Source organism: Sanguibacter sp. 25GB23B1 (genome assembly GCF_040012415.1).
In the GTDB taxonomy this organism is placed as follows: Bacteria; Actinomycetota; Actinomycetes; order Actinomycetales; family Cellulomonadaceae; genus Sanguibacter.
Genome location: NZ_JBDYKL010000008.1, coordinates 1 through 56062, shown reverse-complemented (window position 1 = coordinate 56062; position 56062 = coordinate 1). Strand labels below are relative to the sequence as shown.

The 56062-nt window shown below is 70.1% G+C and carries 53 protein-coding genes (1 of these 53 cut by a window edge); 23 read left to right on the top strand and 30 right to left on the bottom strand.

The features are described from left to right. The 3 genes from ABKW26_RS06860 to glnA all read right to left on the bottom strand — a co-directional run. Positions 1-850, bottom strand: the 5' portion of a protein-coding gene (locus ABKW26_RS06860) for a hypothetical protein (protein WP_348592096.1). It extends 665 nt beyond the left edge of the window; only the first 850 of its 1515 coding nucleotides appear in the window; its start codon is at positions 848-850; its stop codon lies off the left edge, out of view. Positions 851-868: 18 nt separating this feature from the next. Then, positions 869-3007: a CHAT domain-containing protein gene (locus ABKW26_RS06855; protein WP_348592095.1), complete on the bottom strand. Its 2139-nt coding sequence runs from the start codon at positions 3005-3007 to the stop codon at positions 869-871. 91 nt (positions 3008-3098) lie between these two features. Next, positions 3099-4523: a type I glutamate--ammonia ligase gene (glnA, locus tag ABKW26_RS06850; protein WP_348592093.1), complete on the bottom strand. Its 1425-nt coding sequence runs from the start codon at positions 4521-4523 to the stop codon at positions 3099-3101. A gap of 196 nt (positions 4524-4719) precedes the next feature. On the opposite strand from glnA, the gene ABKW26_RS06845 reads away from it, so the two are divergent. Then, a complete protein-coding gene (locus ABKW26_RS06845) occupies positions 4720-5163 on the top strand; it encodes an RDD family protein (RefSeq protein WP_348592091.1) in 444 nt (147 codons plus the stop codon). A 76-nt stretch (positions 5164-5239) separates the two neighbouring features. Here the strand turns inward: ABKW26_RS06845 and ABKW26_RS06840 are convergent, their stop codons facing one another. The 4 genes from ABKW26_RS06840 to ABKW26_RS06825 form a co-directional block, all read right to left on the bottom strand. Beyond that, entirely contained in the window at positions 5240-5989 is a 750-nt protein-coding gene (locus tag ABKW26_RS06840; protein ID WP_348592089.1) for a DUF4191 domain-containing protein, read from the bottom strand. Positions 5990-6058: 69 nt separating this feature from the next. Beyond that, on the bottom strand, positions 6059-7069 hold the full coding sequence (gene lipA, locus ABKW26_RS06835; RefSeq protein WP_348592087.1) for a lipoyl synthase: 1011 nt from the start codon (positions 7067-7069) through the stop codon (positions 6059-6061). A 31-nt stretch (positions 7070-7100) separates the two neighbouring features. Next, positions 7101-7793, bottom strand: a complete 693-nt coding sequence (gene lipB / locus ABKW26_RS06830; protein WP_348592085.1) for a lipoyl(octanoyl) transferase LipB — start codon at positions 7791-7793, stop codon at positions 7101-7103. A gap of 9 nt (positions 7794-7802) precedes the next feature. After that, a complete protein-coding gene (locus ABKW26_RS06825) occupies positions 7803-8261 on the bottom strand; it encodes a MarR family transcriptional regulator (protein WP_348592083.1) in 459 nt (152 codons plus the stop codon). A gap of 48 nt (positions 8262-8309) precedes the next feature. Here ABKW26_RS06825 and ABKW26_RS06820 point away from each other — a divergent pair, with 48 nt between their 5' ends. The 3 genes from ABKW26_RS06820 to ABKW26_RS06810 are packed head-to-tail and all read left to right on the top strand — an operon-like array spanning position 8310 to position 13117. Beyond that, on the top strand, positions 8310-10574 hold the full coding sequence (locus ABKW26_RS06820; protein WP_348592081.1) for an MMPL family transporter: 2265 nt from the start codon (positions 8310-8312) through the stop codon (positions 10572-10574). After that, entirely contained in the window at positions 10571-11659 is a 1089-nt protein-coding gene (locus ABKW26_RS06815) for a Gfo/Idh/MocA family oxidoreductase (protein WP_348592080.1), read from the top strand. Before ABKW26_RS06820 ends, ABKW26_RS06815 begins: the two co-directional genes overlap by 4 nt. Before the next feature lie 48 nt (positions 11660-11707). Next, complete coding sequence (locus ABKW26_RS06810) at positions 11708-13117, top strand: hypothetical protein (RefSeq protein WP_348592079.1); 1410 nt, start codon at positions 11708-11710, stop codon at positions 13115-13117. On the opposite strand, the gene ABKW26_RS06805 is transcribed toward ABKW26_RS06810, so the two are convergent. The 3 genes from ABKW26_RS06805 to lpdA form a co-directional block, all read right to left on the bottom strand. Next, positions 13065-13982 (bottom strand): TIGR01777 family oxidoreductase, encoded by a 918-nt coding sequence (locus tag ABKW26_RS06805; protein ID WP_348592077.1) that lies wholly within the window; start codon positions 13980-13982, stop codon positions 13065-13067. The two genes, ABKW26_RS06810 and ABKW26_RS06805, sit on opposite strands and share 53 nt — an antisense overlap. Positions 13983-14151: 169 nt before the next feature. Continuing rightward, positions 14152-15936, bottom strand: a complete 1785-nt coding sequence (sucB, locus tag ABKW26_RS06800; RefSeq protein WP_348592075.1) for a 2-oxoglutarate dehydrogenase, E2 component, dihydrolipoamide succinyltransferase — start codon at positions 15934-15936, stop codon at positions 14152-14154. A gap of 29 nt (positions 15937-15965) precedes the next feature. After that, on the bottom strand, positions 15966-17351 hold the full coding sequence (lpdA, locus tag ABKW26_RS06795; RefSeq protein ID WP_348592073.1) for a dihydrolipoyl dehydrogenase: 1386 nt from the start codon (positions 17349-17351) through the stop codon (positions 15966-15968). A gap of 185 nt (positions 17352-17536) precedes the next feature. On the opposite strand from lpdA, the gene ABKW26_RS06790 reads away from it, so the two are divergent. Next, on the top strand, positions 17537-17908 hold the full coding sequence (locus tag ABKW26_RS06790) for an oxidoreductase (RefSeq protein WP_348592071.1): 372 nt from the start codon (positions 17537-17539) through the stop codon (positions 17906-17908). Between the two features lie 34 nt (positions 17909-17942). On the opposite strand, the gene ABKW26_RS06785 is transcribed toward ABKW26_RS06790, so the two are convergent. Next, the gene (locus ABKW26_RS06785) at positions 17943-19421 is read right to left on the bottom strand and encodes a leucyl aminopeptidase (RefSeq protein ID WP_348592069.1); all 1479 of its coding nucleotides are present in this window, start codon (positions 19419-19421) and stop codon (positions 17943-17945) included. Between the two features lie 41 nt (positions 19422-19462). Here ABKW26_RS06785 and ABKW26_RS06780 point away from each other — a divergent pair, with 41 nt between their 5' ends. The 4 genes from ABKW26_RS06780 to ABKW26_RS06765 all read left to right on the top strand — a co-directional run bounded on the left by ABKW26_RS06780 (position 19463) and on the right by ABKW26_RS06765 (position 21638). Continuing rightward, positions 19463-19822 carry a hypothetical protein gene (locus ABKW26_RS06780; protein WP_348592067.1) on the top strand — a complete coding sequence of 120 codons (360 nt, stop codon included), beginning with the start codon at positions 19463-19465 and terminating at the stop codon, positions 19820-19822. Between the two features lie 104 nt (positions 19823-19926). Beyond that, a complete protein-coding gene (locus ABKW26_RS06775; RefSeq protein WP_348592065.1) occupies positions 19927-20379 on the top strand; it encodes a hypothetical protein in 453 nt (150 codons plus the stop codon). 6 nt (positions 20380-20385) lie between these two features. Next, a complete protein-coding gene (locus ABKW26_RS06770; RefSeq protein ID WP_348592064.1) occupies positions 20386-21414 on the top strand; it encodes a quinone-dependent dihydroorotate dehydrogenase in 1029 nt (342 codons plus the stop codon). Next, positions 21411-21638, top strand: coding sequence for a hypothetical protein (locus tag ABKW26_RS06765; RefSeq protein ID WP_348592062.1), 228 nt, complete (start codon positions 21411-21413; stop codon positions 21636-21638). The genes ABKW26_RS06770 and ABKW26_RS06765 overlap by 4 nt, the downstream gene beginning before the upstream one ends. A 91-nt stretch (positions 21639-21729) precedes the next feature. On the opposite strand, the gene ABKW26_RS06760 is transcribed toward ABKW26_RS06765, so the two are convergent. Beyond that, positions 21730-22326, bottom strand: a complete 597-nt coding sequence (locus tag ABKW26_RS06760; protein ID WP_348592060.1) for a DUF3043 domain-containing protein — start codon at positions 22324-22326, stop codon at positions 21730-21732. Between the two features lie 53 nt (positions 22327-22379). Between ABKW26_RS06760 and ABKW26_RS06755 the strand changes: the two genes are divergently transcribed. Next, a complete protein-coding gene (locus tag ABKW26_RS06755; protein ID WP_348592058.1) occupies positions 22380-23729 on the top strand; it encodes a dipeptidase in 1350 nt (449 codons plus the stop codon). An 86-nt stretch (positions 23730-23815) separates the two neighbouring features. On the opposite strand, the gene ABKW26_RS06750 is transcribed toward ABKW26_RS06755, so the two are convergent. Genes ABKW26_RS06750 through nadA form a run of 3 tightly spaced genes read right to left on the bottom strand, consistent with a single transcriptional unit; the run spans position 23816 to position 26209 of the window. Next, entirely contained in the window at positions 23816-24343 is a 528-nt protein-coding gene (locus ABKW26_RS06750) for an acyl-CoA thioesterase (protein ID WP_348592057.1), read from the bottom strand. Positions 24344-24355: 12 nt separating this feature from the next. Further along, a complete protein-coding gene (locus tag ABKW26_RS06745; RefSeq protein ID WP_348592055.1) occupies positions 24356-24946 on the bottom strand; it encodes a DJ-1/PfpI family protein in 591 nt (196 codons plus the stop codon). A 51-nt stretch (positions 24947-24997) separates the two neighbouring features. Continuing rightward, positions 24998-26209 carry a quinolinate synthase NadA gene (gene nadA, locus ABKW26_RS06740; protein ID WP_348592053.1) on the bottom strand — a complete coding sequence of 404 codons (1212 nt, stop codon included), beginning with the start codon at positions 26207-26209 and terminating at the stop codon, positions 24998-25000. A 54-nt stretch (positions 26210-26263) separates the two neighbouring features. Here nadA and ABKW26_RS06735 point away from each other — a divergent pair, with 54 nt between their 5' ends. Together ABKW26_RS06735 and ABKW26_RS06730 are read left to right on the top strand one after the other, a co-directional pair. Next, positions 26264-27433, top strand: coding sequence for a glycerate kinase (locus tag ABKW26_RS06735; RefSeq protein ID WP_348592051.1), 1170 nt, complete (start codon positions 26264-26266; stop codon positions 27431-27433). Between the two features lie 156 nt (positions 27434-27589). After that, entirely contained in the window at positions 27590-27940 is a 351-nt protein-coding gene (locus ABKW26_RS06730) for an iron-sulfur cluster assembly accessory protein (RefSeq protein WP_348592049.1), read from the top strand. Between the two features lie 136 nt (positions 27941-28076). On the opposite strand, the gene ABKW26_RS06725 is transcribed toward ABKW26_RS06730, so the two are convergent. After that, positions 28077-28370 carry a sulfurtransferase TusA family protein gene (locus ABKW26_RS06725; RefSeq protein WP_348592047.1) on the bottom strand — a complete coding sequence of 98 codons (294 nt, stop codon included), beginning with the start codon at positions 28368-28370 and terminating at the stop codon, positions 28077-28079. Further along, positions 28367-29527, bottom strand: a complete 1161-nt coding sequence (locus tag ABKW26_RS06720) for an aminotransferase class V-fold PLP-dependent enzyme (protein WP_348592046.1) — start codon at positions 29525-29527, stop codon at positions 28367-28369. The genes ABKW26_RS06725 and ABKW26_RS06720 overlap by 4 nt, the downstream gene beginning before the upstream one ends. Before the next feature lie 245 nt (positions 29528-29772). Between ABKW26_RS06720 and coxB the strand changes: the two genes are divergently transcribed. Genes coxB through ABKW26_RS06705 form a run of 3 tightly spaced genes read left to right on the top strand, consistent with a single transcriptional unit; the run spans position 29773 to position 32878 of the window. Next, entirely contained in the window at positions 29773-30687 is a 915-nt protein-coding gene (gene coxB, locus ABKW26_RS06715) for a cytochrome c oxidase subunit II (RefSeq protein WP_348592044.1), read from the top strand. Next, on the top strand, positions 30687-32483 hold the full coding sequence (gene ctaD / locus ABKW26_RS06710) for a cytochrome c oxidase subunit I (RefSeq protein WP_348592042.1): 1797 nt from the start codon (positions 30687-30689) through the stop codon (positions 32481-32483). Before coxB ends, ctaD begins: the two co-directional genes overlap by 1 nt. Beyond that, a complete protein-coding gene (locus ABKW26_RS06705) occupies positions 32480-32878 on the top strand; it encodes a cytochrome c oxidase subunit 4 (protein WP_348592040.1) in 399 nt (132 codons plus the stop codon). Before ctaD ends, ABKW26_RS06705 begins: the two co-directional genes overlap by 4 nt. A 257-nt stretch (positions 32879-33135) precedes the next feature. On the opposite strand, the gene ABKW26_RS06700 is transcribed toward ABKW26_RS06705, so the two are convergent. The 5 genes from ABKW26_RS06700 to ABKW26_RS06680 all read right to left on the bottom strand — a co-directional run bounded on the left by ABKW26_RS06700 (position 33136) and on the right by ABKW26_RS06680 (position 38131). Next, positions 33136-33762, bottom strand: a complete 627-nt coding sequence (locus ABKW26_RS06700) for a superoxide dismutase (protein WP_348592038.1) — start codon at positions 33760-33762, stop codon at positions 33136-33138. Positions 33763-33892: 130 nt separating this feature from the next. Then, positions 33893-35605, bottom strand: a complete 1713-nt coding sequence (locus tag ABKW26_RS06695; protein ID WP_348592036.1) for a cytochrome bc complex cytochrome b subunit — start codon at positions 35603-35605, stop codon at positions 33893-33895. Beyond that, on the bottom strand, positions 35602-36639 hold the full coding sequence (locus tag ABKW26_RS06690; protein WP_348592034.1) for a Rieske 2Fe-2S domain-containing protein: 1038 nt from the start codon (positions 36637-36639) through the stop codon (positions 35602-35604). Before ABKW26_RS06690 ends, ABKW26_RS06695 begins: the two co-directional genes overlap by 4 nt. Further along, positions 36636-37415 (bottom strand): cytochrome c, encoded by a 780-nt coding sequence (locus ABKW26_RS06685; protein ID WP_348592032.1) that lies wholly within the window; start codon positions 37413-37415, stop codon positions 36636-36638. Before ABKW26_RS06685 ends, ABKW26_RS06690 begins: the two co-directional genes overlap by 4 nt. 65 nt (positions 37416-37480) lie before the next feature. Further along, positions 37481-38131, bottom strand: coding sequence for a heme-copper oxidase subunit III (locus ABKW26_RS06680; protein WP_348592030.1), 651 nt, complete (start codon positions 38129-38131; stop codon positions 37481-37483). A gap of 237 nt (positions 38132-38368) precedes the next feature. Between ABKW26_RS06680 and ABKW26_RS06675 the strand changes: the two genes are divergently transcribed. Next, positions 38369-38797 (top strand): hypothetical protein, encoded by a 429-nt coding sequence (locus tag ABKW26_RS06675; RefSeq protein ID WP_348592028.1) that lies wholly within the window; start codon positions 38369-38371, stop codon positions 38795-38797. Then, entirely contained in the window at positions 38794-39840 is a 1047-nt protein-coding gene (trpD, locus tag ABKW26_RS06670; RefSeq protein WP_348592026.1) for an anthranilate phosphoribosyltransferase, read from the top strand. Before ABKW26_RS06675 ends, trpD begins: the two co-directional genes overlap by 4 nt. Before the next feature lie 60 nt (positions 39841-39900). Here trpD and ABKW26_RS06665 read toward each other — a convergent pair whose 3' ends face one another. The 3 genes from ABKW26_RS06665 to ABKW26_RS06655 all read right to left on the bottom strand — a co-directional run bounded on the left by ABKW26_RS06665 (position 39901) and on the right by ABKW26_RS06655 (position 44005). After that, positions 39901-40182 (bottom strand): Lrp/AsnC ligand binding domain-containing protein, encoded by a 282-nt coding sequence (locus tag ABKW26_RS06665; protein ID WP_348592024.1) that lies wholly within the window; start codon positions 40180-40182, stop codon positions 39901-39903. Between the two features lie 61 nt (positions 40183-40243). After that, complete coding sequence (locus ABKW26_RS06660; RefSeq protein WP_348592022.1) at positions 40244-42088, bottom strand: DEDD exonuclease domain-containing protein; 1845 nt, start codon at positions 42086-42088, stop codon at positions 40244-40246. A 105-nt stretch (positions 42089-42193) separates the two neighbouring features. Next, positions 42194-44005, bottom strand: coding sequence for an AMP-dependent synthetase/ligase (locus ABKW26_RS06655; RefSeq protein WP_348592020.1), 1812 nt, complete (start codon positions 44003-44005; stop codon positions 42194-42196). Positions 44006-44142: 137 nt separating this feature from the next. On the opposite strand from ABKW26_RS06655, the gene ABKW26_RS06650 reads away from it, so the two are divergent. Continuing rightward, positions 44143-45087 (top strand): ROK family glucokinase, encoded by a 945-nt coding sequence (locus tag ABKW26_RS06650; protein ID WP_348592018.1) that lies wholly within the window; start codon positions 44143-44145, stop codon positions 45085-45087. 64 nt (positions 45088-45151) lie between these two features. Here the strand turns inward: ABKW26_RS06650 and ABKW26_RS06645 are convergent, their stop codons facing one another. Next, entirely contained in the window at positions 45152-45712 is a 561-nt protein-coding gene (locus ABKW26_RS06645) for a hypothetical protein (protein ID WP_348592016.1), read from the bottom strand. Positions 45713-45771: 59 nt separating this feature from the next. Between ABKW26_RS06645 and ABKW26_RS06640 the strand changes: the two genes are divergently transcribed. The 3 genes from ABKW26_RS06640 (at position 45772) to ABKW26_RS06630 (ending at position 49215) form a co-directional block, all read left to right on the top strand. Continuing rightward, positions 45772-46566, top strand: coding sequence for a lysophospholipid acyltransferase family protein (locus tag ABKW26_RS06640; RefSeq protein ID WP_348592014.1), 795 nt, complete (start codon positions 45772-45774; stop codon positions 46564-46566). A gap of 85 nt (positions 46567-46651) precedes the next feature. Next, positions 46652-47869, top strand: a complete 1218-nt coding sequence (locus ABKW26_RS06635; protein ID WP_348592012.1) for a pyrophosphate--fructose-6-phosphate 1-phosphotransferase — start codon at positions 46652-46654, stop codon at positions 47867-47869. Continuing rightward, positions 47866-49215 (top strand): 3-deoxy-7-phosphoheptulonate synthase class II, encoded by a 1350-nt coding sequence (locus ABKW26_RS06630; protein ID WP_348592010.1) that lies wholly within the window; start codon positions 47866-47868, stop codon positions 49213-49215. Before ABKW26_RS06635 ends, ABKW26_RS06630 begins: the two co-directional genes overlap by 4 nt. Positions 49216-49314: 99 nt before the next feature. Here ABKW26_RS06630 and pknB read toward each other — a convergent pair whose 3' ends face one another. Next, entirely contained in the window at positions 49315-51474 is a 2160-nt protein-coding gene (gene pknB / locus ABKW26_RS06625; RefSeq protein ID WP_348592009.1) for a Stk1 family PASTA domain-containing Ser/Thr kinase, read from the bottom strand. A 95-nt stretch (positions 51475-51569) separates the two neighbouring features. Further along, positions 51570-52631, bottom strand: coding sequence for a LysM peptidoglycan-binding domain-containing protein (locus ABKW26_RS06620; RefSeq protein ID WP_348592008.1), 1062 nt, complete (start codon positions 52629-52631; stop codon positions 51570-51572). A gap of 219 nt (positions 52632-52850) precedes the next feature. Between ABKW26_RS06620 and ABKW26_RS06615 the strand changes: the two genes are divergently transcribed. After that, positions 52851-53324 (top strand): Rv2175c family DNA-binding protein, encoded by a 474-nt coding sequence (locus ABKW26_RS06615; protein ID WP_348592006.1) that lies wholly within the window; start codon positions 52851-52853, stop codon positions 53322-53324. A gap of 18 nt (positions 53325-53342) precedes the next feature. Here ABKW26_RS06615 and ABKW26_RS06610 read toward each other — a convergent pair whose 3' ends face one another. After that, positions 53343-54452, bottom strand: a complete 1110-nt coding sequence (locus tag ABKW26_RS06610; protein WP_348592004.1) for a polyprenyl synthetase family protein — start codon at positions 54450-54452, stop codon at positions 53343-53345. A gap of 180 nt (positions 54453-54632) precedes the next feature. Between ABKW26_RS06610 and ABKW26_RS06605 the strand changes: the two genes are divergently transcribed. Beyond that, positions 54633-55805 carry a DUF4192 domain-containing protein gene (locus ABKW26_RS06605; RefSeq protein ID WP_348592002.1) on the top strand — a complete coding sequence of 391 codons (1173 nt, stop codon included), beginning with the start codon at positions 54633-54635 and terminating at the stop codon, positions 55803-55805. 25 nt (positions 55806-55830) lie between these two features. Here ABKW26_RS06605 and ABKW26_RS06600 read toward each other — a convergent pair. Beyond that, positions 55831-56062 (bottom strand): hypothetical protein (locus tag ABKW26_RS06600; RefSeq protein ID WP_348592000.1); only part of this gene is annotated, 232 nt, incomplete at its 5' end.

Genomic DNA, 56062 nt, shown 5'->3' with positions numbered 1-56062 from the left:
CCGCAAGCTCGGCGACATTCTCCTCCGGTGAGTGCGAGAGGGTGAAGTGGTCGAAGGCGAAGACGCGCCCGTGGTACCTCCGGTACAGCTCTGTCATGGTCTCGATCGGCAGGCTCCCGAAGCCGCCGTGCGACGTCGAGATCGTCCCGTGCACGAACAGCAGTGCTGGTCCGGTCCCCAGGTGCTCCCACTCCGGGCCCGTCAGTGGCCCGAGGCTCGGCACCCGGAAGCCCTCCGGCCGGAACGGGCGCAGGGTGTAGGGACGTTGCCGGGTCTCCCACGCACGGGCGAAGTGCTCCGTGACCGGCCCCAGCACGGCATCGGTGACCGGGTAGACCAGGACCTTGAGGAACGTCCTGCCCACCGCTCCGAAGAGCCCTCGCTCCGTCTCGTCCGTCTGGGGCTGCGGAGGCGCGGTCCACCGGACGACGAACCGCTTCACTCCGCCGGCGCCCCGGTCTCGGGGTGGCTCGATCTCCCGGGTCGAGGTCTCCGGGAAGCTCCAGGTCACGGCGCCTGCCCCGTCGACGGCGAGCACGACCTGGCCCACGTCGGCTCCGAGATCGGGTGTCTCGAGGACGAACGCGTCCTCTCCCGCCACGGTGCGCGTCTGCGCCGCAGACGGCGGCACCGGGACCTGGCGCACGGCGAGGTCGAGGTTCATCACCTCCCGCAGGCCGGCGGCCTCCATGGCGTGGTCGAACGCCGGGGTGATCAGCTCGGGTCCCCGGTCCAGCGCTCCGGGCGGTCGTCGTTCGCGCGCCGTGACGGTCCCGAGCAGTCCCGGGGCCACGATCCGGTAGCCGGGGGCCACGTCGACCGCGCCACCGGTGCCGTTCAGCTCAGCCATGGTCTCTCCGCTTCGTGGTCAACGGGCGTGTGCGAGCACGAGGTTCGGGTGTCCGTAGTAGATGTAGGCAAGGTGCGTCGGCTCCGGCTTCGTTGCTCCGGGATCGAACATCGCTCTGCGTCGTCGGAGGACCTCGGCGACCGGGGTCCGCTGGCGCAGCGCCGCGTCGTAGAACCCCAGCGCGGTGTCCTTGGCGATCTGGTCGTCGACGTTCCAGAGCGGGGCGACGAACCCGCGTGCCCCGGTCTTGAGGAAGGACGTGGCCAGGCCCCCGGCGTCGTCCAGCAGCTCGGTGGTCTGCCCCACCTGGCAGGCGTTGACGAAGACGAACGGCCGCAGCATCCGGCTGCCGGCGACGTACAGAGCGTCGAGACGGGCGTTGCCCTCGTTGAGGACGATCCCGTTGAAGCCCGGGTTCGGGTCGATCTGCCCGTGGCAGGCGAAGTGCACGAGATCCGGGTCGACCTGCATGCCGTCGCGCACGAGCACGCCGTTGAACAGAGGCTCGATCTCGCCCACCTCAGCGCTGAGCCGGACGGCACGGTAGAGCGCGGCGAGCTCGTTCCCCTCTTCGGTCGCCTTGGGCAGGGGCCGCACACCGTTGGTGGCGAGATAGTCGCCGATGACGAGGACCATCGTGCGGATGTCGTGGGACTCGGGCGGCGGCAGCGGCGGGTTGAGCACCCCGCCCGCTCCACGGGCCTGAGGTGCGTTCCACCGGCTGATGCAGGTCTGAGCCCCCAGGAAGGGCGGGACCGAGGAGTCCATCACGCCTGCGCCGACGTACTGGACCTCTGTGGACGAGAGCTCCCAGGGGATGTAGGCGTCCGTGCTGACCAGCAGCACGGACGGACGTCGGTCCTCCGTCGCGGTCCGGGACCACACCTCCGCCAGCACCCGCCACGCCTCGGGCGGGACCTCGTCGGCGATCGTGCGCGCCGCGCCGACGACGCGGGTGGCGACCGCCGTAGAGCCGATCGACTCGTGGATCAACCGGATCTGCTGCATCGCGAAGGTCTTGGCGTTGTGCTTCTGGAACCGGCTCCGAACCATCCCAGCCGGGAGGTGCACGCCGGCGTGCCGGGTCGTGAACTGCCACTCCAGCTGTGTGCCGTCGTCGTTCTCGCTGATGGTGATGACGAGGTCGGGCGGGCGATCGGACTCCGTCACGAGGACCGAGGTGCTCGGCATCTCACGGTGCACCACGGGGCTGGGCGCACCGTGGGGGCTCAGGGGGCTCGGCTCCGCGGTGACCACGACGGCACGCCAGGACCGTCCGCAGAGCACCCCGCCGTACGAGAAGTCCACCTGCAGGGTGGCTGGCTGAAGGGCGCCCTCGATGGGCTCAGCCGTGAGGGCGAAGGTGACCGCGTTGGCCGACAGGTTCGACCGGTCGACATGGAGGACGTCGCGGGTCCGCTGTGCGGTGAAGCCGCTGGCCACCACGGTGACGACGAGATCGAGCTCCGCCAGGTCCGTCTCGACGGAGACCATTCCACCGACCGTGCCCCGAACCTCCTGCGCGCTCAGCCCCACCGTCAGGTCGAGGGGCTCACCCACAGAGACCACCGCAGGGCAGTCGAGGCGCGGATGGGCGGTGAAGTGCATGGTCGGTTCCGGTTCCGGTTCCGGTTCCGGTCCCAGTTCCGGCGTCGGTGACACCCGCTCTGTGAGGTCAGGAACACGCGAGTCGCCCGCGGAGACACCGCCACCCCACACTGTCTGCTCGTCGCGTATCCACCCCTCGTTCACGTGGAGGCCTGGAACAGCGGGATGTGAAGGTCGGGCGGTCGGAGGGCTGATCGGCCGGACGTCGATGCCGGTCCCACGGTCGGACGTGGCGTTCTCGAGGATCAGCCCGACGGCCGAGTCGCCGTCGAGCACGATGGTGAGCCCGACGTCCGCCGTCGGCGGCGCATCGACCTGGGCTGTCGGACTGGCCATGCCCTCGTGCAGGTTCAGGACGTCAACGACCCGGCCGGCCCCCGAGACTCCAGCCATCTCTCGCAGGAAGCCAGCGCGGTAGGCGTAGAAGTACAGGTCGAGCCCCTCGCGCCGCCGGACGACGACGTACCCCGCGTCAGGGATCCCTGACGTCCGCTCCGCCGCGTCGGACATCGTCTGGTGCGCGTCGACGGTGATCGTGGTGACGAACACGGGCCCCACCCCCAGCACTGGAAGGCATGTCCCACTTTGAACCAAAAGCGAGGATCGGTCAAGGGGGCCGTCTTCAGGTGGCTACGAGATCTCAGATGTCGTAGTACAGCTCGAACTCGTGCGGGTGGGGCCGCAGGCGGATCGGGTCGATCTCGTGCGTGCGCTTGTAGTCGATCCACGTCTCGATGAGGTCAGGCGTGAAGACGTCGCCGACCGTGAGGAAGTCGTGGTCGGCCTCGAGAGCGTCGAGAGCCTCGCCGAGCGACGCGGGCACCTGCTGGATCGCAGCGTGCTCCTCGGGGGGGAGCTCGTAGAGGTCCTTGTCGACCGGCTCCGGCGGCTCGATGCGGTTCTTGATGCCGTCGATGCCGGCGAGCAGCTGCGCGGCGAACGCCAGGTACGGGTTGGCCGACGGGTCCGGCACGCGGAACTCGATGCGCTTCGCCTTGGGCGAGTTCCCTGTCACCGGGATGCGGATGCACGCGGAACGGTTGCGCGCCGAGTAGACGAGGTTGACGGGCGCCTCGTAGCCGGGGACGAGGCGGTGGTAGGAGTTCACCGACGGGTTCGTGAACGCGAGCAGCGCGGGGGCGTGCTTGAGGAGACCGCCGATGTACCAGCGAGCCATGTCGGAGAGACCGCCGTAGCCCTTCTCGTCGAAGAACAGCGGCACGCCGTCCTTCCAGAGGGACTGGTGCGAGTGCATGCCCGAGCCGTTGTCACCGAAGATCGGCTTCGGCATGAAGGTCGCGGACTTGCCGGCCTCCCAGGCGACGTTCTTGATGACGTACTTGAACTTCATCAGGTCGTCGGCCGAGTGCTGCAGCGTGTTGAAGCGGTAGTTGATCTCCTGCTGACCGGCGGTGCCCACCTCGTGGTGCGCGCGCTCGACGTCGAGCCCGACCTCGGTCAGGACGGCGCACATCTCGTCGCGCAGGTCCGCCATCTGGTCGTTGGGGGAGACGGGGAAGTACCCACCCTTGTAGCGGGTCTTGTAGCCGAGGTTGCCACCCTCCTCCACGCGACCGGTGTTCCAGGCCGCCTCCTGGGAGTCGATGTGGTAGAACGACTCGTTCTGGCTCGTCTTGAACCGGACGTCGTCGAAGATGTAGAACTCGGCCTCGGGAGCGAAGAAGGCGGTGTCGGCGATACCGGTGCTGCGGAGGTACGCCTCGGCCTTGGCCGCGACGTTGCGCGGGTCGCGGGAGTACGCCTCGTCGGTGAAGGGGTCGACGATCGAGAAGTTCACGATGAGCGTCTTGCGCTTGCGGAACGGGTCGATGTAGGCCGTCGTCACGTCGGGGATGAGCTTCATGTCCGACTCGTGGATGGCCTGGAAGCCACGGATCGACGAACCGTCGAACATCATCCCGTCGGTGAAGGCCGACTCCTCGAACTGTGCGATCGGGATGTTGAAGTGCTGCATGACGCCAGGCAGGTCGCAGAAACGGACGTCGACGAACTCGACGCCCTCGTTCTTCGTGAAGGCGATTGCCTCATCGGCTGTGGTGAACATCCATTGCTCCTTGGTCGATGTCGCCCTGCGTACCCGGGCAATTGAAAACTAGAGGGAGAGGGTTTCGCTCCCGTGTTGCAGATGTTTCGCACGTGTTACCAACGCGTCTTCTGCGTGACGGTCGTGTGACACGGTCGGCTCATCTGCCGTTCGACCCTACAGGTGGACCGTCGCTGATCGCACGTACGCTTGAGGGGTGGCATCACGAGAAGACTTCGGTTCCTGGCTCGACGGTTCACCATCGGGCGACGTCGGTGGTCGCGACGACCGGCTGGGCCTCCCCGCGACCGGTCCTGGGTCGTTCGCGCCCGTGACGCTCCGCCTCGCGGCGCTGGTCGTCGACTGGCTCCTGTGCATGCTCGTCGGCTACCTGCTCTTCGACGGGGCGCCGTTGGCGACCCTGGCGATCTTCGCGGTGGAGAACCTCGTGCTCGTGTCGACGGTCGGTTCGACGGTCGGACACCGGATCTTCGGTCTCCGCGTGCGGACCGAGGGGCGCGAGGCGCTGATGATCGGGTTCCTCCTCGGCGCGATCCGGACGGTCCTGCTCGTCCTCGTCGTCCCCGCTGCGATCTGGGACGCGGACGGACGAGGCATGCACGACAAGGCTGCACGGACGATCATCGTCCGCTCGCGGTAGGGCGGCTCTCGGAGGAACGACGACGGCACCGCTCGTCGTCGAGCGGTGCCGTCGTGTGAGGTGCAGAGCGGGGCGCTCAGCGTCCGCGCATGCCCTTGCGGTCCGGCCGTGCGCGGTTCGGGTCGACGCCCTTGGGGATGGGCATGCGCATCTTGCCCAGCGCCGTGAGCCGCTTGCCGACCTCGCCGACCTCCGCCTTCGTGAGCTTCGGCTTGAGCTTGCGTACGTGGCGCGCGAGCTTGGCGATGGGGACCTGCCCCTCGTCGGGGCCGCACTGGACGACGACGACCGGCACCCCCGAGAGGATGCGACCGAGCTTGCGCTGCTCGGCGTCGAGGAGCTTCTTCACGCGGTGCGGCGGTCCCTCGCTGACGAGCAGGACGCCCGCACGACCGAGTCCGCGGAACACGAGGTCCTGCGTCTTCGGCTCGACGGCGACGGGCTCGTCGTCGAAGGACCAGCCGCGGCGGATCGTGCCGAGCGCCGCTCGGGACGCGCCCGGCTGTCCCTCGATCTCGGCGTACTGGGCGCGCTCGGCCCGGCGCGCCAGGACGAACATCGCGGCGAGAAGAGCGAAGGGGATGCCGACGATGATGAGGTAGACGAGCTGCCCCCACCACAGACCCAGCAGCACGGCGACCGCCATGACGGCCGCAGCGGCGGCCAGCATCACCCAGGGGGCCTTGCGGTCCCGCGCGTAGGTCATCTTGTAGGCCTGGAAGATCTGGTGGTACCAGCGGGTCTTCTTCGGCTTCTTCTGCTTGGGGGCGCCCGGGGCGCCGGGAGCGACGCCCGTGGGGGTCGCGTCAGTGTTCTTGCGGGCCATGGTCCTCAGTCTACTGGGGCGGAACGCAGGGGAAGACGCCGGTCAGGGACCGGCCGGACAGCCGCGGCGTCAGCGGGGAGACCGCGCGAGGATGCTCGAGGCCTCCTGGCGCGACGACTTCGGCTCTGCGAGGTGAGCGAGGGCCGCAGGGATCTCGAGGCCACGGCTCGTCATGGCCTGGCCCCAGAGGCGTCCGGCACGGTACGACGACCGGACCAGCGGTCCGGACATGACACCGAGGAAGCCGATGCGCTCGGCTGCGTCGGAGAGGTAGACGAACTCCTCCGGCTTGACCCAGCGTGAGACAGGGTGGTGACGCACCGACGGTCGCAGGTACTGCGTGATCGTGATGAGGTCGCACCCGGCGTCGTGCATGTCCTGGAGGGTCTGCTCCGCCTCCTCGATGGTCTCGCCCATGCCGAGGATGATGTTCGACTTCGTGACGAAGCCGGCCTCGCGAGCCTGCGTGAGCACCGAGAGGGAACGGTCGTAGCGGAAGCCGGGCCGGATCTCCTTGAAGATGCGCGGCACGGTCTCGAGGTTGTGGGCGAGGACCTCGGGCCTGGAGGAGAACACCTCGGCGAGCAGCTCGGGGATCGCGTTGAAGTCGGGGATGAGGAGCTCGACGCCGGTGCCGGGGTTGAGCGCGTGGATCTGGCGCACCGTCTCGGCGTAGAGCCAGGCGCCGCCGTCGGCGAGGTCGTCGCGTGCGACGCCGGTGATGGTCGAGTACTTGAGCCCCATCGCCCGGACGGACTCGGCGACGCGACGGGGCTCGTCGGCGTCGAAGTCGTCCGGCTTGCCGGTGTCGATCTGGCAGAAGTCGCAGCGGCGCGTGCACTGGGAGCCGCCGATGAGGAACGTCGCCTCGCGGTCCTCCCAGCACTCGAAGATGTTGGGACAGCCCGCTTCTTCGCAGACCGTGTGCAGACCTTCCTTGCGGACCAGTCCCTTGAGCTCGGTGTACTCCGGCCCCATGGTTGCCCGGGTCTTGATCCACTCGGGCTTCTTCTCGATGGGGGTGGCGCTGTTGCGGGCCTCGACCCGCAGCATGCGTCGTCCTTCAGGTGCGATTGTCACGCGCAGTCTCCCAGTTTCGGTTCTGGTCAGCCTACGCCAGGGCGCCCGCGGTTTCTGTGCTCCCTGCGGTCCCGGGACGTGACGTCTGCGACAGCGCCGCCAGCTGTTCGTCGAGGTGGCGGGTCAGCAGCGGCTCTGCGTCGAGGACGCTGAACGGCCGACCGAGCTCGTCGCTCAGCGACGTGACGTCGGCGTCGGAGATCCCGCACGGCACGATGGCGCCGTAGGCCCCGAGGTCGGGGTCGCAGTTGAGCGCGAGGCCGTGCATGGTGACGCCGCGTGCGACACGGACGCCGATGGCGCAGACCTTGCGCTCGAGCCGGGTGCTCGTCGCCGGGAACCAGACCCCGCTGCGGCCGTCCACCCGGACGGTGACGAGGCCGAGGTCCGCGCAGAGGTCGATGACCGCCTGCTCGAGGACGCGGACGTACTCGACGACGTCGATCGGGTCGGTGAGCCGGACGATCGGGTACGCGACGAGCTGGCCGGGTCCGTGCCACGTGATCTTGCCGCCACGGTCCACGTCGACAACGGGGATGCCGTCGGCTGGTCGCTCCGCGATGCGGGTCCGTCGTCCCGCCGTGTAGACGGACGCGTGCTCGACGAGCAGGACCGTGTCGGGGCGTGCTCCGCTCACCACCTCGCCGTGGACCTCGCGCTGGAGCGCCCAGGTGGTCTCGTAGTCGGCGAGGGACGACCCGAGGTCGAGCGACAGGATCTCCATGGGTCCAGGCTAGCCCGTGGCCGATGGTGGCTCGGCGGCGGGTTCGGCGTCGGCTGCGTGGACCATGAGCAGCAGCAGCTCGCGCAGCCGGTCGACCTCCTCGGGGGCGAGCCCGCGCGTCGCGATCTCCTCCCCGGTCTGCATGTCTGCAGCCTCGAGGGCGACGGCGCGGCCGGCATCGGTGAGGTGGACCACGTGGCGACGGGCGTCCGTGCGGCTGGCAGTCCGGCTGACGTAGCCGTGCCGCTCGAGCCGCCCGACGACGCGGCTCATGGTCTGCTCCGTCACTCCGGAGGCGGTCGCCAGCTCCCGCTGGGAGTGGTCGGAGCGCAGGAGGGCGAGGAGCACGGGCAGGCTCGCGTGGTTGAGGTCCCACGCCTCGAGGTGAGCGTTCCACTGTCGCTCGAGGTGTCGGGCGACGTGGGAGAGGAGTCGTCCGGTCGCCCAGGATGCCGGATCGTCCTCCATCTGTCCTCCGTCTTGCGCCTCTTGAGAGCGTCGTCAACAATACTAAGCATGCTGAGTAAAAAGAGCGCCGGCGTCCTGCGCGGCTTGATCATAGTGGCGGTCCTCGCGATCTGGCTGGGCATCGGTGCGGTGGGCGGCCAGGCACAGGGGAAGCTGAGCTCCGTCCAGACCAACGACGCCGCGGCCTCCCTGCCCACGAGCGCGGAGTCCACCCAGGTCGGGGAGGTCTCCGGCGACTTCGTCGACACGGAGAGCCTGCCCGCTCTCGTCGTGCTCGAGACGCAGGACGGCGAGCCGCTCACTCCGCAGCAGATCGCCGCCGTCGACACGCTGGCGCAGGACATCCCCGGCCTCGCCGTCCCGGGTGCCGGGACCAACGACCCCCAGACGCTCGCCGACGTGCTCACCGCGCCACCGGTCGTGGTGCCGTCGGAGGACGGCCTCGCGCTCCTCGTGACCGTGCCCATCGACGCCGCGCTGGCCGGCGACTCGCTCGCCGACGGCGAGTCGCTCACCCCGACCGTCGTCGAAGTCGTCCGAGAGGCGCTCGTGGACCCCCTCGAGGACGCCGGCCTCGCCGCATGGGTCACCGGCCCGGCCGGGTTCGTCGCGGACCTCGTCGTCGCGTTCGGCGGGATCGACACCGTGCTCCTGCTCGTCGCCCTCGTCGCGGTGCTCCTCATCCTCGCCGTCGTCTACCGTTCGCCGATCCTCCCGTTCATCGTCATCCTCACGGCGGTGTTCGCGCTCTCCCTCGCGGGTCTCGTCGTCTTCTACCTTGCCGACGCCGGCACGCTCGTCCTCAACGGACAGGCCCAAGGCATCCTCTCGATCCTCGTCGTGGGAGCCGCCGTCGACTACTCGCTGCTCGTCGTCGCCCGCTACCGCGAAGAGCTCAAGCACGTCCAGAGCCCTGCGCACGCCATGCGCCGCTCGCTGCGCGCATGCTTCGAGCCGATCCTCGCCAGTGCGGGCACCGTCATCGCAGGGCTCCTCTGCCTCCTGCTCTCCGACCTCGCCTCGAACCGCAGCCTCGGTCCGGTCGCCGCCATCGGCATCGTCTCCGCGTTCCTCGCGGCGCTGACCTTCCTGCCTGCGCTGCTCCTCATGGGCGGCAAGCGGTCCCGCGGAGTCTTCTGGCCCATCAAGCCCGCATTCGTCGAGGGCTCGGCCGACGCGGCGGTGGACGCCTCCGCGACCGTCGCGACGACCGGCCTCTGGGCCCGGGTCGCCGCGTTCGTCGCCCGGCACGACCGCCGGGTGTGGGTCGTCACCGCGGTCGTCCTCGCCGCCGCTGCGGCCTTCGTCCCCACGCTCGACGCGAGCGGCACAGGTGAGGGAGACGTGTTCCTCACCCAGGTCGACTCCGTCGACGGTGAGGAGGTGCTCGTCGAGCACTTCCCCGGAGCGAGCGTGCAGCCCGCGATCGTCATCGCGCCCGAGACCGACGCCGACGCCGTGCTCGCAGCGGCGGAGGACGTCGACGGGGTGGAGAGCGCGTCGATCGTCACCGAGTCCAGCAGCGCGGGGCGCCCGGGCGCGGCCGACGCAGGACCGCCGGTCGTCGTCGACGGGGCGGTGCGGATCGACGTCGTCACCACCGACCCGGCAGACACGCAAGGAGCCGTCGCGACCGTCACCGACCTGCGCGAGGCCGTCCACGCCGCGTCGGACGACGCGATGGTCGGGGGCGCCGCCGCACAGCGGCTCGACACGCAGGCAGCCGGGACACGCGACCTCCAGGTCATCGTGCCCGTGGTGCTCGTCGTCGTCCTCCTCATCCTCATGCTCCTCCTGCGCTCCGTCCTCGCCGCGGTGCTCCTCATGGCGGCGAACGTGCTGTCGTTCGGGGCGGCGCTCGGGGTCTCGGCGATCCTGTTCAACCACGTCTTCGGGTTCCCCGGCGCTGACCCCACCGTGCCGCTGTACGCCTTCTGCTTCCTCGTGGCGCTGGGTGTCGACTACACGATCTTCCTCATGACCCGGGTACGCGAGGAGACGCTGCACCACGGCACGCGGCTCGGCGTCACGCGCGGCCTCACGGTCACGGGCTCGGTCATCACCTCGGCCGGGATCGTCCTGGCAGCCACGTTCGCGGCACTCGGCATCATCCCGCTGCTCTTCCTCGCCCAGCTCGCCTTCATCGTCAGCTTCGGGGTCCTGCTCGACACGATCGTCGTCAGGTCGCTCCTCGTGCCGGCACTCGTGCACGACCTCGGACCGGTCGTCTGGTGGCCGTCGAAGCTCGTCCGGGACGAGGGCGCACGGGCGGGCGACACCGATCGCCTGGAGGCCGCTACCGTGGGTGGATGACCCAGGAGCACCCGCAGGACCAGGCCACCCCCTCCACCGTCCAGACCCCCTCGGAGGGGGCAGGACTGAGGATCGGCCTCGTGGGCTACGGGGGAGCCGGCCGCGGCATCCATGCTCGACTCGCCCGCGACGCCGGCTGTCTCGTCACCGACGTCGTGGTCCGTTCACCCGAGCGGATCGTCCAGGCCGAGGCCGACTGGCCCGGGGTGCGCATCCACGAGGACGTCTCGTCCCTCGTCCGGTCGCAGGAGCACTACGACCTCATGGTCGTCGCGAGCCCGTCGACCCTCCACGAGGAGCACGTCACGCAGGCGCTCGAGGCCCGGGTCCCGGTGCTCGTCGACAAGCCCGCCGCGCTCACCGCAGGCGGAGCCCAGGCGCTCGTCGACCTCGCCCAGAGCACCGGCACCCCCTTCACCGTCTTCCAGAACCGACGGTGGGACCCCGAGCAGCTCACCCTGCGCAGCGTCATCGACTCGGGAGAGCTCGGCACAGTCCACCGCTTCGAGCGCCGGTGGGAGCGGTGGCGCCCGGTCCCGCAGAACCGCTGGAAAGAGCGTGACACCGTCGGCGGCGGTCTGCTGCTCGACCTCGGTGCGCACCTCGTCGACTCCGCCGCACAGCTGTTCGGTCCGGTCGCGTCGGTGTACGCCGAACTCAGGTCGCTGACGACCCCCGCCGAGGACGACGTCTTCCTCTCGCTGCACCACACCGCCCGACCGGGGGAACGGGGCGTCGTCAGCCACCTCTCGGCTGGGTCCGTCGTCGGCGCTCCAGGACCGCGCACCCGCGTCTTCGGGGACGGCGGCGCCTATGTCGTCACGACCTTCGAGGCGGACGCGTCACCGTTCGAGGAGATGGACGCACACGCTCCCGCTGGCTCGGAAGGGTGGATCGCGCGTGGACGCGAGCGCACCCCTGTGCCGCGTACCCCGGGAGGCCACGGCGACTTCTACCCAGCGGTCGAACGATGGGTGCGAGGGACAGGGCCCGTCCCCGTCGAGCCCGCTGACACGGTCCGCACCGCCCGGGTGCTCGACGCAGCACGACGCAGCGCAGCCACCGGTGAGCGCGTGCACCTCTGACGCTGTGGACAACGCCATCTCACGCCGTGCATACGGTGAGATGGGTCCATGCACACCGCGCTCACCGACCCGTGGCGTGCGACGCTCCTCAGCGCCGGGTATGCGCTCGCCGACACGACGCCCGGTGAGACCGTCCCCGTCGTCGTGCGAGATGGGCGCCGCTCCGCGCTGACCATCGTCCCGCTCCCGGACGACGCGGCCCGCGACCGCTGCTCCGAGCACCTCGCCCGCTGGCGCACCGTCGACGACCCTGGTGTCGAGCAGCTCGACGACGCCGTCGACCTGGGTGACGCCGTCGCGCTCCTGCGACCCCTGGCCGACCGGACGCTGGCCGAGTTCGTCGAGCTGCAGGGTCGACTCTCCGCCGGGCAGGCGAGCACGGTGCTCGTCGTGCTCGGCAGGGCGCTCGCACGCCTGCACGCAGGAGGACTCGTCTACGGGCCTCTGACCGCCGCCGACGTCGTGGTCGTCCACGGACAGCCCCGGCTCGTCGTCCCGTCCCCGCAGGCCGGTGCCGACCACCCGCTCCCGGCCTCGCCCGCGGAGGACGCCTATCACCTGGCGGCGCTCACCGACTCGGTCATCGTCGACGCCTACGGTCCACGAGCACCCGCCCACCCAGCAGCAGCCCTGCGCGCCCTCAACCGGACGATCGTCAGTGCGCTGGGCGACGCACGGTCGCGTCCCGGCGTGGGCACGCTCGCCGCGCTCAGCCACGACGTCGCGGCATGCCAGCCGCTCCTCGTCCTCGAGCCGCCGTCGGCCTCACCCGTCCCCGGCGAGCCGCGCGACGAGGACCCACGGGCAGGAGGCAGGCGACGCCGGCCCGTCGCGCTCGCGGTCGGGGGACTCGTCCTGGCCGTCACGGTCGCCGGTGCCTGGTGGGGCGGAGCGGGTCAGGACATCGCGGCTCGGGACCCGAACCCGGTGGCGAGCGCCGACGGTACGGGCACCCCGCAGGTCGACGGCCCGGCAGACGGACCGGCAGCGGCGGCCGTCACGCTGACCGAGGAACGGTTCGACCTCATCGCGCGCCTGACCGCCGCCGACCCGGACATCGACGCCCGTGCATGGGCAGAGATCACCGAACCAGGGTCACCTGCCCATACACAGGCGCTCGACCTGGTGGGCGAGCTGGTCGCCGACGGTGCGTCGCTGACGGGGCTGTCGGCGACCGTGGACTCGGCCACCCTGCTCGACAGCGACGCGTCGAGCGCGCGCGTCGAGGTCGTCTACGCCACGAGCGAGTACGCGGTGCGGCGGGCGGGCGGGAGCGTTGTCGTCCCCGCCAGCGGGCCGCAGGCTGCCGTGCTCACCCTCGTCCGGACCGACGCCGGGTGGCGTGTCTCCGCGGTAGGTGCAGACGGGGCGCAAGGTGTGGTGGGACAGGCGACGGCCTGGCTCGTCACGAGCTCGGGTGCAACCACGCCGCTGCCGACTGCAGCGTCGGGTGGTTGAAGCGAAAGCCTGATCCGGTGAGGACCGCGGGCAGGACCCGCTGCGACCCGAGGATCTCCGACGAGAACTCGCCGAGCGCGACCTTGAGGGCGATCGACGGGACCGGAAGGACCGTGGGCCGGTGGAACGCCGAACCGAGCGCCGCCGTGATCGCCGCGTTCCGCGCCGGTTCCGGTGCCGTGAGGTTGACCGGCCCGCTCACCGGCGAGGAGACGAGGTGACGCAGGGCACGGACCTCGTCCTCGAGGGTGATCCAGCTCCAGAACTGTCGGCCCGAGCCGAGGCGCCCGCCGACACCGAGCCGGACGAGGGGGAGGAGCCTGCCGAGCGCGCCTCCCGACGGCGAGAGCACGATGCCGGACCGGGCGAGCGCGACGCGCACGCCCGCGTCACGGGCGACCGACGTGGCGCCCTCCCACTGCTCGACGACGTCGGCCAGGAAGCCCTCGCCCCGCTCGGACTCCTCGGTGAGGACCTCGTCGCCGCGCTCGCCGTAGATCCCGACGGCCGACGACTGGACGAGCACCGGGGCAGGGTGCTCGGCGGTGCTCAGGCGCTTCGCCAGGAGGGACGTGGTCGAGACGCGCGAGTCGAGGATCGTCCGCCGGTAGGACTCGGTCCACCGGTGGTCGCCCACCCCTGCGCCGGCGAGGTTGACGACCGCGTCGGCACCGGCGAGGGCGTCGCCCGGGAGGTGCCCTCGAGCCGGGTCCCAGGACGTCTGCGAGGGGGAGGATGCGGGGCCGCGCACGAGCGTGCGGACCGTGTGGCCGTCGGCGCGCAGCGCTCGGACCAGCGCTGTCCCGATGAGGCCGCTCGATCCTGCGACGACGACGGTCTGACGGCTTCCAGCGAGTTCAGGCATGGCGCAAGCGTAGGCGGTGGCCGGTCAACGTGCTCGGAGCCGGTGCGCCGGAGTCGGCGTGCGCGTGGTCGACCGGGGCACGGACGACGCAGGGCCCGCGACCGACGGTCGCGGGCCCTGCTCTCCGGGCGGTGCCCGGTGTGGTTCTCAGATCGTCGTCACCGAGCGGTCAGAGACCGACCTCCGACTCGAACGCACCCTCTTCGATGCGGTTCTTGATCGCGACGAGGAAGCGCGAGGCGTCCGCGCCGTCGACCAGACGGTGGTCGTAGGACAGGGAGAGGTAGCAGATGGAGCGGATGGCGATGACCTCCGCGCCGTCGGCGTCCGTGATCACTGCAGGACGCTTGACGATCGTCCCGGTCGCGAGGATGGCCGAGGTGCCACCCGGGACGATCGGCGTGTCGATGAGCGCTCCGCCGGACCCGGTGTTGGTGATCGTGAACGTCCCGCCACCGAGCTCGTCGGGCGTGACCTTGTTGTCGCGGGTGCGCGAGGCGAGGTCGACGATCTTGCGGGCGATCCCGGCGAGGTTGAGGTCGCCCGCGTCCCGGATGACGGGGACGAGCAGACCGCGGGGCGTGTCGACGGCGATGCCGACGTTCTCCTGACCGTGGTAGGTGATCGTGTCACCCTCGAGGACGCCGTTGACCTTGGGGAAGGCCTTGAGCGCCTCGACGGCCGCCAGCGTGAAGAAGGGCAGGAACGTGAGGTTCGCACCCTCTCGTGCCTTGAACGTCTCCTTCGCCTTCGCGCGCAGGCGGGCGATGCGGGTAACGTCCACCTCGACGACGGTGGTGAGCTGCGCCTGGGAGTGCAGCGCGTCGACCATGCGCTCGGCGATGATCTTGCGCAGACGGCTCGCCTTCTCCGTCGTGCCACGCAGCGGCGACACGTCAGGGATGCTCGCTGCCTTGGCGGACGGTGCCGCCGACGCTGCCGGTGCCGACTTGGCTGCCGTCGCGGCGGACTCCTGGGCTGCCTTGTCGGCGGCCTTCTGCGCGGCCTCGAGGACGTCCTCCTTGCGGATGCGTCCGCCGACTCCCGAGCCAGTGAGGGACGAGACGTCGACACCCTTCTCCGCCGCGAGCTTGCGCACGAGCGGGGTGAGGTACGAGCTGCTGCCGCCGGCGGTGGCAGCCGGAGCAGCCGCGGCGGCGGGGGCCGGGGCGGCAGCGGGGGCTGCGGGTGCGGGCGCCTTCTCCGGAGCGGGGGCAGGGGTCGGCGCAGGCGCCTCGTCCTGCGCAGCGACAGCGTTCGCCTCGGCTGCAGGAGTCTCGGCCGGAGCGCTGGGCGCGTGGCCCGAGGACGCGGGAGCCTCGGCGGCGGCCGGTGCGGCAGCGCCGGAGCCGATGATCGCGAGGACGGTTCCGACCTCCACCGTCTCGTCCTCCTGGACGAGGATCTGCTGGACGGTCCCGGCCACCGGTGAGGGCACCTCGGTGTCGACCTTGTCCGTGGAGACCTCGAGGAGCGGCTCGTCGACCTCGACGGTCTCGCCGACCTGCTTGAGCCAGCGGGTGACCGTTCCTTCGGTGACGGACTCGCCGAGGGCGGGGAGCTTGATCTCCTCGCCGTCGCCGGCGGGCGCGTCGCTCGCCGCGGCGGGTGCGGGAGCCTCGGCAGCGGGAGCCGGCTGGGGCTCGGGCTCGGCGGCAGGCGCCTCGGGCGCGGCCTCGGGCTCTGTGGGAGCAGGCTCTTCCGCGGTGGCGCCGTCGCCGGAACCGATCACGGCGAGCGGAGCACCGACCTCGACGGTCTCGTCCTCTTCCACGAGGATCTTCTCCAGGACGCCGGCGAACGGGGACGGGATCTCCGTGTCGACCTTGTCGGTCGACACCTCGAGCAGCGGCTCGTCGAGCGCGACCTCGTCGCCCACGGCCTTGAGCCAGCGCGTAACGGTTCCTTCGGTGACTGATTCGCCCAGTGCGGGCATCTGCACGTTGTCGGACATGACCTTTTCGGTCTCCTTCGATCGCTTGGTCAGTTGTGGGCGTGCAGGGGCTTGCCGGCCAGAGCCAGGAACGCCTCTCCGAGTGCCTCGTTCTGAGTGGGGTGTGCGTGGACGAGAGCGGCGACGTCCTCGGGGTACGCCTCCCAGTTGACGATGAGCTGGCCTTCGCCGATGAGCTCTCCGACGCGGGCGCCGATCATGTGGACGCCGACGACGGGGCCGTCCTTCTGTCGGACCAGCTTGATGAAGCCCTGGGTCGCGAGGATCTTGCTCTTGCCGTTGCCGGCGAGGTTGTAGTCGAGGGTCTCGACGGCGTCGGCCCCGAACTGCTCCTTCGCCTTCGCCTCGGTGAGACCCACGGACGCGATCTCCGGGTCCGAGTACGTCACGCGCGGGATGCCGGACTCGACGATCGGTGCCGGGTTCATCCCGAGGATCTGCTCGGCCACGAAGATGCCCTGCGCGAAGCCGCGGTGGGCGAGCTGCAGGCCGGGGACGATGTCGCCGACGGCCCAGATGTTGCCGACACCGGTGTGCAGCTTCTCGTCCGTGATGACGAAGCCACGGTCGATCGTGATGCCCTGCGCCTCGAAGCCGAGGTCGGCGGTACGGGCACCGCGACCGACAGCGACGAGGAGGAGCTCGGCGTCGAAGGTCTTGCCCGACTCGAGGGTGACGTGCACGCCGTCGTCGTCCTGCGTCACGCCGGAGAACCGGTCGCCGAGGTTGAAGGCGATGCCGCGCTTGCGGAACGCACGCTCGAGAGCCTTGCTGAGGGCCTCGTCCTCGTTCGGGACGAGGTGCGGCAGAGCCTCGACGATGGTCACGTCGGCACCGAAGGAGCGCCAGACGCTCGCGAACTCCGAGCCGATGACGCCGCCACCGAGGACGATGACGGACTTCGGGACGTAGTCGAGCTTGAGCGCCTGCTCGGAGGTCAGGACGCGACCGGCGATCTCCAGGCCGGGCAGCGACCGCGAGTAGGAGCCGGTGGCGAGCACCACGTGCTTGCCGGTGATGCGCTTGCCGTCGACCTCGACGGTGTCCTTCGCCACGAGGGTGCCGTGGCCGTCGACGAGCGTGATGGCCCGCGACTTCACGAGTCCTTGGAGGCCCTTGTAGAGCCCGTTGACCACGCCGTCCTTGTAGCCGTTGACGCCGTTCATGTCGATGCCCTTGAACTCCGAGAGCACGCCGAAGTGGCTGCCGTCTCGTGCGTTGTCAGCGAGCTCTGCGGCGTGCAGGAGGGCCTTCGTCGGGACGCAGCCGTAGTGGAGGCACGTACCACCGAGCTTGTCCTCTTCGATGAGGGCGACCTTCTGGCCGAGCTGGGCGGCACGGAGAGCGGTGGCGTAGCCGCCGCTCCCTCCGCCCAGGACGACGATGTCGAAATCGGTGCCGGGGGTCTCGGCCACGTGCAGCTCCTTAGGCGCTTTGGATGTGGTACTTGCCCATCTTGTCATCAAGGCGACGCTGTCCAAAGCGCAACGCGTCGGATGCGGCTTCTGTGCGGTGTGATCCTCAAGACACCTGTTCACTGTAGGTGGAGGACCCGACCGAGGCTCGCCGGGACGTCCGGGGCGCGATGTAGTCTGCGGGCATGTCACGACTGTCCCGGCTGTTCAGCCGCCGGACCGGCAGGGCCAGCGACGGATCCGGCCAGCCGGACTCCGAGAGTGTCCGTCGGCGCCGCACCCGCGAGCACCTTGCAGAGTTCACCGCCACGCGCGTCGGCGTCGAGGCGTACATCGAGCCGCCGACGGTCGACGAGCCGACGAGCGTCCTGCTCATCGCGACGACGGGGGAGTGGACGCGTCGGCGCGTCCCGGACGCGTCGACCGCACGATCCATCGCCCGGGACCTCGGCATCCCGGTGTACGACGTGAACTTCACCGGCTACCCGCAGCGGATGCGTGACTGGAACTCGGCCCACCGCCGTCGGCAGCGGGACCGTCGGCCGCGCGAGGACTGACCTCGCACGGCCGACCGGCTTCAGCTGACGAGGCTCAGCTCGCGGCCTGCGCCTCGAGGAAGCCCAGCAGGGTTCGCACACCGACTCCGGTGCCACCCACGGGTGTGTAGCCGTGCGCCGATCCTTCGTTGAAGGACGGGCCGGCGATGTCGAGGTGTGCCCACGGGAAGTCGCCGGTGAACTCCTTGAGGAAGAGCCCGGCGACGAGCATCCCACCGAAGCGCTCGCCCATGTTGGCGATGTCGGCCACGGGCGAGTCCATCGACGCGCGGAGCTCGACGGGAAGCGGCATAGGCCAGAACTGCTCACCGGAACCGGTCGCGGCCTCCACGACGGCGGTGCGCGTGGTGTCTGTGCCCATGACGGCGGACACACGGTTGCCGAGGGCGACCATCTGCGCCCCCGTGAGGGTCGCGATGTCGAGGATGATGTCGGGCTTCTCCTCGCCGGCGGCCACGAGACCGTCCGCGAGGACGAGCCGGCCCTCGGCGTCGGTGTTGAGGACCTCGACGGTCTTGCCGCCGCGGATCGTGATGACGTCGGACGGACGCTGAGCCGTACCCGACGGCATGTTCTCGGCGAGGCAGAGCCAGCCGGTCACGGCCACCGGGAGACCGAGCTCGGCGGCGGCGAGGACGGTGTGGAGCACCGCCGCCGCACCGGCCATGTCCGACTTCATGGCCTCCATGCCCTTGGCGGGCTTGATGGAGATGCCGCCCGAGTCGAACGTGATCCCCTTGCCGACGAGAGCGATCTTGGCCTTGGGACGTGAGGGGGCGTAGGTGAGCTTGACGAGGCGGGGGCCGCGCGAGGAACCGAGCCCCACCCCGAGCAGACCGCCGTACCCGCCGGAAGTCAGTGCCTTCTCGTCGAGCACGCTGATCTTCACCCCCGTGCCGCGGACGGCGGCGCGGGCGATGTCCGCGAACGCCGCCGGGAAGAGGTCGTTCGGTGGTGTGTTCACGAGGTCGCGGGTGCCGTTCACGGCCTGAGCGACGACCGACGCACGAACACCGGCCTTCTTGACCGCGGACTGGCGGGCGAGGGGCGTGACCACCGTGATCGCCGTGACCGGGATGCCTGTCGTCGCGGCCTTCCCTGTGCGGTAGGTGCGGAAGGAGTAGGCACCGAGGAGGGCGCCCTCGGCGACCGCCGAGACCTCGCCCTCGTCGGAGGTGGGCAGGGCGAGCGCGACGGACGTCAGGCCGGCGACGGAGCGGACCGCTGCACCGGCGGCGCGGCGGAGACTCTCCGGCGTGACGGCGTCCGCGGCGCCGAGACCGGTGAGGACGAGCACCTTGGCACCCACGCCTGTGGGAGCGGGGATCCGGAGGGTCGAGTCGGCGTCCGCGCTGGCGCCGAGGATCGTCAGGTCGACAGCCGCGCGCACCGGGTCGGGGAACGTGTCGACAGACGCGATCGCGAGTCCCGCGGGGGTGCTGACGACCCCGACGACCAGGGCGTCGACATCGATGGAACGAAGGTCTGAGGTGGTGAGAGTGAGGTCTGGCACGTGTCGATCGTAGCCCGCGTACCGGACGGTAACCTCGTCGTGTGTTCCCACCGCTGACGCTCCTCATCGTGCTCGCCGCCGGCATCCAGGCGGCGTGGGCCGCATGGTTCGTCCTCAAGGACCGCCCCGTGATCCTCAAGCAGCTCTGGGGCGGCGCGGTCGTCGAAGGGCTGCTCGTCGTCCAGGCGATCGTCGCGGCGGGACTGCTCCTCGTCGGCTCCCACGACCACGTCGAGGTCTGGGAGCTCTGGGGATACCTCGTCACCGTCCTCCTCGTGCTGCCGTTCGCCGCAGCCTGGGCCTTTGCCGAACGGACCCGCTGGAGCTCGGTCGTCATGCTCGTCGCAGCACTCACCGTCGCGTTCCTCGAGTGGCGGCTCGTCCAGATCTGGTCGGCATGACGCCATCCTGGACATGGTGTCCTCCGACTCCGGTGCCGGCGGGATAATGGGTGCGGGCTGCGTCGACGGCCTGCGGACGATCGCCGAAGCGAGGACACCTGAGCGTGCTGGACCACACACCTGACCGATCCGACCGTGCCGTACCGCGCACGAGCAGCGGCTTCGGCCGGCTCCTCGTGCTCGTCTACGGGATCCTCGCGGTCGCAGCGACCGCCCGTGGCGCGTACCAGCTCGCGTCGCACGGCGGGGACGCGCCCCTCGCCTATGCGCTCTCGCTCGCTGCGGGCGTCGTGTACGTGGTCGCGACCGTGGCTCTCGCCCGCGGGACGGGGCGCTGGCGGCAGGTCGCCTGGGCCGCGTGCAGCGTCGAGCTCGTCGGCGTTCTCTCGGTCGGGGTCGCGACGCTCGTCGACGAGGCTGCGTTCCCGGACGCGACGGTGTGGTCCTCCTTCGGCAGCGGCTACGGTTACGTGCCGCTCGTCCTGCCCGTCGTGGGCCTCGTCTGGCTGTGGCGAACACGCACCCCCTCACTGACACCCCGAGCGAAGGAACACTGAGCGACGATGGTCTACCACCTCCTGTTCTCCACCGTCCTGTGCCGGATGGATCCCGAGCGTGCGCACACCCTGGCCTTCCGGGCCATCGCGCTGGCCGGGCGCGTGCCGGTCGTCGCCGGAGTCGTCCAGGGGGCGCTCGCGCCCTACCTCCAGCGCGAGGGCGTCCAGGTGTTCGGACGGCGCGTGCCCGGAGTGTTCGGCCTGGCCGGCGGCTTCGACAAGAACGCCGAGGCGATCCGCGGGCTGACGATGCTCGGCTTCGGCTTCGTCGAGATCGGCACCGTCACCGCGCTCGCGCAGCCCGGGAACGACAAGCCCCGCGCGTGGCGAGAGATCGAGCTCGGTGGCCTGCGCAACCGGATGGGGTTCAACAACGAGGGCGCAGCGGCGGCCGCAGAACGCCTGCGCAGCCTGCGGTCGACCAAATCCGGTCGTGCCGTCTTCGTCGGGGCGAACATCGGCAAGTCCAAGGTCACCCCGGCAGCAGCCGCCGCGGCGGACTACGCGACGAGCGCGAGCCTCCTCGCCCCGCTGGCCGACTACCTCGTCGTCAACGTCTCGTCCCCGAACACCCCAGGTCTGCGAGACCTCCAGGCTGTCGACTCGCTCCGACCGATCCTCGTCGCCGTCCGCGAGGCGGCCGACCGGTCCACGGAGGCCGCAGGGCGCCCCCGGATCCCGTTGCTCGTGAAGATCGCGCCGGACCTCGCCGAGCCTGACATCGACGCGGTCGCTGACCTCGTCCTCGAGCTCGGGCTCGACGGTGTCGTCGCCGTGAACACCACGATCCAGCACGACCTGGGAGAGGGAGGCCTGTCCGGTCGACCGCTCCTCGAACGGGGGCTCGCGGTGGTGCGCCGGCTCCGCACGCGGCTCGGGACGAGCCCGGTGATCATCGGGGCGGGCGGCATCGTCGACGCGGACGACGCCCGTGCGTACCTCGACGCTGGTGCGAACCTCACGCAGGGCTATACGGGTTTCATCTACGAGGGGCCCCTCTGGGCACGTCGGATCAACACGGAGCTCTCCCGATGATCCGCCCGCAGTGGGTGTGGGAGATGCTCGATCCCGCGGGGGAGCCGCTCGCCGCACCGGTGAGCCCGGTCTTCACCAACCGCTTCGATGCCGAGCAGTGGCTCGGAGAGCACTGGCGCGAGCTGGCCGGGGGCGGTGTGGACACGGCGCACCTGCTTCACGACGGGCGGCAGGCCGCGCCGGCCGTCCGCCTGTCGACGGAGCTGCGGCCGCCGCAGGACTGAGCCGGACCGGGGTGGACCCGGACCGGGGCGAACGGATCGATCGCGACGCCACGGCGTCCAGCCGGGGGTCCTCAGGCGGGGTCGGTGAGGATCAGACCGGGAACTGGCCGTGCTTGACCTGCGGCTTCGGCAGGCGCGCGCGGCGGATCTGGAAGGCGCGCATGACCGCGTACATCGTCGTGCCACGGATGAGCTGCTCCTCACCGAACTTCGCCACGAGGCGCTTCTTGAGCATCCTCCACATGACGAACGCGTCGATGATGGCGACGAGGACGACGATGTACAGCGCGAGGATGGCACCCAGGGCGAGCGCCGGCGCCTGGTTGGCGAAGAGCGTGATGACGAGGAAGGCCATCGCGAGGAAGAGGAAGTACTCCCCGACGTTCCAGCGCGCGTCCACGTAGTCGCGGATGTACCGGCGGACGGGCCCGCGGTCGCGGTACGGCAGGTTCTTCTCGTCGCCGCTCTGCATCGCCTGGTACTCACGGTCGCGGACCGCACGCTTCTTCTCGCGGTCGGCTTTCGCTGCCGCCCGGCGGTCGTCCGGCACGAGCGGACGCTTGTTCGCCGCCTGGGACTGCTTGCGCGTCGGCGTCGGGCGTCCCTTGCCCACGGACTGCTCGATGTCCGCGGCGGACACGGCGTCGGTGGCGGACGAGTCGTCTGAAGGCTTCTTGCGTGAGAACACGACGTCATCGTAGTCGACGCAACGCCTGCCCCCGAGCGCGATACGGTGCTGTGATGAGCGATCCTCACGACCTCCGTGCCCGTGTCACCTCCCTCTTCCCGGCGCTGCGCGCCGATCTCGAGGCTCTCGTCCGCATACCCAGCGTCTCCGCACCCGCTTTCGACCAGGAGCACGTCGCCGCCAGCGCCGAGGCCGTGGCCGAGCTGCTGCGCGGCACCGGGATGGACGACGTCCAGATCCTCACCGCCGGTGACTCCCGTCCCGCCGTCGTCGCGCGGCGTGCCGCCCCCGCCGGTGCCCCGACCGTCCTCCTCTACGCGCACCACGACGTCCAGCCGCCGGGGAGCGACGCCGACTGGCAGACGCCACCGTTCGAGCCCGTGGAGCGCGACGGCCGGCTCTACGGTCGTGGTGCCGCCGACGACAAGGCGGGCATCATCGCGCACATCGGTGCGCTGCGTGCCCTCGGGGACGATCTCGCGGTCGGCGTGACCGTCTTCGTCGAGGGGGAGGAGGAGATCGGCTCCCCGACCTTCGGCGCTTTCCTGGCGGAGTACGAGGAGCTGCTGCGCGCCGACGTCATCGTCGTCGCGGACTCCTCGAACTGGAAGGTCGGCATCCCCGGGCTGACGACGTCGCTGCGGGGCCTCGTCGACTGCGAGGTCGAGCTGACGGTGCTGTCCCACGCCGTGCACTCCGGTATGTTCGGCGGCCCGGTGCTCGACGCCATCACCCTGCTCGCGCGCCTCGTCGCCACGCTCCACGACGAGGACGGCAACGTCGCGGTCGCTGGGCTCACGCACGCGCCGGACCCTCTCGTCGACTACGACGAGGCCGACTTCCGCGCCGACTCCGGGCTCGTCGACGGTGCGGTGCTCGCCGGGACGGGGCCGATCTCAGCGCGCATGTGGACGCGGCCGGCGCTCTCCGTCATCGGTTTCGACGCCCCGAGCGTCGCGCTGTCCTCCAACACGATCACCCCGCGTGCCACCGCGAAGCTCTCGCTGCGCATCGCCCCGGGACAGGAGCCCGCAGCCGCACTCGCGGCGCTGCGCGAGCACGTCGCGTCGCACGTCCCCTTCGGAGCGCACGTGGAGGTCCGCGACGGCGAGCTCGGCCGTCCGTTCCAGGCACCGACCGACTCCCCTGCCATGCGTGCCGCCCGCGGGGCGTTCGAGGAGGCGTGGGGGACCGCACCCGTGGACATCGGGATCGGCGGATCGATCCCGTTCATCGCCGACCTGCTCGAGGTCTACCCCGAGGCCGCCATCCTCGTCACAGGGGTCGAGGATCCCGACTCGCGTGCGCACGGCGCCGACGAGTCGGTGCACCTGGCCGAGCTGGAGAAGGTCGTGCTCGCTGAGAGCCTGCTGCTGGAGCGGCTCGCCGCGGGACTGTCCTAGCCGAACCGTCGAACCGCCGACAGGTGCCGGGTGGCCCGCTCGCTGCCCGACGCCTGTCGGTCACCGCTCGGCGGTCGGGCCGTCGCTCAGCGGTGGGCGACGTCGACCGCCCGCGCCCACGCGAGGACGTCCTCGGGGAGCTCGGGGCTGGCGACGGACCCGCCTGCCACCAGGTCCGCGATGTCCTGGGCGGGGATCCGGGAGCCGTCCCGGCCCAGGAACCGCCCGGCGATGATCCCGCGTGCGGCGAGGCTGCCCTTCGTCGTGACGACCTGCTCGAGGTAGACGATGCGGGCATCCCAGCCGAGGACCCGGCTCGTGACCTCGACGGGCTCCCAGAGGACGAGCGACCTCTTGTACTTGACCGTCGACGCGGCGACGACCGGGAACCAGCCCTTCGCGTTGAGGAGCGGCATGCCACCGCAGTCGGCGAGGAGATTGGTCCGCGCGGTATCCATCATGTTGAGGTAGACCGCGTTGTTCACGTGCCGGTAGACGTCGAGGTCGCCCGGGCGCACGCGCGTGAGCGTCGTGGACGGGTCGAGGATCGTCTGGCCCGGGATGGCCTTCCGCGGGCGGAAGGTGGCGAGCGCGAGTCTGATCTGACGGGTCACCGGGTCAGGTTACTACGGGTAGCCGACGCTCAGTGCTCGCCGCACGTCCGCGGCGACACCCTCGCTGTCGAGCCTCGCGACGACGTGCAGGGCCGCCTCGATGCCAGGGTGGTCGCCGGCGGCCGTCACGAGATCGCCGTCGTCGACGAGCGGCGACTCGGTGTCGACGAGGGCGCTCGGTTCCGTCCTGGAGAGGGTGTCCAAGAGGTCGCTGCTGCTCGTCACCGCGCGACCGGCGACCAGTCCCGCTGCCGCCAGGACGAGCGTCCCGTCGCGGACACCCACGAGGAGCGACGTCGTCCGTCGCCGCTCCCGGAGCCACTCGAGGTGTGCCTGGTCCGGCACGGCGTCGCGGACCCCCGGACCGCCGGGGTACACGAGCACGTGCAACGAGTCGAGGCCGGTCTCGGCCGCGTCAGGGACGATGCGGAGCCCTGAGGCGAGGACGACGCCCGAGCCGTCGTCGCTGAACGTCACGACCTCGGCCTTGACCGATGCCAGCGCGGCCCACCGCGCGAACACGCTGAACGCCCCGACGACGTCGAGCGCGTCGGCACCGTCGAAGACGTAGACGCCGACGCGGAGCGGCACCACGGCTCTCATCTGTCCTCCTGAGAACGTACGGACGACGTGGTCTCAGGACATACCTAAACCTCAGAGCCCGGGGAGCGCAAGCATCTGGTCGAGCGCGACCCGCGCCCAGCGGGCGTCGTCGGCGTCGACCACGACCTGGTTGATGACACGACCGGCGACGAGCGACTCGAGCGTCCAGACGAGATGGGGGAGGTCGATGCGGTTCATCGTCGAGCAGAAGCACACGGTCGAGTCGAGGTAGTGCACCTGCTTGTCGGGGTGCGCCAGGGCGATCCGCCGGACGAGGTTGAGCTCGGTCCCCAGCGCCCATGCCGAGCCGGGCTCGGCGGCGTCGAGCATCCGGATGATGTACTCGGTCGAGCCGACATAGTCGGCAGCCTCGACGACCTCGTTCTTGCACTCGGGGTGGACGAGCACGTTCACCCCGGGCACCGCCGCCCGGATGTCGGTGACGTTGCGCTCGGAGAAGCGTCCGTGGACGGAGCAGTGCCCGCGCCAGAGGATCATGCGGGCGTCGCGCAGCTGCTGGACGGTGAGGCCACCGCCCGGCTTGCGCGGGTCGAACACGACGCAGTCCTCGGCGCTCATGCCGAGACGGACGAGAGCGGTGTTGCGTCCCAGGTGCTGGTCCGGCATGAACAGGACCTTGCCGCTGCCGTCGATGCCGCCCACGCGGTCGAACGCCCAGCGCAGCGCCACCTCGGCGTTCGAGGACGTGCAGACCGTCCCGCCGCGACGACCGGTGAACGCCTTGATGGCCGCGGTCGAGTTCATGTACGTCACCGGCACGGTGTCCTGCGCGACGCCGGCGTCGACGAGGACGTCCCAGCACTCCTCCACCTGGTCGATCGCGGCCATGTCGGCCATCGAGCACCCGGCAGCGAGATCCGGGAGGAGCACCTGCTGCGCGTCCGAGGTGAGGATGTCGGCGCTCTCGGCCATGAAGTGCACACCGCAGAAGACGATGAACTCCGCCTCGGGACGGGCGGCGGCCTCGCGGGCGAGCTTGAACGAGTCGCCGGTCACGTCCGCGAACGCGATGACGTCGTCCCGCTGGTAGTGGTGACCGAGGACGAACGCACGGTCACCCAGCGCCGCGCGGGCGACCCGCGCCCGCTCGACGAGGTCGGGAGCGCTCGCGGGCGGGAGCTCCCCGGTGCACTCCACGCCGCGCTCGGACGCCAGGTCCGCGGCCTGCCCCAGGAGCAGCAGCGCCGGTGAGGGAGCCGGTTCGGCGAAGGACGAGTTCAGCAGTGTGCTCACGCACCACATCGTCTCACAGCGTCGACGGCATCCGGCGGCTCCGGATGGAGGCAGGATGAGGCCATGCACGTGCTCATCGCCCCAGACACCTTCGGTCCCGAGCTCGGCGCCCGCGCGGCGGGTGCAGCCCTCGCCGAGGGCTGGTCACAGGGCGCGCCCCACGACACGGTCGAGGTCTGCGCGCTCTCTGACGGAGGGCACGGTTTCGCCGCTCTCGTCGCTGACGCGGTCGGTGTCCCTCCCGCGCAGGACGACGTCCTCGTCGTCCCCGGCACGCGCGGAACGTCCACGACGTATATCGACTCGTGTCGATACATCGACGGTGTCCGATCGTCCGTGCACCTCGCCGAGGGCATCGAGCACGCGCTCCGGGCCGGTGCGTCACGGATCGTCGTCGGGCTCCCCGGACCGCACGAGCTCTCGGGCGGACCCGACGCCGGCGCGGGGCTCCTCACGGTTCTCGGCGCGCTCTCGCGGCGGGACGCCGACCGAGCGACCACGGACAGGCTCGGAGCCGTGACGGCAGCCGATCTCGGAGGCCTCGCGGCCGTCCGTGCCCGGTTGCGCGGCATCGACCTCGTCGGTGCCGCAGCGTCCGACGTCCCCCTGCTCGGTCTGCACGGCGCGAGCGCGAGCGCCGCCTCCGCCGGGGTCCTCGGCGCGGAGCAGGCTCACGACCTCGAACGGGCGATCGGACACTTCGCCCACGTGCTCCGTGACGTGCTCGCGGACGCAGCCGACGTGCGGCGTCCGCTCGAGCTCGTCGGCTCGCCGTCGTCGGGCGCGCGGGCCGGCGCGGCACGCGCGCTCACCGGTGCGCCGGGTACGGGCGCCGGCGGCGGCCTGGGTCTCGCGATCTGCGCGCTCGGCGGTCGACTGGTTGGCGGTGCGACCCTGTTCAGCGACGTGGCCCGGACGAGCGAACGGGCAGGCCGGGCCGACCTCGTCCTCACCGCGCGCGGTGAGCTGGACGGGTCCTCCTTCCACGGCTCGGCCCTCGCCGTGGCCGTGGGTGCGGCAGCAGAGTGGGGGGTGCCGTGCATCGCCGTCGCGCGGACGAGCGTCATGAGCCGGCGCGAGCGCGCATCGGTCGGGCTCAGCGCGCTCGCCGACCTGCGGGCTCCCGGGGTCCCGGCCGCGGACGGCCCGCCCACCACGGTCGCGGAGCTCCGCAGCACCGCGGAACGCCTCGCGCGGACGTGGTCTCCCTCGCGTGTGCTCAGGCGCACGTAGACCCGGGCGGGGGGAGAGGGCTTAGGCTGACGGGAACAAAAGATGTCGACGCGCGGTTGGTACCGACGCGGAGCAGCACCCGCCGCGCTGCGGCGCGCGGATGCGCTCTCGATGCCTGACGATCAGTTCACCAGAATCCTTCTGTGGGGAGACACCATGAGCGAGACCACCGAGACTGCCACCCACGGGGTGCTGCTGAGCGACTTCGCGGCCCAGAAGATCCGCGACCTGCTCGAGCAGGAGGGCCGCGACGACCTGCGTCTGCGCGTCGCCGTCCAGCCCGGCGGCTGCTCCGGCCTGATCTACCAGCTGTACTTCGACGAGCGTGTCCTCGACGGTGACGCCCTGCGCGACTACTCGGGCGTCGAGGTCGTCGTCGACAAGATGAGCGTCCCCTACCTCGACGGCGCGACGATCGACTTCGCCGACACGATCGAGAAGCAGGGCTTCACGATCGACAACCCCAACGCGGGCGACGGCTGCGCGTGCGGCGGCTCGTTCAGCTGACCACGCACGGCTGGTTCGGCGGGCGCGAGAGCGGCCTCAGGACGAACCTCAGCACGAACGCAGGGCCCCGGCGACGATCGCCGGGGCCCTGCGTGCGTGCACGACCTCGTCCACGCACCCGTCCGCGGGTCGTGACCTAGGACCGGGCGGCCAGCCGCACGGTCGTCGCGAGGTAGGCCGTGCCGCCCGATCCGCGGTGCTCAGCAGCGTTCTCGACCGTGTGGCCGCGCATCCGGGCCCACGCCGGGACGTCGTGCTCCGCCGCGGGGTCGGTCGACCAGAGCGTGAGGACGCTCCCTGCATCGAGCGCTCGCGCGGCCTGAGCGAGGCGGATCACCGGGAGAGGGCATCGCAACCCCCGAGCATCGACGACGACGGCGTCGTCCGTGCCACTGCCCGTGCCGTCCACCGCGATACCGTCGCCGCTCACAGCCCGTCCACCCCGAGCGTCGAACGGACGCGGGCGACCGCCACGGGCAGCACCGCGAGCAACCGCTCGACGTCGTCCTCGCTCGTCGTGTCGTCGAGCACGATCCGCACGTTGCCGTGCGTGAGGACGCCCATGGCAGCGAGCACGTGGCTCGGCTCCACGGCCGCCGACGCGCACGCGGACCCCGAGCCGACCGTGAAGCCGGCCTTGTCGAGCTCCGTGACGAGCGCCTCGCCGTCGACGAAGAGGCAGGAGAACGTCACCACGTGGGGCAGGCGGTCCGCTGCGGGCCCGACGACCTCGACGTCCGGCACCAGCTCGGGTATGCGTGCCCGCAGACGGTCGACGAGCCGACGGTGCCGTGCCGCGGTGGCCGCACGCTCGTCGTCCCGTGCCTGGAGGGCGACCGCGGCAGCGAAGGCGGACGGGACGCTCACGCCGCCCGGGAACCACCGGTCGGGGTCCTCGGGCCACGTGGGGCTCCATCGGACCTTCTGGCGCACGGCGAGAACACCCACTCCCGTCGGGCCGCCCCAGTCGGCCGGGTCCGCGGCGAGCAGGTCCCAGGCGTCGTCCGTCGGCACGTGACCGACCGCGGCGCCCGCGTCGACGAGGAGCGGCACCCCTGCCGCACGTGCGGCCTCGTGCGCTCGGCCGACCGGCTGGAGCGTGCCGACCTCGCCGTTGGAGTGCTGGAGCGCGGCCAGCGCGACACCCGGCCCTGAGACTGCCACCGCGAACCGTTCGATGTCGACGCGCCCCAGACCGTCGACGGGCACGAGAGTGGTCTCTGCTGCGGCGTGACCGGTGGCAGCGAGCAGGGCCGCCCGTTCCACGGTGGAGGCGACCGCCGTCGTCCCGACCCGCCGTCGCCCGTGCACCGTCGCCGCGACCGCGGCGTGCAGGGCGCTCGTGTGCGAAGGGGCGAGATGGATCTCCTCGGTCCTCGCCCCGAGCGACGCCGCGAAGGCCTCGCGCGCCCCCGCGAGCAACGTGGCTGCCCGCCGTGACTCGGAGTGCAGCCGGCGCGGGTCGGACCAGCCGTCGTCGATCGCCTGCAGGAGCGCTCGCCGCGCGAGGGGGTGGAGCCGGGCGTTGCCTCCCGCGTCGAGGTGGACCCGGCGGGGCGGGGCTGCAGGAGCGGGTTCGGCGAGCACAACGCCACGGTAGCCCGCGACGACGAGCCGCCGGGCCAGGGCGTGGTGACCGGGCGCGACGCGATGACGGACCCGACTTGGTGACAGAGCGGCGCGGGCTGTTAGCAACCCGCGGAAACGGCAGATTTCTCACACTCCGGGGGCGCGCTCACGGCCACCTGGACCGCCGAGGCGCGATACGCTTCGTGTTGTCGAGGACGAAGGTCCTGTGTGCTGCCCGCATCCGGGTCGTGCCAGGACGCGAAGTGAAAGGCCCTCCTTTGCGCTCGGAACGCCCCACCAGCAGCAGGCGGACGATCGGCAGGCTCGTCGTAGCCGCCACGCTCGTCTCCCTTGCCGTCTCCGGATGTGCCCAGGACGCCCAGCGAGGCTTCCTCCCGGGCTACTCGGACGGCCCCACCACCAACAAGACGGACACCATCACCAGCATCTGGGTGGGTTCGTGGATCGCCGCGCTCATCGTCGGCGTCATCACCTGGGGCCTCATGGTCTGGTGCGTGGTGGTCTACCGCAAGCGCCGCGACGACAACACGCTGCCGATCCAGACGCGCTACCACCTGCCGCTCGAGATCATGTACACGATGGTCCCGATCGTCATGGTCGGTGTGCTCTTCTTCTTCACGCAGCGCGACATGTCCGACGTCCGTAACACCTCCGCCGAGCCGGACCTCACGGTCCAGGTCATCGGCAAGCAGTGGAGCTGGGACTTCAACTACGTCGACGAGGACGTGTACGAGACAGGCCAGCACGCGATCGAGCCCGGTGTGATCACCGGTGACCTCGGTGGGGTCGGTACGGACGAGTCGTTCCCGACGCTCGTCCTGCCGGTGGGCCAGAACGTCGAGTTCCAGATCGAGACGCGCGACGTCATCCACTCCTTCTGGATCCCCGCGTTCCTCGACAAGATGGACATGGTCCCGTACCGCACGAACGTCTGGCAGGTGACGCCGCTGCGAGAGGGCGTCTACGCCGGCAAGTGCGCCGAGCTCTGCGGCGACTACCACTCCGGCATGCTGTTCAACGTCAAGGTCGTCTCCGCCGAAGAGTTCGACGCCGAGATGGAGCGCCTCGCCGAGAAGGGCCAGACCGGCCAGCTCGGTCTCGACCTCAACCGCCTGCAGCACCCTGGTTCCACCGCTACGACGGAGAGTGACAACTGATGGTCGACGTCGCAGCACCCCAGGTCGTCCCCGGGCTCTCGACAGGGCGCCAGACGCTCGGTCGCACCGTGATCAAGTGGATCACCTCGACCGACCACAAGGTGATCGGGTACATGTACCTCATCACCTCGTTCATCTTCTTCTGCATCGGTGGCCTCATGGCCCTCGTGATCCGGGCCGAGCTCTTCGAGCCCGGGATCCAGATCGTGCAGAGCACGAACCAGTACAACCAGCTGTTCACGATGCACGGCACGATCATGCTGCTGCTGTTCGCGACCCCGCTGTTCGCCGGCTTCGCCAACGTCATCATGCCGCTGCAGATCGGTGCACCCGACGTCGCGTTCCCGCGGCTCAACATGTTCGCCTACTGGCTGTACCTCTTCGGCGGACTCATCGCGTCCGCGGGCTTCTTCACCCCGCAGGGTGCAGCCTCCTTCGGGTGGTTCGCCTACGCGCCGCTCTCCAACACGACGTTCAGCCCCGGTCTCGGCGGCGACCTCTGGGTGTTCGGGCTCGCGCTCACGGGATTCGGCACGATCCTCGGTGCCGTCAACTTCATCACGACGATCATCACGATGCGTGCGCCGGGCATGACGATGTTCCGCATGCCGATCTTCACGTGGAACACCCTCGTGACGAGCATGCTCGTGCTCATGGCGTTCCCGCCGCTCGCTGCGGCGCTCTTCGCCCTCGGGGCCGACCGTCGTCTCGGCGCCCAGATCTTCAACCCTGAGAACGGGGGAGCGATCCTCTGGCAGCACCTCTTCTGGTTCTTCGGTCACCCTGAGGTCTACATCATCGCCCTGCCGTTCTTCGGCATCGTCAGCGAGATCTTCCCCGTCTTCAGCCGCAAGCCGATCTTCGGGTACAAGGGCCTCATCTACGCGACGATCTCGATCGCGGCGCTGTCCGTCACCGTGTGGGCGCACCACATGTACGTGACCGGCGCGGTCCTCCTGCCGTTCTTCTCCTTCATGACGATGCTCATCGCGGTGCCGACCGGCGTGAAGTTCTTCAATTGGATCGGGACGTTGTGGCGCGGCAAGCTCACGTTCGAGACGCCGATGCTCTGGTCGCTCGGCTTCCTCGTCACCTTCCTCTTCGGCGGGCTGACCGGGGTCATCCTCTCGAGCCCGGTCATGGACTTCCACGTCTCGGACACGTACTTCGTCGTCGCCCACTTCCACTACGTCGTGTTCGGCACCGTGGTCTTCGCGATGTTCGCCGGCTTCTACTTCTGGTGGCCGAAGTTCACGGGGCGCATGCTCAACGAACGCCTCGGGAAGCTCCACTTCTGGCTTCTCTTCGTCGGGTTCCACATGACCTTCCTCATCCAGCACTGGCTGGGTGTGGCCGGCATGCCGCGTCGCTACGCCGACTACATGCCCGAAGAGGGCTTCACCTGGATGAACCAGGTGTCGACGATCGGTTCCTTCATCCTCGCGGCGTCCACGCTCCCGTTCCTCTGGAACGTCTACGTGACCTGGCGCAACGCACCCAAGATCACGGTCGACGACCCGTGGGGCTTCGGTGCCTCACTCGAGTGGGCGACGTCCTGCCCGCCGCCCCGCCACAACTTCGCGTCGCTCCCGCGGATCCGGTCAGAACGGCCCGCTTTCGACCTCCACCACCCGGAGGTCGCGGCGATGGACCACCAGGCCTCCAATCCGACGGTGCTCGACAAGATCTACGGCGAGGCTGACCGGCGCGGCGAGCAGGAAGATGCCGCTCAGCGACTCGCCGACAACGACAGCACGTTGGTCGACCCGCACAAGGACGAGGAAGGCAACCGATGAAGATCGAGAGCAAGCTCTTTACGTACCTGGTCCCGTTCTTCCTCCTCGTGTTCGTCGTGTACGGCTTGTGGAGCGGCTGGGAGCCGGTCGGCTCCGTCGGGCTCCTCCTCACGGGGGCGCTCGTCGGGATGGTGGGCTGGTACCTGGCTGCGACCGGGCGACGCATGGACGCGCGCCCCGAAGACGACCCGCACGGGGAGATCGAGCAGGGCGCCGGCGAGCAGGGTGTCTTCTCTCCGTGGAGCTGGTGGCCGCTGGCGATCGCCGCAGGTGCGGCCGTCACGTTCCTCGGACTCGCGGTGGGCTGGTGGATCGTCGGCGTCGGAGCGGTCTTGTCGATCATCGCCCTCGTGGGCTGGGTGTTCGAGTTCTCACGTGGGCAGCACGCTCACTGAGCCTGCTGAGAGGTGGCCCGTCGCACGACGGCGGTCCCCAGCGCGCAACGTCCTGAGCAGGGTCTCCCAGCGGTCGCCCGATCCGGTCGGGAGGACTCCCTCTGTGGTTCGTGCAGGAGAAGTCTCGTGGTGGCTGGCGTGCGCGCGGTGGTGCCCTGACGGGTCCGGAGGCAGCGATGCCGCGTGGAGGCTGAGCCCCCACGCGGCATCGTCGCGTTCGGTGCGCGGTGGTCCCGTGGGACCGCGGCGAGCGGTCGTCAGCCTGCGACGATGAGACCCGCGGTCTGGGTGCGCGCGCGCGCGAAGCGAGCGTCAGCGTCGCTCCAGCTGACGAGGTTCCACCAGGCCGCGACGTAGTCGGCGCGGACGTTCTGGTAGTCGAGGTAGTACGCGTGCTCCCACACGTCCAGCAGGACGATCGGCGTGAGGCCGAGCGCGATGTTGCTCTGCTGGTCGTAGAGCTGGACGATGATGAGCTTCTGGCCGATGGAGTCCCACGCGAGGATGGCCCAGCCAGAGCCCTGGACGCCGGCGGCGACCGCGGCGAAGTGCTTCTTGAAGGACTCGAAAGAGCCGAAGTCCTCGCTGATCGCGGCGGCGAGCTCGCCGGTCGGCTCACCCTCACCGGTGGGGGAGAGGTTGGTCCAGAACGCCGAGTGGTTGACGTGACCGCCCAGGTTGAAGGCCAGGTTCTTCGAGTGGAGGTTCACTGCGGCGAAGTCGCCGTTCTCACGGGCCTCTGCGAGCTTCTCCAGAGCCGTGTTGGCCCCGGTCACGTAAGCCTGGTGGTGCTTGGAGTGGTGGAGCTCCATGATCCGGCCGGAGATGTGCGGCTCGAGTGCGCCGTAGTCGTAACCGAGATCCGGCAGGGTGTAGACAGCCATTGCTTTGTCCTCCTGGAAGGTCTTCCACGACGGAACCGCCGTGGCTTACTGAGAAAGCCGATGACCCACGATCAGGACCCCACCAGGGCGGGGAAGCGATCGCGGGTCATCGTCCTACTGTGCAGCAAGTTCAGTGGTTCTGCTCGTGGTCGTCCTGTGCGTGGTCGTCGAGACCCGTACCGTCCGGTCCGACGATGGCGAGCGACGAGTCGCTCGAGTGACCCTTGAGCTGGTCGTGCTCACCGTGAGAGTGGGCTGCAGCAAGCTCGAGCGGCGTGACGGGCTCGACGCGGTCCTCGTAGAAGAACCTCGACAGCCGCTGGAGGGCCTGGTCCTTGCGGAAGCCCTTGCGACGGACACCGCGCGAGTCCTCCCGCGGCTCGATCTCGAGGGGGCGGTGCGCGTCGTAGTTGACGCGCAGCCACCGCTCTTCCTCGGCCAGAGGCTTGTGGACCTCGATGTACTCGCCGTTGGCGAACCGGACGATGCGGCCGGTCTCGTGGCCGTGGAGAACGAGCTCGCGGTCCTTGCGCTGGAGCCCCAGGCAGATCCGCTTGGTGATCCAGAAGGCGAGGACAGGAGCCACGAAGAGAGCGATCCGGAAGACCCAGGTGATCGCGTTGATCGAGAGCGAGAAGTGCGTCGCGATGAGGTCGTTCGAGCCGGCCAGCGCCAGGATGATGAAGGCGGTGAGGAAAGCGACGCCGAGCCCGGTGCGGACAGGCACGTTCCGGGGACGGTCGAGCACGTGGTGCTCGCGCTTGTCCTTCGTCGCGGCCGCCTCGAGGAACGGGTACACCGCGAGGAACGTGAACAACAGTCCAGGCACGACCACTGCGGGGATGAGCACGTTGAGGGAGAGCGTGTAGCCCGCGATGACGTACTCCGTCTGGCCAGGCATGAGGCGCAGGGAGCCCTCGAGGAAGAGCATGTACCAGTCGGGCTGCGCTCCTGCTCCGACCGGTGACGGGTCGTACGGACCGTAGTTCCACACGTTGTTGATGGCCATCGTGCCGCCCATGAACGCGAGGACGCCGAAGACGATGAAGAAGAATCCGCCGGCCTTGGCGACGTACACGGGGAAGAGCGGGAACCCGACGACGTTCTTGTCGGTTCGGCCACCCCCGGGGTACTGGGTGTGCTTGTGGAGCACCACGAAGAGGAGGTGCAGGCCGACGAGGGCCAGGATCAGGCCCGGTACGACGAGGATGTGCAGGGTGAAGAGGCGCGGGATGATGTCTTCGCCCGGGAACTCCCCGCCGAAGATGAAGTACGACATGTACGACCCGACGAGCGGGATCGCCTTGACGACACCGTCGGTGATGCGCAGACCGTTGCCCGAGAGGACATCGTCCGGGAGCGAGTAGCCCGTGAAGCCGGCCGCGAGGCCGAGGATCATGAGGAGGAAGCCGACCATCCAGTTGAGCTCACGCGGCTTGCGGAACGCACCGGTGAAGAAGACGCGCATCATGTGCGTGACGATCGCCGCCATGAAGAGCAGGGCTGCCCAGTGGTGGATCTGGCGCATGAGCAGACCGCCGCGCACCTCGAACGACAGGTCGAGGGTCGAGGCGAACGCCTCGGACATGAGCTGGCCGTTCATCGACGCGATGGGGCCTTCGTACTCGACGAGCCCCATCGACGGGACGAAGAACATCGTCAGGAACACGCCCGTGATGATGAGGATGACGAAGGAGTAGAGCGCGATCTCACCCAGGAGGAACGACCAGTGGTCGGGGAAGATCTTGCGGGCGAAGCCCTTGACGACACCGGCGATGCCGGTGCGCTGGTCGAGGTAGTCCGCGGTGCCAGCCACGGCGGACTCGGTGCGGGATGTACTCACTTCAGTCGCTCCCAGTAGCTCGGGCCAACCGGCTCGTTGAAGTCGTCCTGAGCGACGAGGTATCCCTCGTCGTCGATGGCGATGGGCAGCTGGGGGAGTGGCCGCTTCGCCGGTCCGAAGACCACCTTGGCCCCGTCAGCTACGTCGAAGGTGGACTGGTGGCACGGGCAGAGCAGGTGGTGGGTCTGCTGCTCGTAGAGCGCGACGGGGCAACCGACGTGCGTACAGATCTTGGAGTAGGCGACGATGCCTTCGTAGGACCAGTCCTTGCGGTCCTCCGCCTCCTGGAGATCAGCGGGGTCGAGCCGGATCAGGAGCACGACCGACTTGGCCTTCTCGGTGATCCAGTGGTGCGTCCGGCGCTCCTCTTCGGGGGCGTCGGGGATGACGTGGACGACAGAGCCGATGGTCATGTCCGCGGCCTTGATCGGCCGACCGGACGGGTCGGTCGCGAGGCGCGTGCCCTTGGTCCACATGGTGTGGCGGAACTTGCTCACGTCCCAGTCGTTGCCGACCGAGCTGATGAGCGGGACCGCGATCGTCAGCGGGAAGAGACCCACTGCCGTGACGACGGCGCCCTTGAGGACGCCTCGGCGGGCGATGCCCGAGTCGTCGGCTCCGTCCTTGAGGACGGTCACCGCTGCCGCACGCATCTCGTCGGAGCTGCGCTGCTCGTGGCGCTCCTCGACCCGCTCGTGGTCCGACATGAGCGTCTTCGCCCAGTGGACTGCCGCGAGCCCGATGCCCATGAGGGACAGGAACATGGTGAGGCCGAGAGCGAGGTTGGCGTTCCGGACGCTCGCGGTGGTGCCGTCGGGTCGGATGGCGAAGTAGACGACGATCGTGGCGATCGTCCCGATGATCGACAGGACGAACAGGATGACGACCTGTCGTTCGGCACGCTTGGCCGCTCGGGGGTCCGTGTCTGCCATCCGGTTCTGGTGAGCAGGCACTCCCGGGTCGGCGAAACGGTCGGTCTCGCCTGCGCCCGCGGCGCGGACGAGGTCAGCTGAACTCTTCTGGTGCTCGCTCACGAGGACTTCGCTCCGATCCACACGGAGCACCCGATGAGTGCACCGATACCGACGATCCAGACCCAGAGGCCTTCGCTGACAGGTCCGAGACCACCGAGGTCGAGCCCTCCGGCGGAGCCGTCGCGCTGCTCGACGAGGTAGGAGATGACGTCACGCTTCTCTTCCGGCGTGAGCGTCGCGTCGTTGAACACCGGCATGGACTGAGGTCCGGTGAGCATCGCCTCGTAGATGTGGGTCGGTGTCGTCTCCCACAGTGCGGGCGCGAACTTGCCCTCGGAGAGCGCGCCCCCCGCGCCGACGGCGTTGTGGCACATGGCGCAGTTGGTCCGGAAGACGGCGGAACCGTTGGAGGCGTCCCCGAGCTCAGGGTCGACCTGCTCGGCAGTCGGTGTGGACGGGCCGGGGCCCAGCGATGCGACGTACGCGGCGAGCTGCTCGGTCTCCTCGGCGTCGAGCTGGCGCGGCTTCGCGATCGCCTGAGGGCCGTTCGACTGCATCGGCATCCGGCCGGTACCGACCTGGAAGTTCACCGCTGCCGCTCCGACACCGATGAGGGAGGGCGCGTTCTCGCGGCCTTCCGCGTCAGGCCCGTGGCACGTGGCGCAGTTCGCCTGGAAGAGCTTGGCGCCGTTCTCGATGTCGTCGGTCGTTGCGGTGTCGGCGCTGGCTGGGGCAGGGGCCAGGGCGGCGTACACGCCGCCGGTGACCAGCAGCGCCAGCAGCAGCAGCACGACCGGCATCAACCGGTGGTGTCGGCGGGCGGCGAGTGCCTTCACGGATGGATCCTCGTCTCAGGTTCAGTGGATGGTGCGTGTCGCGGTGCGCGGGGAGCGCCGACGGCCTATTGCAGGAAGTAGATGACGCCGAACAGTGCGATCCAGACGACGTCGACGAAGTGCCAGTAGTAGGACACGACGATCGCGGTGGTGGCCTCGTGGTGCCCGAACTTCTTCGCCGCGAACGAGCGGCCGAGAAGGAACAGGAACGCGATGAGCCCACCGACGACGTGCAGACCGTGGAACCCGGTGGCGAGGTAGAACACCGAGCCGTAGGGGCTCGAGGAGATCGTCAGTCCGTGCTCGACGAGCTCTGCGTACTCGTAGATCTGGCCGGCGACGAAGAAGGAGCCCATGAGATACGTCAGTGTGATCCACTCGTTCATGCCCCACCGGTTGATCGCGAAGATCGATCCCGTCCTGCGCGGCTGGAACCGCTCCGCGGCCCACACACCCATCTGGCACGTCACCGATGACGCGACCAGCACGCAGGTGTTGATGAGGGCGAACGTGAGGTTGAGATGACCCGTCCCCTCGCTCCACTGGTCGGCGGGGATCGTCGCACGCGTCGTGAAGTACATCGCGAAGAGGCCGGCGAAGAACATGAGCTCGCTCGCGAGCCACACGATGGTTCCGACCGAGACAGGGTTCGGTCGGTTCACGCTCACGTGGGTTTGGGCGCTGGGGACAGCCGTTGCAGTCGACACAGTATTCATTATGGACGACGACGGCTCATGCGTGGGCCTTAAGACCTATCGATCGGGGCGTTAAATCTCACAATGGCCCGGCATCGTGCCGATCACGGCCGTCCTCGTGACGAAAGCCGGAGAAGTGTCATGAAGATGGGGGTTCAGAAGACTGCGGAACGCCTTCCTCGCCTGTGGCTGACCGCGCACGACCGTCAGCGGTAGCCTCATAGGGCCTTGTCCGACCCACTGACCGTGAGGATGCCCATGTCCACGCCTTCGTCGTCGACCGACCCGCAGCAGACCATCTTGCTCTACAGCGACGACGTGACCGTCCGGGAGGCGGTCCGGTCGGCGGTCGGGGCGGTGGCCCACAGCGGCGGGACGCCCCTCCGCTGGGTCGAGGTCGCCACCTACGACGCCGTCGTCGGGCGCGCGGACGAGGGCGGGATCGACCTCATGATCCTCGACGGCGAAGCGGACAAGGCCGGCGGCATGGGAGTCTGCCGGCAGCTGAAGAACGAGATCTTCCGATGCCCACCGGTCCTCCTGCTCACCGGGCGCCCACAGGATGCCTGGCTCGCCTCCTGGTCTCTCGCGGACGCTGCTGTTCCGCGGCCGCTCGACCCCGTCGAGCTGCAGCGAGCCGTCCGCACCCTGCTCGCCGCCCGCGTCGCGGACGGCGTGGTGCGGTGACGGCCACGCTCACCTGGACCGACCTCACGGCAGCGCTTATCGCTCGGGAGGACCTCACCGCGCGTCAGACGGCGTGGGCGATGGATGCCGTCATGTCCGGGCTCTCGACGCCGGTGCAGCTCGCGGGCTTCCTCGTCGCGCTGCGGGCGAAGGGGGAGACGATCGACGAGCTCACCGGTCTCGCGGACGCGATGCTCGGCCACGCCGTCCGGTTCGAGGTCGAGGGTCCCTCCGTCGACATCGTCGGAACAGGCGGCGACCGAGCGCACACCGTGAACATCTCGACGATGGCCGCGGTCGTCCTCGCCGGCGCTGGTCTCACCGTCGTCAAGCACGGGAACAGGGCTGCGTCCTCGTCCTCCGGGTCTGCGGACGTCCTCGAGGTGCTCGGCATCCGGCTCGACCACTCGCCTCAGCGTGTCGCCGAGCTCGCGACCGAGGTCGGCATCACCTTCTGCTTCGCGAACGTCTTCCATCCCGCGATGCGGCACGCGGCGGCGGCACGCAGCGGCCTCGGGCTGCCCACCACGTTCAACTTCCTCGGGCCGCTGACGAACCCGGCACAGCCGCGGGCCACGGCCGTCGGCGTCGCTGACCGGAGGATGGCTCCCCTCGTGGCGGGCGTGCTCGCCGCGCGCGGCACGCGCGCGCTGGTGTTCCGCGGAGACGACGGGCTCGACGAGCTGGCCGCGACCGGGTCCTGCGACGTGTGGGAGGTCCGGGCGGGTGAGGTCACGCACCACCGGCTCGACCCCGTCGGGGAGCTCGCTCTGACGCCGACCTCGCTCGCCGAGCTCCGGGGCGCGGACGCCCGGTTCAACGCCGGTGTCGCCCGCGACGTCTTCGCCGGCGCGCAGGGCCCCGTGCGAGAGACCGTCCTGCTCAACGCCGCGGCAGCGTTCGTGGCCGATGGCTCTCTCGAGGGGACGGACGAGGGCTCGCTCCCCGAGCGGCTCGGGCGCGGGCTGGTCCACGCTGCGCAGTCCGTGGACTCCGGCGCCGCACAGAGCGCGCTCGCGCGGTGGGCGGCTGCGTCGGCCTGAGCCGGCCTGCAGGCACCGGTGCCTGCAGGCGCGCGGCCGCGACCGTCGTCGATCGGCGGGTCAGTCCTCGAGACCGAGCGCGAACGCTGCGTCGAGGTCGGAGCTGGAGTACTCCCGGAACGCCAGGTAGGTCCGGGTGCGCACGACGCCAGGGACCTTGCTGATCTTGTCCGCGATGATGTCGGCGAAGTCGTGATGGTCCTGGACCGTGACCATCGCGATGAGGTCGACCTCACCCGTGACCGAGTAGACGGAGGCGACGCCCGGGACGTTCGCGATGGCGGTCGCGGCCTCGGGGATGAGCGCTTGGTCCGTGTCGATCATGACGATGGCGGTGGGCATGGCGTGCTCCTCGGGAAGGCGATGGCGCGGGCGACCGGTGGTCGCACCCTTGATCATGCCGCTACACGACGCCCGAGACGACTCCGGCGGTCGTGGTGTTGACGAGGTATCTCTCGGCACCGCCGACCGGGCAGGTCTGGGGATGTGTCACGCTGACGAGCCGTACACCGTCGGAGCGCAGCCAGGCGAGCACGAGGTCTGTCTCCTCCGGATGGCACGCGGGTGCCGGGGCCGGGCGGGGGTCCACGTGCTCGGCGGAGCCGACCGCGGCACCGATCGTCACGTACGGGTCGCGGCCTGGTGGGCAGACGACGGTCGCTGCGAGCCGGCCGTGACGCACGACGACGATCTCCCATCCTCCGCCCGTCCAGGGGCGGGCGGCGACGAGCTGCTCGCACGCGCTCAGGGGTTCGAGGCGCTGGGCACGGGACGCTCCGGCGAGGTATGCCGTCAGCCGGTCCCGCTCGGTGGCCGCGTCCTCGAAACGCTCGTCGGTCGCGAGCTCCTTGATCCTGCGGGACAGGGCGGTGACGACCGGTCCTGCGTCTCCGCGCATGGTTGCGCGCACGGACTCGGTCACCGCGGAGTACGCCGTGGCCGTCGCGCCAGGCGGCTGGCGCTCGGCAGTGACGCAGGGAGCGCTGCACCGACCCATCTCGGCCAGGGCGCAGGCGGCTGCTGAGATGCTGGGCGTGGCGGGCAACCGTGCGGCGCACTGGCGGACCGCGTGCGCCGACTGCAGCGCCTCGAGGGCGTCCTGAGCCCGGCTGCGGGAGGTGAACGGACCGATGTGCGGCTCGCTCGGTCCGTTCACGGGCTGGCGGACGTCTCGCACGACGGTGAGCCGCGGATAGGCCTCGGCCGTGAGCCGCACCCAGTGCATGCGCTCTGGGTGCTTGGAACGCCGGTTGTAGCGGGGTGCGTGCTCGGTGATGAGACGCAGCTCCCTGACGCGGGACTCGAGCTCGGTCGCGCACGGGACGGCACGCACGGACTCGGCGAGCCTGATCATCTCGATCATCCGACCGCGCTTCTCCGACGCCGTGAAGTAGCTGCGGACCCGCTTGTGCACGGAGGTCGAGGTCCCGACGTACAGGACCTCGCCGCGCGGGCCCACGAACATGTACACACCGGGGCCCGTCGGGAGGCCGTCGGCGAGGTGTCGCTTGCGCCGGACGTCCGCCGGTACCGGGTCGGTGGCGGTCGCGAGGTCCTCGAGGTGCGTGATGCCGAGCGGAGCGAGCCGGTCGAACAGGGCATGCAGGACATCGACGGTGGCGCGGGCGTCGGACAGCGCGCGGTGGTCCGGCGTGACGGTCGCGTGGAAGAGGTTCGCGAGGGTCGAGAGCTTGTGGTTGGGCGCCTCGTCGCGCGTGACGACGCGCCGGGCGAGGGTCACGGTGTCGAGCACCTGGTTGCCGGGCCACGGATGGTCCGAGCGTGCGGCGGCGGCGCGGAGGAAGGAGATGTCGAAGGGTGCGTTGTGCGCGACGAGGACGGTCCCGCGGATGAACTCGAGGAAGGATGGGACGACGGCCTCGATCCGCGGTGCGTCCGAGACCATCGCGGTGCTGATCCCCGTGAGGCGCGCGATGAACGCGGGCACGGGGACACCGGGGTTGACGAGCGTCTGGAACTCGCCGACCCGCTCTCCGCCGCGGACCTTGACGGCGCCGATCTCGGTGATCTCGCAGTCCTTCGCCGATCCGCCTGTGGTCTCGAGGTCGACCACGACGAAGGTCACGTCGCGCAGCGGCGTGCCGAGCTCGTCGAGGGCGAGCTGGACGGGCTTCCCGGTGGTCTCGGGCACGGTCTGGAGACCGGGGCGGGGCGGGGTGATCCGACGACCGCTGTGCCGTGCACCAGGCAGGGGGCGCAAGGCTCGGGTGGACGACTCGGGGTGCATGCGCCGAGACTAGGCTGCGCCACCGACATCGATGGCATCGCAGCCGCCGCTGCCGCCTGGGCCCTGGTGCCGCTGGACGACGGCGGCACCAGGGCGGTGACCGGTTCAGTCGACGCGCTTGACGTCCGCATAGATCGCGTCGATCTCGTCGGTGAAGTCGGTCAGGACGAGCGCCCGCTTGACCTTGAGAGACGGCGTGAGATAGCCGTTCGCGACGGTGAAGTCGGTCGTGAGGATGCTGAACTTGCGGATGGACTCGGCCCGCGACACGGCCCGGTTGGTCCGCTGGACCGCTGCGTCGACCGACGCGAGGACGTCAGGGTCCGTCACGGCCTGCTCGACGGTGAGGGAGGGCTTCCCGTGGGTGGACAGCCATCCAGGGAGGCCTTCGGGATCGAGGGTGATGAGCGCACCGATGAACGGCTGCGCGTCACCGACGACGACGACCTGGCTGATGATCGGGTGGGCCCGGAGCCGGTCCTCGAGAACCGCAGGCGCGACGTTCTTCCCGCCGGCGGTGACGATGATCTCCTTCTTGCGGCCCGTGATGGTGAGGTAGCCGTCGTCGTCCATCGTCCCGATGTCGCCCGAGCGGAACCATCCGTCGGTGAACGCGTCGGCGGTGGCCTGCTCGTTGTTGCGGTAGCCCCGGAAGACGTGCGGGCCCTTGATGAGGATCTCGCCGTCCGGGTCGAGCCGCAGACCGTGGCCGGGGAGCGGCGGGCCGACGGTGCCGATCTTCCCGCCCGGCAGGTTGACGGTCGAAGGTGCCGTCGTCTCGGTGAGCCCGTAGCCCTCGAGGACGACGAGGCCGACACCGCGGTAGAAGTGACCGAGACGTTCCCCGAGAGCCGCACCGCCCGACACGGCGTACCGCGCCTCGCCGCCCAGGGCGGTGCGGATCTTCTTGAGGACGAGGGCGTCGGCGACCTTGTGCCGCAGGCGCAGCGCGATGCTCGGACCCCCCGCGGAATCGAGGCCGCGCGAGTAGGAGATCGCGGTCGCCGCGGCCCAGTGGAAGATCTTCACCTTCCCGCCGGCGGCGGCCTTCTGCTCGGAGGAGTTGTACACCTTCTCGAAGACACGTGGCACCGACAAGATGTACGTCGGCTTGAACGACGCGAGGTCCGGCAGGAGGGTCTTCGTGTCCGGGGTGTGGCCGAGCACCGAGCCGGCGGGGACGACGAGCACGTGGATGAACCGGGCGAAGACGTGGGCGAGAGGCATGAAGAGCAGCGTCCGGCGCGCTCCGTAGTGCAGCACGTCGGTGAGCTTCTCGGTCGCGTTGACGGTCACGGAGTAGAAGTTCTCGTGCGTGAGCTCCGCACCCTTCGGGCGACCGGTCGTCCCCGACGTGTAGATGACCGTCGCGACGTCTGCCAGGCGTGCGACAGAGCGTCGACGGGCGATCTCCTCGTCCGTGACATCGGCACCGGCCGTCTTGAGCGCCTCGAGACCGCCGTCGTCGATGACGTGGACCGAGCCGAGCTGCGGCGCCTTGTCCTGCACCTCTGCGACCGTGGCGGCGTTCTCGGGGGTCTCGACCACGAGGAGGCGGACGTCCGAGTCCGTGAGGATCCACTCGACCTGCTCGGCGCTGGAGGTCTCGTAGAGGGGCACGGTGATCGCGCCCGCTGCCCAGATGGCCCAGTCGAGGAGAGACCACTCGTACCGGGTGCGGGACATGATCCCGACGTGGTCACCAGGCTCTACACCTCGGGCGACGAAGCCCTTGGCCACGGCGACGACCTCGGCGTCGAAGGCGCGGGCGGTCACCGAGGTCCATGCATCGGTCTGTGCGTCCTTCACCTCCATGAGCGGCTCGTCGCCGGCGGTGGACACGCGCGCGGCGAGCAGGTCGTTGAGGTTCTTCTGCGGATCGACGGTGATGAGGGCGGGGGTGAAGAACTCGTCCATTCTGGCTCCAGTGACAGTGGTCGACAGTGGGTAGACCTTACCCACTGATCGGGACGTGCAGTTGCACCTCAGACTTGAGTACGCTTCATCCGAGTCGCACGCGTTCGTGCACACATCGAGATCTGTGAGGAAACGGCATGCATGCCATCGGGGTCGATATCGGCGGGACGAAGATCGCGGCCGGGGTGGTCGACGAGGATGGGCGCATCCTCGCACAGACGCGCGTCGGCACCGAGCCTGAGGATGCGTCGAGCATCGACCGGGCGATCGCCGAGGTGTGCCGGGAGCTCTCCAAGGAGTACGAGATCGGGGCGATCGGCCTCGCGGCCGCCGGGTTCGTCAGCCCCGACCGCGCATCCGTCCTCTTCGCCCCGAACATCGCGTGGCGTGACTACCCCATCGCACACCGCGTGGGAGCGCTCCTAGGCCTCGACGTCCCGATCGTGGTCGAGAACGACGCGAACGCAGCAGGCTGGGCGGAGTTCCGGTTCGGCGTCGCACGCGAAGCCACCGACATGCTCCTGCTCACCGTCGGAACGGGCCTGGGAGGCGCTCTCGTCGTCAACGACCAGCTCGTCCGCGGACGGTGGGGCGTCGCCGCCGAGGTCGGCCACATGCGTGTCGTGCCCAGCGGGCACTACTGCGGCTGCGGGCACGAGGGGTGCTGGGAGCAGTACGCCTCGGGGACCGCGCTCGTGCGCGACGCCCGTGCGGCGGCGGTGGCGCGTCCGAAGGACGCCGTCCGGCTGCTCGACCTGTCAGACGGGGTCGCCGAGAACATCACCGGCCCGCTCATCACCGCGGCCGCCATGGGCGGCGACCCTCTCTCGATCGAGCTGCTCGCTGAGCTCGGTCGGTGGATCGGCGAGGGCGCGGCGTCCGTCGCGGCGCTCCTCGACCCTGAGCTCATCGTCATCGGCGGCGGTGTCGGCGCGGCGGGCGACCTGCTCCTCGGACCGGCTCGACGCGCCTACGGCGAGTCGCTCCCTGCGCGCGGGCACCGCCCGGAGGCGAGGATCGAGCTCGCAGCGCTGGGCAACGAGGCGGGCATCGTCGGCGCCGCAGACCTCGCGCGCGTCTGACGAAGACCGCGGCCCCGACGCGGGCCGCGAACGTCGGTACGGGAACACCAGGGACGACGGCGCCTCACACGACGGCGCCGTCGTCCCCTGGTCGTGCGTCCCTGCTGTGGGGGAGCCGCCACACGAGCAGCGCTGCCCCACCGACGAAGACCCCTGCGAGCGAGATGAAGAACCCTCGTGGTGCACCGTCCCAGAAGATCCAGGCGAGCACCAGAGCGATCGGGCTCGCGCACAGCGCGAGCAGGGCGACGTTGCGCAACGGGTCGGCGCTCAGGGCGATCCCAGGGTCGGGCGCGACGAACTCGCCCTCACGCTCCTCCGCTGCTTCGACATCCGCGCTGCGGGGCCAGTCGCGGGGCCCGGCGGTGGCACTGCGCGGCACCACCGCTCGTGCTGGCGGCTCCTCGACCCACGGCGCGACAGGGAAATCGAACGAGACGTCCTGCTCGACAGCGGCCGGAGTTCGTTCCCCTGGTGGATCCGTGGAAAGATCGGAGAGTTCAGCGACGATCTGCGCCCAGGCCGCGTCCGTCCGCTCCTGGTCGGGCACGCCGCGCTCATCGCGGCCTTCCGGGTCGACATGCTCGTCCGGCGCTTCGTCGGGTTCGTCGATGGTTCCTGGCATGGTGATCACTCTAGAGTCGGATGACAGTCCCGCGTATGCGAGGCGCATGAGGAGGCGGGTTGTTCTACTGGCTGATGAAGCGGGTCCTCGTCGGACCCCTGCTTCGAGTGATGTTCCGTCCGTGGGTGCGGGGCCTCGAGAACATCCCCGGGGACGGTCCGGCGATCATCGCGAGCAACCACCTGGCGGTCATCGACTCGTTCGTGCTGCCGCTGATGATGGATCGCGAGATCGTGTTCATCGGCAAGTCCGAGTACTTCACGGGGACCGGTCTCAAGGGGCGTGCGACCGCCGGCTTCATGCGCGGTGTCGGGACCATCCCCGTCGACCGCTCGGGCGGCAAGGCGAGCGAGGCTGCTCTGCGGACAGGGCTCAAACGCCTTGCGGACGGCGGTCTCTTCGGGATCTATCCCGAGGGCACGAGGAGCCCCGACGGCAGGCTCTACCGCGGCAAGACCGGTGTGGCACGGCTCGCCCTCGAGTCCGGTGCCCCGGTGATCCCCGTCGCGATGGTCGGGACCGACAAGGCGCAGCCCATCGGCACGCGCATCCCGAAGCCTCTGCGCATCGGCATCGTCATCGGCGAGCCCCTCGACTTCAGCCGGTACACCGGGATGGAGAGCGACCGCTTCATCCTGCGCTCGGTCACCGACGAGATCATGTACTCGCTCATGAGCCTGTCCGGTCAGGAGTACGTCGACATCTACGCGGCCACCCAGAAGGCGCGGCTCGCCGCAGGCGTGAAGAACTCCGGAACGGCGAACCAGCACCCCACGGCTCCGGGCGGACGCCCCGTCCCCGACGTCCAGGTGCCGGAACCGCCGAAGGACACCCCCGAGACGTCACTAGACTGATCTTCGCCCACACCACACGAAACAGCGCCCGCACACCCCTGCACGCACCAGCGCGCGCGGCGGGCACAATGAGAGGTAGATCCACATGTCGGTCCGTCGCGTCGCGCTCCTCACGGCTGGTGGCTTCGCTCCCTGCCTGTCCTCCGCTGTCGGAGGGCTCATCGAGCGCTACACAGAGCTGGCTCCGGAGGTCGAGATCATCGCCTACCAGCACGGGTACCACGGCCTGCTCACCGGCAACAAGATCGTCATCGACGCCGAGGTGCGCAAGAACGCCGGGATCCTGCACCGCTTCGGCGGGTCGCCGATCGGCAACAGCCGCGTCAAGCTCACCAACGCTGCGGACTGCGTCAAGCGCGGCCTCGTCAAGGAGGGGGAGAACCCCCTGACCGTCGCGGCCGAGCGGCTCAAGGCCGACGGCGTCGACGTCCTGCACACCATCGGCGGTGACGACACCAACACCACCGCAGCCGACCTCGCCGCCTACCTCGAGGAGAACGGCTACCACCTCACGGTCGTCGGCCTGCCGAAGACGATCGACAACGACGTCATCCCCATCAAGCAGTCGCTCGGTGCGTGGACCGCGGCCGAGGAGGCCGCCGGTTTCGCCGCGAACGTCATCGGCGAGCACCGCTCCGGGCCGCGCATGCTCATCGTCCACGAGGTCATGGGGCGCCACTGCGGGTGGCTCACCGCGGCGTCGGCCGCCTCGTACCGGTCGTGGCTGGACACGCAGGAGTGGGTCCCGGGAATCGGTCTCACCAAGGAGCGGTGGGACATCCACGCCGTCTTCGTCCCGGAGCTCAAGCTCGACCTCGAGGCCGAGGCTGCACGCCTGCGCACCGTCATGGACGAGGTCGGCAACGTCAACATCTTCCTCTCCGAGGGTGCCGGCATGCACGAGATCGTCGCGCAGCTCGAGGCGTCGGGCGAGACGGTGGAGCGCGACCCGTTCGGCCACGTCAAGCTCGACACCATCAACCCGGGCGCCTGGTTCGCCAAGCAGTTCGCCGAGCTCCTCGGTGCCGAGAAGACGATGGTCCAGAAGTCCGGCTACTTCTCGCGCGCCGCGGCCGCCAACGCCGAGGACCTGCGCCTCATCAAGTCCATGACCGACTTCGCCGTCGACAGTGCGTTCCGTGGTGAGTCGGGCGTCGTCGGGCACGACGAGGAGGACGGCGACCGTCTCAAGGCCATCGCCTTCCCGCGCATCGCCGGCGGCAAGGCGTTCGACGTCTCCCAGGAGTGGTTCACCCGGCTGCTCTCCGAGATCGGCCAGCAGCAGGCGCCTGCAACCTCATGAGCGTTGCCGTCGACCCGGAGGTCTCGCAGGGCCTCGACCACTTCCGGTCGCTCGTCGCAGGGCAGCAGCCGGTCTGGCCGGACGCGGAGCACCTGCGTCAGGTGAGCGAGGCGTTGGCCGGCGTCCCGCCGCTCGTCGTGCCGGCGCAGCTCGAGACCCTCACCGACCGGCTCGCGTCGGCGGGAAGGGGAGAGGCGTTCCTCCTCCAGGGCGGGGACTGCGCCGAGACGTTCGCCGAGGCGAACGCGGACCGCATCCGCAACAAGGTGCGCACGATCCTGCAGATGGCGGTCGTCCTCACGCACGGCGCGAGCATGCCCGTGGTGAAGATGGGGCGGATGGCGGGTCAGTACGCGAAGCCGCGCAGCTCCAACGACGAGACGCGTGACGGCGTGACATGGCCCGCCTACCGGGGTGACATGGTCAACGGCCACGCGTTCACCGAGCGTGACCGCGTGCCGGACCCGGACCGGCTCCTCCAGGGATACAACATCTCGTCGGCGACCCTGAACGTCGTGCGTGCCCTGACCACCGGCGGGTTCGCGGACCTGCGACAGGTCCACGAGTGGAACCGCGGGTTCATGACGAACCCCGCCTACGCGCGGTACGAGCGCACGGCCACGGAGATCGACCGCGCGATCAAGTTCATGGCCGCGTGCGGTGCGGACTTCGACGCGCTGCGCACCGTCGAGTTCTTCGTCAGCCACGAGGCGCTCCTCCTCGACTACGAGCGGGCGCTGACCCGGATCTCGTCCCAGACCGGCGCGCCGTACGACTCCTCGGGGCACTTCCTGTGGATCGGGGAGCGGACCCGGAAGATCGACGGGGCCCACGTGGACTTCCTGTCGCGGATCTCCAACCCCATCGGCGTCAAGCTCGGCCCGACGACGACGGCGGACGATGCGCTCGCTCTCCAGGACAAGCTCAACCCCCAGGGGATCCCGGGTCGGTTGACGTTCATCACACGGATGGGAGCGGGCAAGATCCGTGAGGCGCTCCCACCGCTCGTCGAGAAGGTGACCGCCCTGGGCGGTCCCGTCACCTGGGTGACGGACCCGATGCACGGGAACACGATCACGTCCGACAGCGGGTACAAGACTCGGCGGCTCGAGGACGTCCTGGACGAGGTCCGCGGGTTCTTCGAGGTCCATCGTGCGCTCGGGACCGTGCCGGGCGGGCTGCACGTCGAGCTCACCGGTGACGACGTCACGGAGGTGCTCGGCGGCAGCGAGGAGATCGACGACGCCGGCCTCGCGCTGCGGTACGAGACCCTCGTCGACCCGCGGCTCAACCACCAGCAGTCGCTCGAGATGGCCTTCCAGGTCGCGGAGATGCTCCAGCGCTAGCCTGCTGGTCGTTGCAGGACGAAGCCCGCCCACCTCCTCCGAGGGGGCGGGCTTCGTCGTTCAGCTGCTGAGGGTCGCGTGGGGGAGACGGTGCGACGGTCAGAGGTCGAGCGTGATCGTGGAGCCCTTCCGGAGCTGTGTCCCTGCCGCCTCGCTCTGGTTGCGCACCTCGTTGCCGAAGAGGCCGAAGTAGTAGTTGACCTTCACGGTGAAGCCGGCGGTCTCGAGGATCTGCTGCGCCTCGGCGACCGGCTTGAGCAGGACGTCCGGCACCTCGACGAACGGACGGCCGAGCGAGACGGTCAACGTGACCTCGTCTCCCCGGTGGGCGTCCGTGCCCTGTTCCGGGCTCTGCGAGATGACCGCTCCTTCGGGGACGGTCTCGCTGTACTCCTCGACCGGTACGGGTGTCAGGTCCCACGGGGCGAGCTGTTGGGTGGCGTCGTCGAGGCTGAGGAGCTGGACCTGCGGGACGGTGACAGGTTCCGGGCCCTTCGACACGGTGAGGACGATCGGGGTGCTGTGGGGCAGGAGGGAGCCCTCCGCCTCGGAGGCCGCCATGACGACGCCCTCGGCCACGGTCGTGTCCCAGACGAGCTCGGTACCGACGGCGGTGAACCCTGCCGTCTCGAGAGCGGTCTCGGACTCCGTGACCGCGATGCCTGTGAGGCCTGCAGGCACGGTGAAGTGCTCGATCCCCTTGGAGACGGTGAGCTCGACGGTGCCGTCCTTGGCGACCTTGTCACCGCTCTGCGGTTCGACGGCGATGACGACACCGGACGGGACCGTGTCGCTGAAGGCTTCCGTCGACTCGAGATCGAGCGCCGCGGCCGCGAGGGTGGCCTCCGCGTCTGCGGCGCTCACGTCGACGAGACCGTCCGGCACGGTCGTGTAGCTCCCTGGGCCGGAGGTGAACCACCAGAAGGCTCCGCCGCCGAGTGCGGCGAGGAGGAGCAGGATCGCGACGATCCACCCGACGAGCCTCCGACGCCGGCGCTTCGTCGGCGCGGACGTGTCGAGCGCCACGGTGCTCGTCGTCGGTGCCTCGTCCGTCGGGGCCGGTACCGCTACAGGTGACTCGGTCGAACCCTTGATGAGCGAGCGCGCTGTCCCGAGCGGGAGCGCGATCGTGGAGCCCGAGGCTCCGACGTTCAGAGCCTGGGTCGCGTTGTCCGGTGCGACGGTCCGGGTGGTGCTCGTCTCGTCTGCCTCGCCCGGTTCTGTGGCGGGCGCGGTATCGAACGTCTCGTCGCTCGGCTCGATCTCGGAGAGGTCCGGGAGGGCGACCGCTGCGTCGTCGGCGGGGTGGAGCTCCTCCTCGACGAGGTCCTCGTCGACGGGGGTGCCTTCGGCGAGAAAGACGACCGGCGGTGGAGGATCGGCGCGGCGGGCGACGAGTGCCTCCGGCAGCGCGGCGCGCACCGTGCGCAGGAGGGCCAGTGCGGCGGGCGCGTCGGCGGGCCGGTCGTCGGGCTCGCGCGACGCCATCGCGCACACGAGCTGGTCCAGCTCGGCGGGCAACCAGTCGACGAGCTCCGACGGACGGGGAATGTCGTTGTTGACGTGGAGGAAGGCGACCTGGATCGGGGTCGAGCCGATGAACGGCTGCCGGCCGGTGAGCATCTCGTAGAGCATGACGCCGACGGCATAGACGTCTGTCCGGGTGTCGCACGCACCGGTCGAGATGAGCTCGGGGCCGAGGTAGGCGACCGTGCCGAGGATGGTGCCCGTGGTCGTCGAGGTCACCTCGGTCACTGCGCGGGCGAGGCCGAAGTCGGCGACCTTCACCCGGCCGTCTGTCGCGAGGAGTACGTTCTCGGGCTTGATGTCGCGGTGGACGAGGTTCTTGCGGTGCGCGGCAGCGAGGGCGTCGAGCACGTCGTCGATGATCGACAGGCTCTCACCGACGGTGAAGGGTCCGTCGTCGTGCAGACGTCGACGCAGGTTGCTGCCGTCGACGTACTCCATCGTCAGGTAGCTCGTCTCGCCGTCGACCCCCTGGTCGTAGACCGCGACGAGACCCGGGTGCGTCAGGCGCGCGGCGGCGCGCGCTTCCCGGCGGAACCGCGAGACGAAGTCTGCGCCGGTCGCGCCGTCGGCGAGGTGGGAGTGCATGACCTTGAGCGCGACCTCGCGATCGAGGCGACGGTCCGTCGCGAGGTACACCGTGGCCATGCCTCCGCGCGCGATGCGCGAGACGATCTTGTACCGCCCGTCGACCAGCTGGCCGACGAGGGAATCAGAGAGGATGGTTGCCACGCGACGATTCTAGAGGGCGGTCCCGCGGGAATCGGGGACGTCGCCGACAGGGAGCCGTGGTGTTGGTGTGGGGATTCCGGGCACGACGTGCGTGGTCATGGCTGCTGCGTCGCGAGCGTCTGGACATTCGCGACATATCGTCGCGTGTCGTCGAACATCCCGTACTTCCGTACGGACGTCTGGCCCTGGTAGTACCCGGCGATCGCGGTGTCCAGCGACGGGCTCGTCTCGATGAGCCGGGCGAGGATCGCGACCCCTGCCGTGACGTTGTCCCGCGGATCCAGCAGGTTGAGATCGCGCCCCACGAGCCCGGAAGCCCACTCGCCCGACGTCGGGATCACCTGCATCGTGCCGATCGCGTTGGCCGGGGACACCGCGCGCTGGTCGAACCCGGACTCCTGGAGCGCAACGGCCTGGGCGAGCCGTGGGTCCACACCGTGCGCGACGGCGGTGTCCCGGACGATCTGGCGCATCTCGTCCTTCGACGGCACGGAGATCGACAGGAGTGCCGCCTTGTTGGAGTTCGCTGCGGAGACGACGTCGCTCGCATAGGTGCGCCCGGCGAACGTGTCACCCACGAGCTGCTGCGCGGGTGGGGTCGGCGCGGCACCCGCGGGTGCGGCGCCGGCGGGGATGGACAGCGTCTGCCCGATCCGTATGGTCGCCCGCGAGTCCAGCCCGTTGGCTGCGACGATGCTGGCCTCGGTCACCGCGAAGCGGACAGCGAGAGACGAGACCGTGTCACCTGCGGACACCCGGTGCGCAGCACCGCCGACAGGGAGCGCCGGAGCCGGAGCGCCTGCCGGGGACAAGACCGGGACGACGCCCGCGGACGGGATGACGAGGCGCTGGCCCTCGCGGATGCGGTACTGCTCGTCCAACCCGTTGGCGGCGCGGATCGATGTCGCCGGCGTGCCGGTCCGCTGCGCGATGTGGCTGACCGTGTCGCCCTTCTCGACCTCGTACGTCTCGTCGGCAGATGCCGATGACGCGCTCGCGGCGATGGATGCCGCGGCCAGCGCGAGCCCGGTCGTGCCGTACCGGACGGCGTACCGCCCCAGCGTGCGTGAGAGAGACCGCGAGGGCGACAGGTTGTCGGCGACAGCCGCGCGGACCGGTGCGGCCGAGACGGCGGCTGTGCTTCGGGGTGCAGGCATGGTCGCTTCCGATCTGTCGAACGTGCATCACGAGACCGAGGTCGCGGCCGTCGTCGTGACTGCTGGTACGTCTGTGACGGCGGAGACTGATGGGGCTGCTGTGACGACGTGGGACTGCTGGTGCTGGCGAGGCAGATGTGACTGATGGTCCCTCGACCGTAGGCGACGATCGAGCATCAGGGAAGTGGGGGGAGGGACGGGGAGCCGTAGGCTGTGTCGGTGACCTCAACAGATCCGACACCCCAGCCCGACCCCGCCGACGTCCCCGAGGTCCCTGACACCTCGCACATCGAGGCTCTCGTCGGCGAGTGGCTCTCCGTCCCCGCGGTCGCCGAGCTCCTCGGCACGGCCGTCACCTCGGTCCGCAGTGCGCTGAGCGACCGTCGCATCGTCGGGATGAAGCGCGGGGAGCGCCGCATCTTCTCGGTGCCCGCGAGCTTCCTCGTGCCGAAGCACCTCTCGAACCCGGCGAACGTCAAGCCGGTCACCGTCCCGGAGGGCACCGCTGAGCAGATCATCATCCTGCCGTCGCTCCAGGGCACGATCATCATGCTCTCCGACTCCGGTCTGACCGACGCCGAGATCCTCGAGTGGCTCTTCTCGGAGGAGGCGATGCTCGGCCAGACGCCCGTCGCTGCGCTCCTCGCGGGCCGCAAGAGCGCAGTGCGCCGCGCCGCGCAGGCCGTCGCCTGAGGAAGGCTCGACCGGGTCTCAGGCCGCTCGCGCCACCGCGGCCAGAGCCAGCTCCCTGAGCGTCGGCTCGGCCGACGGGTCGAGGCGCGCGCTCCCCAGGGCGCTGAACGCCTCGTCCGTGAGACGAGCGATGCGCTCCTCGATCTCCTCGACCGCCCCGGACGCCGTGATCGTCGACTGGAGGTCCGCGACCTCGTGGTCGGTGAGATCTGCCCGCCCGAGAGCCGCCGTGAGCGTCCTCCGGGTCGAGGCGTCGACCGCGCGCATGGTGTGGACGAGCAGGAGAGTGCGCTTGCCCTCACGGAGGTCGTCGCCCGCCGGCTTGCCCGTGACGGCCGGGTCTCCGAAGACGCCGAGGAGGTCGTCTCGCAGCTGGAACGCCTCACCGAGGGGGAGGCCGACGGCCGAGGCGAGCGCGAGCTCGTCCGCGTCCCGACCAGCCAGCGTGGCACCGAGCACGATCGGGCACTCGACGCTGTACCGAGCCGACTTCGAGCGGATGACCTCGAGCGCGCGTCGCTCGTCCGCAGCGAACTCCTGGTCCCACGGAAGCATCTGCGCATGCATGTCGAGGTACTGACCGACCGTGACCTCGGTACGCATCCGGGCGAACGTGGCACGCGCGGACCGCCGCACCTCCCGAGGGAGCCCGGACGTCGCGGCGAGGAGCTCGCTCTCGCTCGCGATGAGGCTGAGGTCCCCGAGGAGGATCGCGCTGGAGAGCCCGAACTGCGCGGCGTCCCCGGTCCACCCGGCCTCGCGGTGCCGCCGGGCGAACGCCCGGTGCGCGGTCGCTTGCCCTCGACGCGTGTCGGAGTTGTCCATGACGTCGTCGTGGAACAGGGCAGCAGCCTGGAAGAGCTCGAGCGCCGCGCCGACGCCCACCGCGTTCGCCCGCTCCGGTCCGTCGGGGGAGCCACCGTGCGCCCGCCAGGACCAGTAGCAGAAGGCGGCTCGGAGCCGCTTGCCTCCGCCGAGGATCGCCCGCCAGGCGTCGACGAGCGGGGCCGCGTCGTGGCTGATCTCGTCCAGCACCGCAGCCTCGTCGGCAAGGATGACCCGGAGACGGGCATCGACGGCGGAGCGCAGGCCCTCGCGATCGACGAGGGCAGGAGTGTCGGCAGGCATGGCCCGAGCCTAGAGGTCGCGACGCGCGAGCGCTGATCTCGTCCGAGACATCCCTCGTCCGTGACCTGGCGTGGGATGGCACGGGAAGAGCCTGCCCACAAGGATGACTGCGCTCGTCTGCTCCCCAGGGTGACCGTGCGCCGCGCACCACGTGCTCCCGTCCACCACAGAGTCGTGCCCATGACGACGACCTTGCGCATCCGAGAACCTCAAGAGCTGTTGGCCCTCATCCCGTACCAGCTCGGCTTCCGTCCGCAGAGCAGCGCAGTCGTCGTGAGCCTGCGCGGCAGCCGACGGCGCGTCGGGCTCGTCGCGCGGGTCGACCTCGCGGACCTCCGCGACGAGGACGACGGTCGCCAGCTCGCCCGAGAGCTCGTCTCCCACGTCGCGGCGGACGGCGGCAGGTCGGCGGTGCTCGTCCTGTACACCGAGGCGCCGAGCGCCGAGGCGGGGCGCGAGGACGACGACGTCTGGGAGGCCGCCCGCACGGTCCAGGACGCAGCAGCGCCCTTCCTCGACGCCGTGGACGTGTGGGTGGTCACGGCAACCGGGTACTTCGCGCTCGAGTGCGCCGACCGGCACTGCTGCCCGGCCGGCGGTCGTCCGCTCGACGATCTCGCCGCGACCGTGACGAGCGCGCACATGGTTCTCGCCGGAGCATTGGTGGTGTCGAGCCGCGACGAGCTGGCGAGAGTCCCGCGCGCACCCGAGCCCGACCGGCGTCGGGCGAACGCCGCCGCGAACCGGTGGCGCGCCCGCCGTCGCGCGGCCACCACCGCGGCAAGGGTGCACGCGTGGCGCAGGGACGGTCTCGCCACCTGGCGCGACGCTCTGGACGGCCACGCTCGTGGCCTCCGGCCGGACGCCCCCGCGCTGGGCCGGATAGAGGCCGCCCTCGAGGACACCGTCGTGCGGGACGCCGTGCTCATGACGCTCGTGCCCGGGGTGGGGGACCTCGCCGAGGTGCTCGTCGACGCGATGGACCTGCCCGGCGCAGCCGGGGACGGACCAGGCGCACACGGGGCGGTGGATACCCGCGTCGGGGCAGCGATCGCCTCGATCGTCGAACCCGACGTCGGCATCCGGCCGGACGAAAGTGTCACGACCTCGGCGACCGCGGTTCTCGAGGCGGTGATCGGGCACGGGCGCCGCTACCGCCAGGCGCCGGCGCTCACCCTCCTCGCGCTGCTCACCTGGTGGCGCGGAGGCGGCGCGCGGGCGGGCGCTCTCCTCGATCGTGCGCTCGGCTGCGACCCGGGGTACCGGCTCGCGCTGCTCGTGGCGCGGGCGCTCGCGGCGGGGATGCCGCCGGGGTGGGTGCGCACCGGCGACGACGGCCGTGGCGCGATCTGACGCGACCCGCCCGTGTCGGGTAGTTTCAGATCGGGCGACGGCCGGACGGCCGCGCCACACCGAGCGTCGGAGGACTGATGACAGTCGTCGTGGGATATCTCGCCACACCTGAAGGACGCGAGGGGCTGAGCTCCGCCGTGGTCGAGGCACGGCGGCGTGGGACTGATCTCGTCGTGGTCGTGAGCGAGAAGGGTCGGCCGGCGACGGCGATGAGGTCCTCGGAGACGTCGTGACGCTCGTCGAGCACGCGGCTGTCT

What these genes read in the sequence shown, in the direction of transcription:
- glnA (WP_348592093.1), bottom strand. Translation starts at nt 4,523, where the DNA reads ATGTTCACCACAGCCGATGAGGCAATCGCCTTCACGAAGAACGAGGGC.
- ABKW26_RS06840 (WP_348592089.1), bottom strand. Translation starts at nt 5,989, where the DNA reads ATGGCCCGCAAGAACACTGACGCGACCCCCACGGGCGTCGCTCCCGGC.
- lipB (WP_348592085.1), bottom strand. Translation starts at nt 7,793, where the DNA reads ATGGAGATCCTGTCGCTCGACCTCGGGTCGTCCCTCGCCGACTACGAG.
- ABKW26_RS06825 (WP_348592083.1), bottom strand. Translation starts at nt 8,261, where the DNA reads ATGGAGGACGATCCGGCATCCTGGGCGACCGGACGACTCCTCTCCCAC.
- ABKW26_RS06820 (WP_348592081.1), top strand. Translation starts at nt 8,310, where the DNA reads ATGCTGAGTAAAAAGAGCGCCGGCGTCCTGCGCGGCTTGATCATAGTG.
- ABKW26_RS06815 (WP_348592080.1), top strand. Translation starts at nt 10,571, where the DNA reads ATGACCCAGGAGCACCCGCAGGACCAGGCCACCCCCTCCACCGTCCAG.
- ABKW26_RS06810 (WP_348592079.1), top strand. Translation starts at nt 11,708, where the DNA reads ATGCACACCGCGCTCACCGACCCGTGGCGTGCGACGCTCCTCAGCGCC.
- ABKW26_RS06805 (WP_348592077.1), bottom strand. Translation starts at nt 13,982, where the DNA reads ATGCCTGAACTCGCTGGAAGCCGTCAGACCGTCGTCGTCGCAGGATCG.
- sucB (WP_348592075.1), bottom strand. Translation starts at nt 15,936, where the DNA reads ATGTCCGACAACGTGCAGATGCCCGCACTGGGCGAATCAGTCACCGAA.
- ABKW26_RS06790 (WP_348592071.1), top strand. Translation starts at nt 17,537, where the DNA reads ATGTCACGACTGTCCCGGCTGTTCAGCCGCCGGACCGGCAGGGCCAGC.
- ABKW26_RS06770 (WP_348592064.1), top strand. Translation starts at nt 20,386, where the DNA reads ATGGTCTACCACCTCCTGTTCTCCACCGTCCTGTGCCGGATGGATCCC.
- ABKW26_RS06765 (WP_348592062.1), top strand. Translation starts at nt 21,411, where the DNA reads ATGATCCGCCCGCAGTGGGTGTGGGAGATGCTCGATCCCGCGGGGGAG.
- ABKW26_RS06755 (WP_348592058.1), top strand. Translation starts at nt 22,380, where the DNA reads ATGAGCGATCCTCACGACCTCCGTGCCCGTGTCACCTCCCTCTTCCCG.
- ABKW26_RS06745 (WP_348592055.1), bottom strand. Translation starts at nt 24,946, where the DNA reads ATGAGAGCCGTGGTGCCGCTCCGCGTCGGCGTCTACGTCTTCGACGGT.
- nadA (WP_348592053.1), bottom strand. Translation starts at nt 26,209, where the DNA reads ATGTGGTGCGTGAGCACACTGCTGAACTCGTCCTTCGCCGAACCGGCT.
- ABKW26_RS06735 (WP_348592051.1), top strand. Translation starts at nt 26,264, where the DNA reads ATGCACGTGCTCATCGCCCCAGACACCTTCGGTCCCGAGCTCGGCGCC.
- ABKW26_RS06730 (WP_348592049.1), top strand. Translation starts at nt 27,590, where the DNA reads ATGAGCGAGACCACCGAGACTGCCACCCACGGGGTGCTGCTGAGCGAC.
- ctaD (WP_348592042.1), top strand. Translation starts at nt 30,687, where the DNA reads ATGGTCGACGTCGCAGCACCCCAGGTCGTCCCCGGGCTCTCGACAGGG.
- ABKW26_RS06705 (WP_348592040.1), top strand. Translation starts at nt 32,480, where the DNA reads ATGAAGATCGAGAGCAAGCTCTTTACGTACCTGGTCCCGTTCTTCCTC.
- ABKW26_RS06700 (WP_348592038.1), bottom strand. Translation starts at nt 33,762, where the DNA reads ATGGCTGTCTACACCCTGCCGGATCTCGGTTACGACTACGGCGCACTC.
- ABKW26_RS06680 (WP_348592030.1), bottom strand. Translation starts at nt 38,131, where the DNA reads ATGAATACTGTGTCGACTGCAACGGCTGTCCCCAGCGCCCAAACCCAC.
- ABKW26_RS06675 (WP_348592028.1), top strand. Translation starts at nt 38,369, where the DNA reads ATGTCCACGCCTTCGTCGTCGACCGACCCGCAGCAGACCATCTTGCTC.
- ABKW26_RS06665 (WP_348592024.1), bottom strand. Translation starts at nt 40,182, where the DNA reads ATGCCCACCGCCATCGTCATGATCGACACGGACCAAGCGCTCATCCCC.
- ABKW26_RS06660 (WP_348592022.1), bottom strand. Translation starts at nt 42,088, where the DNA reads ATGCACCCCGAGTCGTCCACCCGAGCCTTGCGCCCCCTGCCTGGTGCA.
- ABKW26_RS06655 (WP_348592020.1), bottom strand. Translation starts at nt 44,005, where the DNA reads ATGGACGAGTTCTTCACCCCCGCCCTCATCACCGTCGATCCGCAGAAG.
- ABKW26_RS06650 (WP_348592018.1), top strand. Translation starts at nt 44,143, where the DNA reads ATGCATGCCATCGGGGTCGATATCGGCGGGACGAAGATCGCGGCCGGG.
- ABKW26_RS06645 (WP_348592016.1), bottom strand. Translation starts at nt 45,712, where the DNA reads ATGCCAGGAACCATCGACGAACCCGACGAAGCGCCGGACGAGCATGTC.
- ABKW26_RS06635 (WP_348592012.1), top strand. Translation starts at nt 46,652, where the DNA reads ATGTCGGTCCGTCGCGTCGCGCTCCTCACGGCTGGTGGCTTCGCTCCC.
- ABKW26_RS06630 (WP_348592010.1), top strand. Translation starts at nt 47,866, where the DNA reads ATGAGCGTTGCCGTCGACCCGGAGGTCTCGCAGGGCCTCGACCACTTC.
- ABKW26_RS06620 (WP_348592008.1), bottom strand. Translation starts at nt 52,631, where the DNA reads ATGCCTGCACCCCGAAGCACAGCCGCCGTCTCGGCCGCACCGGTCCGC.
- ABKW26_RS06610 (WP_348592004.1), bottom strand. Translation starts at nt 54,452, where the DNA reads ATGCCTGCCGACACTCCTGCCCTCGTCGATCGCGAGGGCCTGCGCTCC.
- ABKW26_RS06605 (WP_348592002.1), top strand. Translation starts at nt 54,633, where the DNA reads ATGACGACGACCTTGCGCATCCGAGAACCTCAAGAGCTGTTGGCCCTC.